A 56,497-nucleotide genomic window follows, 5' to 3' on the forward strand; every position below is an offset into this window, starting at 1 on the left:
AAATGAAAAGTCGACCAAGGTCGGCATCGCTACCAAACGCTTAAAAGCTGGCTGGAGTGCCGACTATCTCGCCAAGGTCTTGGGCTTGCCGACTTGATGCTTCATGCAATCGCCCTGGCCTTTTTGCCCCGCTATTGAGTACATCCTTGCGCGCGTCGGCATCGCGTGCGCGCCGTGCCGCTAGCATGAAGGTGGTACAGCACTGAGCGAGGTTGTCATGCATGCAATTGCCGCGACGGCAGACACTGCCACGGAACTGGCGGGCTGGCTGCGCCTGCAGTATCTGCCCGGCGTGGGGCCGGTGGTGGCGCGTGCCTTGCTGGGCCGCTTCGGCTTGCCGCAGCACATCTTCGCCACCCCATTCGAGGCCTTGCGCGAGGTGGTGCCAGCCAGCGTGGCGCGCGCCATCGCCGAGCCGCCCAAGCCGCTGGTCAACAGCCAGCTGGAGCTGACCTTGCAGTGGCTGCAGCGCCCCGGCAATGCCGTGCTGACCCTGGCGGACCCCGCGTATCCGCCGCTGCTGCTGGAAATTGCCGATCCGCCACTGCTGCTGTACGTACGCGGCCGCATCGAACTGCTGTCGCGGCCCAGCGTGGCCATCGTCGGCAGCCGCAATGCCAGTGCGCAAGGCATGCAGAACGCGGCCGCGTTTGCGCAAGCCTTGAGCGTGGCCGGCCTGAGCATCATTTCCGGCCTGGCGCTGGGCATCGACACGCACGCGCACGAGGGCGGCTTGCGCGGCGAGGGCGCCACCGTGGCCGTGATCGGCACTGGCGCCGATTTGGTCTATCCGCGGCGCAACCTTGATCTGGCGCAAAGAATTGCCGTGCAAGGCTGCATCGTCAGCGAGTACGCGCTGGGCTTGCCCGCCATGCCGAGTAACTTTCCGCGCCGCAACCGCCTGATCAGCGGCTTGGCGCGCGGTGTGCTGGTGATCGAGGCGGCGGCGCATTCGGGCTCATTGATCACGGCGCGCCTTGCCGCTGAGCAGGGGCGCGATGTGTATGCCTTGCCCGGCTCGATACACTCGACCCTGGCCAAGGGCTGCCATGCGCTGATCAAGCAGGGCGCCAAGCTGGTCGAGTCGGTCGATGACGTGCTGCAAGAGTTGCAGTGGCTGGGCGGCACCTCCAGCGTGCCGGCAGCGGCTGATGCAGCGCAGGCCGACGCGCCGTTGCTGGCCGCGCTGGGCCACGATCCCGTCGATGCCGACACCCTGGCCGCGCGCAGTGGCCTGGCCATGGGCGCGCTGATGGGCGAATTGCTGGCGCTGGAGCTGGCGGGCTTGGTGGAGCGCTTGCCGGGAGGACTGTTTCAACGCTGTAAATGACAGCTTGTCACTTGTGTGGCGGCCACGCCGCATGGCCGTGCTTTGTCACGGCGCACCCTTGTGCCCCAGCGAACTTAGCTGCTAGAGTAGAGCCATGTTCGATATCCTGGTGTACCTCTACGAGACTTACTATCGCCCCGATGCCTGCCCCGAGCCGGCAGCCCTGGCGCGCAAACTGTCGGCCGTCGGTTTCGACGACGTGGAGATTTCCGAGGCACTGGTCTGGCTGACGGACTTGAACGCCATGGCCGGCGTCGAGCAAACCCTGACGGCCAGCTCGACGGGTACGCGCTTTTATGTGAAACAGGAAAGCGACGTGTTGGGCACGGCCGCCATCGGCTTCATCCAGTTCCTCGAAAGCGCCAAGGTGGTCTCGCCGCTGCAGCGCGAAATCGTCATCGAGCGGGCGCTGGCGCTCGACGAGGCCCCCGTTTCGCTGGGCAAGCTGAAAGTCATCGTGCTGATGCTGCTGTGGAGCCAGGGCAAGGAGCCGGATGCCTTGATGTTCGACGATCTGTTCATCGACGACGAAGACCTCCCGCCGCGCCTGTTACACTAATAAAAACGTCCATGGCGGCGTTGCAGCGTCTTGCCGTACTGGCTACTGTCTGCAACGCTGCGCCTTGCCCTGAACATTTTTATGGCACCTTGCAGCACCCCCTGCGCAATTGCTGCCTGACTCTGGCGCCGCTGCCGCGCCATCCCCTTTAATATGCAATGCGTATATGATGCTCCAGCGCGCACGCCAGGTAACGGTGTTTACGCCTGCGCATTCTTGCTTGCAGATAACTTGCCGAATTCTTCAATAGGCGCTTATCATTGGCCGCTTGACAAGACCATAAGTCACAGGGCCTTGCGCAGACAAAAGCGTCGACGCCTGGCATTGCACTGTATGATGCGCATGCTGAAACTATCCTAGAGCATTTTTCGAGACTAAAAAATATGACAAAAACCCTCATCATCGCCGAGAAGCCTTCTGTCGCGAACGATATCGCGAAGACGCTTGGCGGCTTTACCAAGCACGATGAGTACTTTGAATCGGATGAATACGTTCTGTCGTCGGCGGTGGGCCACTTGCTGGAGATCGCCGTACCGGAAGAATTCGACGTGAAGCGCGGCAAATGGAGTTTCGCGCACTTGCCGATGATTCCACCGTATTTCGCGCTGAACCCGATCGCCAAGACGGAAGCGCGCCTCAAAGTATTAAACAAGCTGATCAAACGCAAAGACGTTACCACCCTCATCAACGCATGCGATGCGGGGCGGGAAGGCGAGCTGATTTTCCGCCTGATCGCGCAAAACGCCAAGGCCAAGCAACCGGTCAAGCGCCTGTGGCTGCAGTCGATGACGCCGGGCGCCATCCGCGACGGTTTCTCGCACCTGCGCAGCGACGAAGAAATGCTGCCGCTGGCCGACGCGGCGCGTTGCCGTTCGGAAGCCGATTGGTTGATCGGCATCAATGGCACGCGTGCCATGACGGCGTTTAATTCGAAAGAAGGCGGTTTTTACCTGACCACCGTGGGCCGCGTGCAGACGCCGACCCTGTCGATCGTGGTCGAACGCGAAGACAAGATCAAGAAATTCGTATCGCGCGACTTCTGGGAAGTGCGCGCCGAATTCGTCTGCGCGGCTGGCATCTATGAAGGCCGCTGGCTCGACACGAAGTTCAAGAAGGACGAGAACGACCCCGAGAAGCGCGCCGAGCGCCTGTGGAGCAAGACGGCTGCCGACTCGATCGCCACTGCCTGCCGCGGCCGCCAGGGTATCGTCACGGAAGAATCGAAACCGACCACCTCGATGGCGCCGGGCCTGTTCGACCTGACCAGCCTGCAGCGCGAAGCGAACTCGCGTTTCGGTTTCTCTGCCAAGAACACCCTGGGCCTGGCCCAGGCGCTGTATGAAAAGCACAAGGTCTTGACGTATCCGCGTACCGATTCGCGCCACTTGCCGGAAGACTACATTCCGACCGTCATGCAGGCGCTCGAAACGGTCAAGGAAAACAGCAACTACCACCAGTTCGCCAAGCAGATCATCGACAAGGGCTGGGTCAAGCCGAACAAGCGCATCTTCGACAACACCAAGATCTCGGATCACTTCGCGATCATCCCGACGACGATCGCGCCGAAAAACCTGTCCGAACCGGAACAAAAGCTGTACGACCTGGTCACGCGCCGCTTCATGGCCGTGTTCTTCCCGCCTGCGGAATTCCAGGTCACCACGCGCTATACGGAAGTGTCAGGCCATCAGTTCAAGACTGAAGGCAAGGTCATGACCAATCCGGGCTGGCTGGCCATCTATGGCAAGGAAGCCTCGACGGACGCCGACAAGGAAAGCAATGGCAACGGCAACCTGGTGCCGGTAGCCAAGGGCGAGAAAGTGCAGACGGAAAGCGTCAATGCCAACGGCCTGGTGACGAAACCGCCCGCGCGCTATACCGAGGCGACGTTGCTGTCGGCCATGGAAGGCGCCGGCAAGCTGATCGACGATGACGAGCTGCGCGATGCGATGGCCGGCAAAGGCCTGGGCACGCCGGCGACGCGCGCGGCCACCATCGAGGGCTTGCTGACAGAACGTTACCTGATCCGCGAAGGCCGCGAACTGATCCCGACGGCCAAGGCATCGCAGCTGATGACCTTGTTGAAAGGCCTGGGCGTCAATGAATTGACGGCGCCAGAGCTGACTGGCGAGTGGGAATACAAGCTGTCGCAGATGGAAAAAGGCAAAATTTCGCGCGAAGAATTCATGCGTGAAATCGCGCAGATGACGCAAATCATCGTCAAGCGCGCGAAGGAATACGATAACGACACGATTCCCGGCGACTACGCCACATTGGTAACGCCGTGCCCGAATTGCAGCGGCGTGGTGAAGGAAAACTATCGCCGTTTCGCCTGCACCAAGTGCGAATTTTCGATGAGCAAGACACCGGGTTCGCGCCAGTTCGAAATCGCCGAAGTGGAACAATTGCTGAAGGACCGTACCATCGGCCCGCTGCAAGGCTTCCGTTCGAAGATGGGCCGTCCGTTCGCCGCCATCCTGCGCATCGTGCGCGATGAAGAGATCAAGAATTTCAAGCTGGAATTCGATTTCGGCCAGAACGACGAGAGCGAAGATGGCGAAGGCGTCGATTTCACTGGCCAGACGCCCGTGGGACCTTGTCCCAAGTGCAATGCCGGCGTGTATGAAATGGGCCTGGCCTATGTGTGCGAACACAGCATGGCCAAGCCAAAAACGTGCGATTTCCGCAGTGGCCGCATCATCTTGCAGCAGGAAATCTTGCCGGAACAAATGGCAAAACTGCTCAACGATGGCAAGACTGACTTGCTGCCGGGCTTTGTATCCCAGCGTACGCGCCGTCCGTTCAAGGCTTTCCTCGTGCGCGGCAAGGATGGCAAGGTGAGCTTCGAGTTTGAAGAACGCAAGGCCAAGCCGGGCGCCAAGGCAAAGGCGGCAGCTGCCGAGGTCGACGGTGAAGAAGGCGCCGCGCCAGCGAAGAAAACGGCCGCCAAGAAAGCCACGGCGGTGAAAAAGGCGCCGGCGAAGAAGGCGACGAGCGTGAAAAAGCCGGCCGCCAAGAAGGCACCGGCGAAGAAGGCAGCAGCGGCGGCGGAGTAATCCGGCGCCAGTCAGCCAGACGAAAGCCAGGGATCGCTCCCTGGCTTTTTTTACGGTGCGATGTTACTTGCCGATGCTCAGGCGGGCGGCGCCGCCGCTTCCACCAGGCCCATTTCTTTGAGCACTTCATGTGCCGAGCGGAAGGCGTCGATGGCCAGCGGCATGCCGCAATACACGGCTGCGTGCAGCAGCACTTCCTGGATTTCTTTCATGGAGGCACCATTGTTGACTGCGCCGCGCACATGGCCGCGCAGCTCTTGGGCGCGGCCCAGGGCTGTCAGCATGGCAATGGTGGCCAGGCTGCGCGTTTTCAAGTCGAGGCCGTCGCGGCACCATGTCGTGCCCCAGGCGTTGCGCGTGACGAAGTCCTGCAAGGGGGCCGTGAAGGCGTCGACGCGGGCAAAGGCTTGCTCGACAAAGGCGTCGCCCATCACTTGTTTGCGCATGCGCAAACCATTCTCGAATTGTTCATCCATGCCGCGCTCCCGTTGCTGTACCTTTCAGATACTAGCGAGCGGGCATGCGCTGGTCAAGCACGAGTCATGCGCGAATCAAGCGTAGCGCTGTGTGGCGTGCTTAATCGAGATAGTCGGAGTATTCGCGCTGCGCGTAGTGTTGCAGATTTGCCCACGGCTGCGCCTTGCTGACGGTCGGCTGCAGCTTGACGTCGACGCGGCGATAGAAAGTATTGGCGCGGTCGCCGCTTTCGATGATCAGGGGAATCTGTTTTTGCTCATCCCACAAGATGCGCTGGAACACGCCATTTTTTTCCACTTCGCGCCAGCGCGCGCCCGGCACGTTCGATGCCTGTCTGGCCAGCGGCATGGCGGCCACCAGTTTCGGGTCCAGCAGGTAAAAACTGTTTTCCCAGGAACCGTCGAAATTCACGTTCTCGTATTCCGCCTTCGGGATCGCCACCACGATCTTGTCGTGGGCATCGATGTATTCCACGCGTACGGTGTTCTTTTCCAGCATCACGTGGCGGGGGATCAGCACGGGATTGAAGTGCTTGTGTTCATGCTGCGTGGCCGTCGTCGCGGTTTTCAGCGCCACTTTCTTGTTTTCGCCATGCGCGTGTCCCGCATGCGCGTCGGTCGCTGGCGCCAGCACGCGCTCGACCCATACGTGGCCGGGGCGGCGCAGCATCTTTTCTTCGTAGCGGCTTTCGCGCGTCACGCCTTCGGGCGTCAGTACGCGGCTGTAGTAGGTGATGCCCAGGTCCAGGTCGGCAGGGGCGGCGGGCGCCGCTTGCGCTGAGGCAGCGAAGCCGGCGGCGAGGAGGACGGCGATCAGGGTCGGTTTCATGGTGTGGCCTTTATTGTGCAAAGGGGGCGGAGGCTCGCTGCCATCCGCCCCGGTGGGACTACGCTTGTTGCGCTACATCAAAAACCGAATGCCGCCTTCAGCAAGTCAAATACCTTGGTATTGTCCAGGGTGCCTTTGAAGGTCTTGGCGCCGGCGCCCGTGGCCAGCAGCTTGACGTCGCCGCCGCCGTGGGTTTCGCTGGCCAGGCGCACGCCTGTTTCTTGCAGGTAATTGTCTTTCAGTGCCGTGGCGCTGTCGACATTCGTGCGCAGGTCAGGACGGTTCGGACCGTTACCGAACACTAGCGTGGTGTAGGTATTGCCGTCGGCATCCTTGCTTGGCAGGTTATCCTTGTAGCCGCGGTTGATGTCGAGGATAGGATTGCCGCGCTTGCCGTAGCCGTTGAACGCCAGAGTGTGGTCATGGTCGGCCGTGACGACGATCAGGGTATTGGCCAGGGTCGGATCGGTCAGCTTGATCTTGTCGATGGCGGCCTTGATGGCGTCGTCGAAGGCGATGGTATCGGTCAGCGCGCGCTTGGCATTGATGCCGTGCAAGGCGTGGTCGATGCGGCCCCCTTCGACCATCAGGAAATAGCCATTGCTGTTTTGCGACAGCAAGTCGATGGCTTTGACCGTCATTTCCGACAGGCTAGGCTGCGTCGCGCCTTCGCCCAGCGGCGGCGTAGCGGTGCGGTCCAGTTCGTATTCCAGGTGGCTGCGGGTGCTGTACAGGCCGATGAATTTCTTGTTGTTCGGCGCTGCCGCCATGTCCGCTTTCGTCGCGGCCACGGTGTAGCCCTTGGCGGCAAATTCCGTCAGCAGGTTGCGGCCATCGGCGCGGCCGAACTTGTTGGCGGCCGACCATGGCGTGTAATGGTTGCGTCCGCCACCCATCAGCACATCGATGCCGTCCAGCAGGGCGGCGTTGTAGCCCGCGCCGCCCGGCACGCTTTGCGCGGCAATCGCATATTGCGCATTGCGGTTGCAGATGTGCGAGAACGTGGTGGCCGGCGTGGCGTGCGTCAGTTCGGTGGTGGTGATGGCGCCCACGGCCTTGCCCTTGGCTTTCGCCAGTTCCAGGATGGTTGGCACGCTCTTGCCGCCGGCCGGGCAGTTGTCCACGCCCAGGTTGCCGTTGGCGTCGCGGCCAGGCTCCTTGGCGATGGTGTCCTGCGCCATCGAGATGACTTCATTGTTCATCTTGACGCCGGTCATGTAGGCGGCCATCGAAGGCGCGCTGTCCGTCGTTTGCGCATCGTTCGAGAACGTCTTGATGCGCGCCGTGCGCTCCAGCTTGTCCATGTTCAGGCTGCCGTCTTCGCCGTATTTGTAGATGCGCGACGCCGTCACGGTCGATGGACCCATGCCATCGCCGAGGAAGAATATGACGTTCTTGGCGTCGGCGGCGTAGGCGCTGGCAACGCTGGCGGCCACGAGCGTGGCCAGCAAAGAGAGTTTCAGGGCGGGTTTCAATGCGAGTTTCATATGCTTGTCCAATTCTTGTCTCTTGGTGATTACAGACCGCCGGCGGTCTTGACCAGGCCGAATACTTTGGTGTTGTCGATGGTGCCCAGGAAGGTTTCCGAACCCTTGCCGATGGCGCCCAGGAAGACGTCGGTGCCGCCGTGGGTTTCATTGCCGGCCGTGGTGCGGATGACCGCTTCCTGGTGGTACATATTGGCGCTGGTGACGGTGTCGTCGAGGCTGGCCATGGCGGCGCGGCTCGACTGCGTGCGGTTTTCGCCATTGCCGAAGCCGATGATCGAATACGGTGCGCCGTCCAGGTCTTTTTCGACGGCGCCGGTGACGTAGTTCTTCACCAGGCCCAGCACGCCAGGGTTGCCGGCAGCCGTCTTGCCCGTGCGCTTGGCGTAGCCGTTCAGCACCAGCGTATGGTCATGGTCGGCCGTGACGACGATCAGGGTATTGGCCAGGGTCGGGTCGCTGAGCTTGGCTTTTTCGATGGCTGCCTTGATGGCGTTATCGAATGCAACCGTGTCTTGTAGCGCTTTCTTGGCCGTCGTTTCGTGCAGCGCATGGTCGATGCGTCCACCCTCGACCATCAGGAAATAGCCTTTCTTGTTCTTGGCCAACACATCCATGGCCTTGGTGGTCATTTCCGCCAGGCTAGGTTCCTTCGCCGCATCGCGGTCCAAGTCGTAGCTCATGTGGCTGGCGGTGAATACGCCGAACAGACGCTCTGTCTTGGCAGCATCGACAGCCTTGAAGTCGGTGGCGTTGTTGGCGATGGTGTAGCTTTTGGCTTTCAGTTCGGCCACCAGGTCGCGGCCATCGGCGCGCTTGCCGCCATCCTTGAATGGCGTGAAAAATTGCGCGCCGCCGCCCAATACCACTTCCAGGCCGGTGCTGCCCAGGGCGCTGTTGTAGCCGGTGCCGCCCGGCACGAGGGCTGCGGCGATATCGTTTTCCAGGTCGCGGTGGCAGATGTGCGAATACGTGGCTGCCGGCGTGGCGTGCGTGACGCGCGCCGTGCTGACGACGCCAGCGGCGAAGCCCTTGGCCTTGGCCAGTTCCAGCAGGGTGGTGGCGGGCGTGCCGTTGCCGGTGCCGCATTTGTTGACCAGCTTGTTGCCGTTGGCATCCAGGCCCGGATCGATGGCCAGCGTGTTGGCCGACATCGAGATGACTTCATTGTTCATCTTGACGCCCGTCATGTAGGCGGCCATCGATGGCGCGCTGTCGGTCACTTGCGCATCGTTCGAGAAGGTCTTGACGAAAGCCGTTTCCGGCAAGGTATCCATGGTCAGCGAACCGTCTTCGCCCACCGAATAGATGCGCGCGGCCGTCATGGTGGTCAGGCCCATGCCGTCGCCAAGGAAAAAGATGACGTTTTTCGGCGGCGCTTCGACCACCACCTCTTCTTTTTTTGCGTCGCTGCCGCAGGCGGCCAGCATCAGGGTAATGGCGACGCTGCAGCCAGCGACGGAAATTTTTCTGCGTGTCATGTGGTTCATCCGGCTAGGTTTGAAAGAGCTAGCAAGATAACAATCCAATGTGACACCATTATGACGATGTGACGGGTTTCGCCACGGCGCTACGCTGTTGCCTGCAGTGTTGCTTTATCGCACGTCATCGGTGGAAAAAAACACCGTGTGTACAACGTGGTTTTCTGGCCAGCAGTGGCAGCGCAGCCGCCAATTACATCGAATTGAGCAATAAACTATTGCGCTTTATCGGGTTTTTCTACCGGATTGAGCAACGTAAGATGTTCGCATCCCCATCATCTTGTGAAGGCGCATCATGTTCTCGAAAACCATTAGCAGCGTTCTTGTTTCCACCGTGTTCGCCGCCGGCGCCGCCTCGGCTGCGGCTGCCGCCTCCGCGCCGCTGACGCTGGAAGTGTTCAATCCGGGCGAAGCGGCCATCTTTCCCGTCGCTTCCGTGCTGGTGGCGGGCAAGCATGACGCCGTGCTGATCGATGCGCAATTCTCGCGTGCCGAAGCGCAAAAACTGGTGGAAAAGATCCGTGCCAGCGGCAAGAAACTGACGACCGTCTACATCAGCCACAGCGACCCGGATTTTTATTTCGGCCTCGACGTGATCAAGGCGGCTTTCCCACAGGCAAAAATCGTCGCCACGCCAGCCACCGTGGCGGAAATTCGCCGCAAGGCTGACGCCAAAGTGTCCTACTGGGGGCCTATCCTGAAAGACAATGCGCCGCGCAGCATCGTCATTCCGCAAGCTTTGACGGGCCAGCGCATCATTTTGGAGGGCCAGGCGCTGCATGTGGCCGGCCCCACGCCATCGCGCACCTATGTGTGGATACCATCGATCAAGGCAGTGGTGGGCGGCGTGGTGCTGTTTGCTCACTTGCACGTGTGGACGGCCGATACGCAAAGCGCGCAATCGCGCCAGGACTGGCTCAAGACCCTCGATGGTATTGCCGCCTTGCATCCCGTCACCGTTGTGCCGGGCCACTTCAAGCCCGGTTCGGCCGGGGTTGCTCAATTTTCTCCTGACAGCATCGGCTTTACGCGCGACTACCTGGTGACGTTCGAAGCTGAAACGGCAAAGGCGGCCAACTCAGCCGCCCTGATCGTGGCCATGAAGCAGCACTACCCGAACCTGGGCCTCGACGGCGCATTGGAGACCAGCGCCAAGGTGGCGAAGGGGGAAATGCCATGGTAAGCAGCAACATGCCTACACTGCATTACATTTTCGATCCCCTGTGCGGCTGGTGCTATGGCGCCGCGCCGCTGGTCGAGGCGGCGCGCGCCGTAGCGGGCCTGGCGGTGGCGTTCCACGGCGGCGGCATGATGACGGGCAGCAATCGCCGCCAGATCACGCCCGCCTGGCGCGGCTATGTCCTGCCGCATGACCGGCGCATCGAGCAATTGTCCGGCCAGCCGTTTGGCGACGCCTATCTGCATGGCTTGCTGAACGACACCACGGCAATGATGGATTCCGAGCCGCCCATCACGGCCATCCTGGCGGCCGAGGCGCTGGCCGGCAAGGGCCTGGACATGCTGCAGCGCGTGCAGCGCGCCCACTATGTGGAAGGCTTGCGCATCGCCGAGCTGCCCGTGCTGGTGGCGCTGGCGCAGCAGCTGGGCATGGACGGCGCTGCCTTCGAAGCGGCGTATGCGCAGCAAGCGGGCGCGGCCACGCAGCAGCATATCGCTGCCAGCCGCGCCCTGCTGGCGCAAGTGGCCGGCCAAGGCTTTCCCACGTTCGTGTTCGACGATGGCAGCGGCAAGCTGGCCGTGATCGATATCGGCGCCTTCCTGGGCCAGCCGGACAAGTTGCAGGCGCAATTGGCTGGCGCTTGTGGCGCGCAAGGATGCGTCTTGTAAAGCAATATTGTAAATATCTATCGAACCGATAAAATCAATTAGCTTTTCCTTTGTTGTTGCACTCGTTACACTGTTTGCATCAGTCAACAACGAAGGAAAAGCAGTCATGAGCCAACAGCCGCCATTCAGCACCGCGTCGGGCATTCCCGTCGCCGATAACCAGAATTCCATCAGCGCCGGCCCTCGCGGCCCTTTGCTGCTGCAAGACTTCCACCTGATCGAAAAGCTCCAGCATTTCAACCGCGAGCGCATCCCCGAGCGCGTGGTGCATGCGAACGGTTCGGGCGCCTACGGCACCTTCACCGTCACGCACGATATTTCACGCTACACCAAGGCCAGGCTGTTTGCCGAGGTGGGCAAGCAGACGGCGACTTTCGCCCGCTTTTCCACCGTTGGCGGCGAACGCGGCAGTGCCGACACGGAACGCGACCCGCGCGGCTTTGCGCTGCGTTTCTATACGGAAGAAGGCAACTGGGATTTGGTCGGCAACAACACGCCCATGTTTTTCATCAAAGACCCCATCAAGTTTCCCGACTTTGTGCGTACGCAAAAGCGCGATCCGCACAGCAACCTGAAATCGGCGGAAATGATGTTCGACTTCTGGAGCCATGCGCCGGAAAGCCTGCACCAGGTCACCATGCTGTTCTCGGACCGGGGCACGCCGGACGGCTACCGTCACATGGATGGCTTCGGCAGCCATACGTATAGCCTGATCAATGCCGACGGCCAGCGCGTGTATGTGAAATGGCATTTCAAGACGCGCCAGGGCATCAAGAATCTGTCCGCAGCTGAAGCGGGCCGTTTGGCCGGTGCCGACCCCGACTACGCCCAGCGCGACTTGTTCGGCGCCATCGAACGGGGCGATTTCCCGCAGTGGGAAGTCAAGCTGCAGGTGGCAACCGAAGAGCAGTTGGAAGCATGGGAGCAGCGCACGGGCTGGAATCCGTTCGACTTGACGAAAGTGTGGCCGCATGCGCACTTCCCGCTGCTGCCGGTGGGCATTTTCGAACTGAACCGCAACCCGGACAATTACCACGCGGAAGTCGAGCAGGCAGCCTTTTCGCCCGCCAACGCCGTGCCGGGCATGGGCTACTCGCCGGACAAGATGCTGCAAGGCCGGCTGTTCGCCTACCACGACGCCCAGCTGTACCGCGTCGGCACGAACCACCAGCATTTGCCCGTGAATGCGGCCCGTTGTCCCTTCCACAACCAGCAGCGCGACGGCGGCATGGCGATCAACAATGGCGGCGCGGCGCGCAATTATGCGAACGTGGCTGCGGCAGGCACGCAGCCGCAAGGACTGGGCCATGGCGAGCCGTCGCTGGCGCTGGCAGGTGGCGCGGCGCGCTATGATGGGCGCGGCGTGGAAGACGATTTCACGCAGGCCGGCAATCTGTTCCGCCTGATGCCGGCACAGGCAAAGCAAAACCTGTTCGACAACCTGGCCGGGGCCTTGAGCCAGGTGCTGCCAGAAACGTTGCAGCGTCAGCTGGCGCAATTCGACCAGGCCGACGCTGCCTACGGCGCCGGCGTGCGCGCTGCCTTGCAGGCGCGGCGCGTGGCGCTGTAAAAGCGGTGGCAGGCGCAACAAGCTGCTTGCGCCTGTTGTTGCGTCTGTTGTTGATACAGCACAAATTATGTGTTGATATTAAATATTGCCGTATGGACATATTTGCCTTGCATGCGTAGACTTGTCGCTCTGATGATCGCGCCGCCTTCCTGGCGGCGTCCTGACTAGAAAGTCTTGCAATATGAACATGGCGAAATTGTCGGTGCATGGGGACGATCCCACGCTCAAATCCATCCTCGAAGCCTTGCCCACCGATCCGGAACGCGAATGGCGCAAGGGCGAGGCAAAGGGGCAGGGGCGCGTGTATCTCGATTCCGGCTTCGACGTGGTCATCGTGCAAGCGTCCAAGCCGCAAGTGTTGCCAGCGCGCATACGCAGCTACCTGGCAGAATGCCGTTCGCGCGGCGTCACGTTTACCATGCCGCGCATCGTGGCCGAGCTGCAACTCGAATTGAACGGCGACGATACCTCCGGCGCGCCGCTCGACCTGACCCTGGCCGACATGCAGCACCTGACGGAGATGGGCATCAGCCTGAGCATCGTTACGCTTCCTGTCGCGGCTTGATGCCTGTTTGAGATGGAAAAAAATGGCCGCCTGTGCAGGGCGGCCATTTTTTTACGGTTCGGCTATATCGACTGTCAGCATATTGTCGTCCGGCTTGCGGTCGATCAACTTGTTGTCGGGATCGATGCCAGCCTTGCCCGGTCGTGCATTGACGATGAGCGTATAACTTGCCTCGCGCGCCGTCATGCGCTGGCGTTCGCGCAGCAGCGGATGGTCATTGGCGTCGTCGACGCCGATCTCGATCAAGTCATTCAAGGGCGCGTCATGTTCTTCGCCCTGTGCGCCAGCGACCAGCTTGCTTGCCTGCACCTTCACGCTGACGACGTACTTGCCATCGCTGCGTTTTGTGGCCGTGGCCGACAGCGCGCGGTTGTCAAACAGCACGATTTTCTCGAACAGATCGTCGATCAGCGTAGCCTGCTCTGGCGGCGTGACCTTGCGCAAGCCGTCGATCAGGGCCGTCACGCTGGCGTACGGCGGACCTTTCTGGCCATAGGTCTTGATCAAGTCGCGCAGCACGCCGTTGACCTTGTCTTCGCCTATGATGTCCTGCAGCAAATACATGGCCAGGCTGCCCTTGTGGTAATGGATGTAAGCCTGGTTTTCATTGTCGGCCAGCGGCAATTCCTGCTGGCGTTCTTCGCTGCGCCCCATCAGGTATTGATTCAGGTCATAGCGCAGGAAGCGGCGCATCTTGGCCGGCCCCACGGTTTTCTTCATCACCATCAGGGCCGAGTATTCGGCCAGGGTTTCGCTGAGCACGGTAGCGCCCCGCGTATTGCCGCCCACCAATTGATGCCCCCACCACTGGTGCGCCACTTCATGCGCCGTGATGTAGAACGGGTAATCGAGATCCTTCGGATTCTTGTCGTCCACCTTGGCGATGAAGCCCAGTCCTTCCGAGTACGGGATGGTGTTCGGGAACGATTGCGCATAGGTGGCGTAGCGGGGGAACTCGACGATGCGCAAGATCTTGTGCTGGTAGGGGCCAAAATGCTTGGTGTAGTACTCGAGCGCTTCCTTGCTGCCGCGCACGAAGCGGTCGAGGTTGAATTCGTGGCCAGGATGGTAATACACGTCGATGGAGACATCTTGCCAGCGTTCATGCTTGACGGCGTAGCGGGCCGACTGGAATGAGTAGAAATTGAGGATAGGCTGGTCCAGCGTGTAATGGAAATAATGGCGGCCATTGGCGATCCAGTCCTTGTCCAGCATGCCAGGCGCGATGGCCGTCTGGCCGTCGATGGTGCTGACGGTGGCGTCAAAACGGATGCGGTCGGCATCGTTGCTGACGTCATTGTCGGCCAGGCCCCTGGCGTCGTCGCGCGGCAAGGCCCGCGCGCGCGGCGGCAAGCCGTGTTTCTTGCGGTCGCGCGTGTCCGTCAGTTCCAGCTGTGCCTGGTAGCCGATGTGCGGCAGCACGGCATGCGTGAAGAAAGTGCCGTTGGCTACCACGGGCGTGTCCTGGCCCAGGCCGAAGATGCCGCGCGGGGCGTAGGAAATATCGAAATCGAGGCCCAGGGTGGCGCCAGGCGCCAGCGGCGTGGCCAGGCGGTAGCTGTAAAAGCCCAGTTTGCTGTCATCGAGGCCAGGATGCACGCGCGTATCGAAACGCAAACGCATGGTCGAGGTCGGGTCTTGCTGCACCAGGATCTGGCTGATGGGCAAGCTGGTCTTGTTTTGCAGCTCGTAGCGGCCCTTCACGGCCAGCGTGCGCTGCGCCGGGTAGATCGATACGTCGAGTTTCACGTCCGTCACGCGCGGCTGCGGCGTGGCGGCAAACTTGCGGTACTGGCGCTCGACACTGGCGCGGTCTGCATCGCGCGCGAACTCGGACTTGTAATCGTTGGCGATATGAAAAGTATACAACAGCACGGCGCCGGCGCTGACGAAGAGCAACAGGCCGCCGGCAAAGCTGGCCAGCACGCCTTGCGTCAGGCCATGGCGCGCCAGGCGCAAGCGGATGCGCCAGCTGTCTTGCGCGCCGCGGGGCCAGAACAGCAGGGAGAGCACCGTCAGCATGACGGCCGCACCGCTCCAGTACAGCAAGTACCAGCGTTCGCGCAACACATAGTGGCCGGCGCCGTTCATGGCCGAATACACGAAGTCCGGCGTGCTGCCGTACAGCAAGAGCGGGTCACCCAGGCCCAGCGAGGCAAAGCTGATGGTGGCGATGTAGTACAAAATCATGGCGAAATACGCCAGGTACTTGTGATTGATCAATACCTGCAGGAAGATGGCCAGCACGGCGATCAGCGCGTAGTACGGCAGGTGCGACAGGAACAGCGATTCAATATACAGGCCAGGGTCGAGGCGGTAATAGCCCTTGAAGACTTGAATCGACATGCCGCACAGCATGATGATCACACTGAGCAACGCTTGCAGGCCGATCAGCGCAAACAGTTTCGACAGCAGCGGCAGCCAGTTCGGCACGGGCAGGGCGTCGAGCATCAAATGGATGCTGGCCTCGCGTTCGCGCCACACCAGTTCGCCCGCATAGAAGGTGGTGATCACCAGCATGAACAGGGCGAACGAGGCGCTCACCAGTTCCAGCACCTTTTCCGTCACCGGATAGGTATTCGTGCCATACATGGAGCCCATGTCGAGCGCGCCCGCATACATGGTCAGCACGCCAGCGAGCACGATGACGACAAAATAAATGTTCTTGATGGTTTCGCGCAGGTTCAGCCAGCTCATCTTGACGAGCAGGCCGGCCAGCTTGCGCTGCGCAAAGTCCTGCGTTTCCTGCGTGGCCAGCGAAGCGTTCGACAGGCGCAGCGGCGCGTCGCCCTCGCCGCGGCGCTTGGCGGCGCCCGCGTCGGGCGCGGCGTTGAAATGGAAGCGCCAGTAGCCCAGCAGCAATGCCACCAGGGCAAAGCCGGACCAGATGGCGCGGTTTAGCAGGTACACGCCTTCCAGCGTCACCAGGCGCGTGTTGCGCTCGGCATTCGGCCAGTATTCCGTCAAACGTATCAGCGCCGTGGTGCCGAACGGGTCGATCAGGGCGGCCAGGGTCTTGTAGTCGAGGTCGCGCGCCAGCGACGGCGCCACCAGGTAGCCGATCAGCATCACGACCGAGCTGATATACACGGGCAGCATGCGCCGCGTCAGGGCGGCGATGACGAAGAAGATGGCGCCGAAGATGAACAAATTCGGCAGCAAGGTAAATACATACGGCATCAGATAGGCCAGCGCCCGCTGCGGGCCCAGGCGTTCGGGATCGATGCCGGGCAGCCAGGCACCCAGCCAGGCGCCCAGCACGATGCTGGAAAACACCACCGCCAGCACCAGGTAGGCGCCGAGAAAGCGGCCAAAGACATACTGGTATTTCTTGATCGGCGCGCTGAAGAAGAAATGCTGCATGCCGTATTCGAAATCCTGCTGCACCGAGCGGCCCATCATGGCGGCCACCACCACGGCGCCGAAGCAGCCCAGCAGGCTGCAGGTAAATGCCAGCGAACGGGGTGCGTTGATCAGGAACTTGCCGCCGAAACTGATGCTCGCTTCCTTGAAGACGCCGCCGGCGGCAGCCATCCACAGCATGGCCAGCGCCAGGAACATGGCGAAATACACCCAGGTGGACAGCAGCTTGAGCCGCTGCCGGGCTTCAAAACGGGCGATGGCAAACATGGCCGCCCCCTCAGTCGCACTGCGGGGCGACGCGGTGGCGCCCGGCAATGGTGGCGAAATACAAGTCTTCCAGGTCGCCGATGGCTTCCTCGAAGCCGTCGCCCGGGTCCTCGTCGCTGTAGACGTGGATCAGCGTGCGGCCCGACAGCAAGCGCGTGGAAATGACGGCGTGGCGCTGCTGGAAGCTGGCCAGCTCTTTCTTTTCGACGAAGCGCGCCCAGATCTTGCAGCTGACTTCGTCGATGAGTTCCTGGGTCTTGCCGCACAGCAACAAATGGCCCTTGTTGATGATGGCCATGTTGGCGCACAGGTCGGCCACGTCGGAGACGATGTGCGTCGACAGGATCACCGTCTTGTCTTCGCCGATGTCCGACAGCAGGTTATGGAAGCGCACGCGCTCCTGCGGATCGAGGCCGGCCGTCGGCTCGTCGACGATGATCAGTTTCGGGTCGCCCAGCAGTGCCTGGGCGATGCCGAAGCGCTGGCGCATGCCGCCGGAAAAGCCGCCCAGGCGCTGGTGGCGCACGTCGAACAAATTGGTTTGCTGCAACAGGCCTTCGACCACTTCGCGCCGGCGCGCCCGCTGCGACAAGCCTTTCAAGGTGGCAAAGTGGTCCAGCAGCTCGTAGGCTGTCACTTTCGGGTACAGGCCGAAGTCTTGCGGCAGATAGCCCAGCATGCGGCGTATCTCGTCCTTGTCGTCGAGCACGTCGTAGTCGCCAAAGAAGACCGAGCCAGAATCGCATTCCTGCAAGGTGGCCAGGGTACGCATCAAGGTCGACTTGCCGGCGCCATTGGGCCCCAGCAAGCCAAACATGCCTGGCGGTATCGTCAGCGAAACGTTGTCCAGTGCCACCACGCCATTCGCGTAGGTTTTCGACAATTTGCGGATCTGCAATTCCATACAACTCCTTGCTCATGCTGTTGCAGCCCCATGCGGCAGGGCTTATCTATGCTGGCATTGTATTGAATTTAAGAGGTACTGGGCAGTTGCATGCGATGTACGGTGTATTCGCATGCCCAGAGTGCAGCTGGACGGGGTGGGCGGCACCCCGTCGGCAGCGTATTTGCGGGCTAATTGCGGAACAGTACCGATTCGCGGTTGAACCACCAGCGGCACAGTGCCAGCAGGGCGCCCGCGATCACCGTGGTCGAGGCCAGGATCACGCCAAACATGCGGTAGTCCATGGTGCCCTTGACCAGTTCCTTCATGGCCAGCGAGACATTGGTCAGCGGCACCATGGCCCAGATCCAGTTCAGCTCGACGCCGGGCAGCATCGCCGCCACCGTGGGCAGGATGACAAACAGCATCAGCGGCGTGATCATGCCGGCCGCTTCCTTGTAGCTTTTCGCGTAGATCGAGATCGACAGCAGCAGCGAGGCGAAGATGGCGGCCGTCGGCACCAGCATCAGCGTCACCATGGCCAGGTCGGGCAAGCCGATGCTGCGCACCATGACGGCCATGTGGCCTTCCAGCGAACTGCCGAAAATGGCCAGCAGCGCGCCCATGCTGCCCACCATCAGCACGGCCGATGTCATGCCCACGGTAAACAGCACGAGGAACTTGGCCAGCACGATGGCGCTGCGCGGCACGGGCGCCAGCAGCAGCGTTTCCAGCGTGCCCCGCTCCTTTTCGCCCGCGCCCAGGTCGATGGCCGGATACATGGCTGCCGTCAGGCACACCATCAACAGCAGATACGGCAGCATGCCGCCGATGATGGCGCCCATTTGCTCGCGCTCGTTGGCCGTCGATTGCTTGTCGAGCACGATGGGATTGAGGGCGAACGCCAGCTGGGCAGGGCTCAAGTTCAGGGCCGACAGCGCCCCTTCGCGCAGCCCTGCGTTGTAGCTCTCGACGATCTCGCGCACCCTTTGATGGGTGACGTCGACCGTGCTGGCGCTGTTGTAATGCAGGGTGACCCTGGCTTGTTGATGTTGCTGCAGTGCATCTTCAAAATGCGGCGGGATGACCACGGCAAACTTGATGCTGTCGTCGCCGATGGCGCGGCGGATCTCCGCCTCGCTGGCCAGCGGCACTTCGCGCAAGTTGTGCTGCTGCGCAAAACGCGCGCTCAGGCCCGGCGAATGGTCCTTGCCGAACAGGGCATAGCGCATTTCCGCCGTCTTGGCGTTCTTGAACATATTGCTTGAGACATAAGCAAAGCCGCCAAAGATCAGCGGCATGGCAAAGATGGGAATGAGTATGGTGAAGATCAGCGTCTTGCGGTCGCGCGTCAGTTCCAGCAGCTCTTTCAGGTAAATGGTCCACATGGCTCAGGCTCCCTGGTTGATGACGCTGACAAAGGCGTCGTACAGATCGGCACTGCCGCCCAGATGGCGCAGTTCGTCGACCGTGCCGTTGAAGGCGGTGGTGCCGCGGTTGATGATGCAGACCCGGTCGCACAGCTTTTCCACCTCGTGCAGGTGGTGCGTGGAGAAAATCAGCGGCACGCGCAGCGCCTTGTAGCTGGCGATGAAGTCGAGCAGGATCTTGGCCGACATCACGTCGAGGCCCGTGGTCGGCTCGTCGAGGATCACCACTTGCGGCTCATGCACGACGGTGCGGGCGATCGCGCACTTCTGTTTCATGCCGGTTGACAATTGATCTGCCCGCTTGCCGCCATATTCTTCCATCTGCAGCAGGGCGAACAGCTCGTCGCAGCGACGTTTCAGCCTGTCGGCGGGCATGCCGTGCAGGCGGCCAAAATATTCCACGTTCTCGCGCGCCGTCAGGCGGCCATATAGTCCCGTCGAGCCGGACAGGAAGCCGATGCTCTGGCGCGCCACCAGCGGTTGCTGCAAGACATCGACGCCATTTACCAGGGCGCTGCCCGCGTCAGCCTGCAAGGCCGTCGACAGCAGGCGCAAGGTGGTCGTCTTGCCGGCGCCATTCGGACCCAGCAGGCCCAGCACTTCGCCGGGAGCGCAGCTGAAACTGACGTCGCGCACGGCGTGAAACCAGCCGTCATGCTCGCGGGGATCGCTGACGTGCACGCCCTTGCCCTTGTGGGACGGCATGCGGAAACGTTTTGCCAGGTGCTTGACTTCAATCATGTGCGTCATCCATTCGTCAGGGAGAACTAGGGTAGCATGTAAAAAATGTAACTTGCAAGGTGGAAATGTTGCGTGTTCTATTGAAAAAAACAGCGTCTTGATGCAAGCTGCCCGGAATGGTCCCGCTGCGGGCCGCAAGCAGGCCCATAAATGGGGGACAAGAGGAATCCATGCAGAAATCGATCGATCAGGCGACGCAGGACAAGGTACTGGCCGTGGCGCGCGCCGGCATGACCAGTGCCGAAGCCATCGGCTATTTCCGCGTCAGCCTGGGCCTGTACTACCTGGCCGGCCTGATGACGAATGAAGAGCTCGACTTCCAGCAGATCGATGCGCGCTACAACCGCTTTATCTACCATTCGCTCGGTGGCGGGCACAGCATTGCCAGCGTGCTGCAATTCATGAGTGGCGAGAAAGTCTTGCGCGTGCTGCAATCGGAGCGCTTCCTCGCCGCGTTTGCCCTGCATTGCCCGGAGATTCCCGTCGACAGTATTTTCTTCCTGATTTCACTCAACCTGGGCGTGGCGAAAAGCCTGTCCGGCCTCGATGCCATCGGTCCCGTGGTGGACTGGATCGAGCAGGAAAAAGCGCGCACAAGTCAATAAAGCCCCGTTCGCCCCGCGCGCGGCGTGAGTACGCCTGGCCGCTATCGTCCTATAATTCATGTTTTCCTATTCAAGAGCATAGCCACGATGAGCGCGAACCGTTACCTTGACCCCCTGGATCGTTTGATTGTTGGCGCCGACAAGGCCCTGCGCGTCATGGCGGGCGTGGCGTCCGCTTCGCGCCCTTCGCCGGCCGCGCATGCGCCCGATGCGCAGCTGAGCCCGGCCGAACAGCGCCACAGCGCCGGTTTGATGCGCGTCAACCATGTTGGTGAAGTGTGCGCCCAAGCCCTGTACAACTCGCAGGCGCGCCATGCGCACAGCCCGGCCATCCGCGCCCAGTTCGATGAGGCGGGACGCGACGAGGAAGACCACCTGGCCTGGACGGCGCAGCGCCTGACGGAGCTGGGTTCGCATCTGAGCCTGCTCAACCCCCTGTGGTATGCCGGTTCGTTCGCGTTGGGCACCATCGCCGCGCGCATGGGCGACGGCCGCAGCCTGGGTTTCGTGGTGGAAACGGAGCGCCAGGTGGAAGCGCACCTGGCCAGCCACCTGGAAGAATTGCCGCCGCAAGACGCCAAGTCGCGCGCCATCGTGAAACAAATGGCCATCGACGAGGTCGAGCATGGCGCCGCCGCGCAGCGGCTGGGCGCCATCGAGACCCCGGCGCCCGTCAAGGCGCTGATGGGCCTGATGGGCAAGGTCATGACCAAGACGGCCTACTACATATAAAAACGCCTTACTCTTCGATGATTTCGAAGGAATGCGTAATCTCTGCCGTTTTCGCCAGCATGATCGATGCCGAGCAATATTTGTCGTGCGACAGGGCCACGGCGCGTTCCACGGCCGTCGGTTTCAAGGCCTTGCCGCGCACCGTGAAGTGGAAGTGGATCTTGGTAAACACTTTCGGATCGGTCTCGGCGCGGTCGGCCTTAAGGGTCACTTCGCAGCCTTTGATGTCTTCGCGTCCGCGTTTCAGGATCAGCACCACGTCATAGGCGGTGCAGCCGCCCGTGCCCAGCAAGACCATTTCCATGGGGCGCGGCGCCAGGTTGTGGCCGCCGCCGTCGGGCGCGCCATCCATGGCCACCAGGTGGCCGGAACCGGTTTCTGCCCGAAAACTCATGCCCGACGGGCCATTCCAGCTAACTTTGCATTCCATCGTACTCTCCGAAAATTGTAAGCGTTTTGTATTGTAATAGAGGAATGCCCGTCCATGTGCCGCCCGCCGGGCCACAGCTCGCCCGGATTGCGGCTTGACGCAGCATGGCAAAGCCGCTTATACTTGTCGGCTTTCCGTTCGCTCAGGAAAAGTAAATAAGGCAGAGTCCGCATGGCAATATCGGCGGAACCACCATTTGAGCGTGTAATCTATTAGGAAGTCAACATGAAAACATTTTCCGCTAAAGGACATGAAGTCCAGCGCGATTGGTTCGTGGTTGACGCGACGGACAAAGTCCTCGGACGTGTTGCCAGCGAAGTGGCACTCCGACTGCGCGGCAAACACAAACCAGAATTTACTCCTCACGTCGATACCGGCGACTTTATCGTCGTCATCAACGCAGGCAAACTGCGTGTGACCGGTACCAAAGCTACTGAGAAAATTTACTACCGTCACTCTGGCTATCCAGGCGGCATCTACGAAACCAACTTCCAGAAAATGCAACAGCGTTTTCCAGGTCGCGCGCTTGAGAAAGCGGTCAAGGGCATGTTGCCTAAAGGCCCACTCGGCTACGCAATGATCAAGAAGCTGAAAGTGTACGCGGAAGGTTCCCATCCGCACGCTGCTCAGCAACCTAAAGCACTTGTTCTCTAAGGAACTGACATGATCGGTAATTACAATTATGGAACCGGCCGTCGCAAAAGTGCAGTGGCTCGGGTTTTTATCAAAGTTGGCACAGGCTTGATCGTTGTTAACGGCAAACCAGCGAACGAATACTTTTCGCGCGAAACAGGTCTGATGGTCATTCGTCAACCACTGGAACTGACCGGCAATGTCGAGCGTTTCGACATCAAAGTCAACGTCCATGGCGGCGGTGAGTCGGGCCAGGCTGGTGCAGTTCGTCACGGCATCACCCGCGCTCTGATCGACTACGATGCAGCGTTGAAACCGGAACTGGCGAAAGCCGGCTTCGTGACCCGCGATGCACGTGAAGTCGAGCGTAAAAAAGTTGGTCTGCGCAAAGCACGTCGCGCAAAGCAATTCTCGAAGCGTTAATTTTTACGCTGCAGCATCTTTATGGTGCTGTGCGAAAAGCCGCTGGACTTCGGTCTGGCGGCTTTTTTGCATTTCAGCGTGACTCTGCGTTGCGCTGTAAAATACGCGGAAAACCCCGAGGGGGAGTTTCGCAAGTTCCCTGCAATTCCCCATTCATCTGTTATTAATATATACACAAGGAAAGAACATGATCAAAGTTGGCATCGTCGGCGGCACTGGATACACGGGCGTGGAATTGCTGCGCCTGTTGGCAACCCATCCGGATGTCGAGTTGACGGCGATTACTTCGCGCAAGGAAGATGGCTTGCCCGTTGCTGACATGTATCCTTCCCTGCGTGGCCACGTGAAACTGGCGTTTTCCTCGCCGGACAAGGCCAATCTGGCGCAGTGCGATGTGGTATTTTTTGCTACGCCGCATGGTGTTGCAATGGCGCAAGCCCCGGCCCTGCTGGCCGCCGGCGTGAAAGTGATCGACCTGGCCGCCGACTTCCGCCTGAAAGACCAGGCCAAGTTCGAGCAGTGGTACAAAATTCCCCACACGGCGCCCGAGTTGATCGCCCAAGCCGTCTATGGCTTGCCGGAACTGAACCGTGAAGACATCAAGCAGGCCAGCCTGATCGCCAACCCAGGCTGCTATCCGACCACCATGCAGCTGGGCTTTTACCCGCTGCTGAAAGCGGGCCTGGTCAACGCGGGCGGCTTGATCGCCGACTGCAAGTCGGGCGTGTCCGGCGCCGGCCGCAAGGCGGAAATCGGCATTTTGTTCTCGGAAAGCAGCGACAGCTTCAAGGCCTATGGCGTGGCTGGCCACCGCCACCTGCCGGAAACGACGGCGCAGCTGCAACGATTCACGGAGGATAAAGTCGCGCTGACCTTCACGCCGCACTTGGTGCCGATGATACGCGGCATGCATTCGACCCTGTACGCGCAGCTGAACAAGGAGGTGAGCAATGAAGCATTGCAAGCCTTGTTCGAAGAGCAATACAAGGACGAGCCTTTCGTCGACGTGATGCCATTCGGCTCGCACCCGGAAACGCGTTCCACGCGCGGCTCGAACATGCTGCGCCTGGCCGTGCACCGTCCCGAAGGCGGCAACACCGTCATCGTTCTGGTGGTGCAGGATAACCTGGTCAAGGGCGCGTCCGGCCAGGCCGTGCAGTGCATGAACTTGATGTTTGGCTTGAAAGAAACGGCCGGTTTGCAACATATCGCCCTGCTGCCGTAAATATACGCAGGTCCGGCGCCTTTCTGCCGGACCTGTGATAAATTGGACTGCCACGTACACCGAAAGGATGGCGTTCATGTTCGAGCGCAATGCGAAAAGCCCCATCGATACCCTGATCGGCGCCTCGACGCGCATCGAGGGCGACTTGCTGTTTTGCGGCGGCTTGCGCATCGATGGCCATGTGCGCGGCAACGTCACGGGCGAGCCGGGCGAGCCCACGTATGTGGTGCTGGGCGAGGCAGGGCGCATCGATGGCGAGGTGCGCTGCTCGTGCCTGGTCGTCAGCGGCGAGATCAACGGCCCCGTGTATGTGTCCGAAATGCTTGAAATCCAGCCCAAGGCCCGTATTGTGGGCGAGGTGTACTACAAGGTGCTGGAAATGCACAGCGGCGCGCTGGTGCAGGGCAAGCTCAGCCGCCATGACAGCGCCGACCCCGTGCTGCACCTGGCTGTATCGGAAATGTGATCCAGAACAACAGTGGTGAGCGGCAGCAAGGCTGGCCAGAGCGCGACTTGCGCCAACAGTCTATAATGAGTTAATGTTTTCTAGTAGGAGTGTCTGATATGAATGCCGTCGCTGAAATGCAAGATGTGATCCCTTCACCCATTATCTTTACCGATAGCGCCGCCGAAAAAGTCGCGCAGTTGATCGAAGAAGAAGGCAATCCCGACCTGAAATTGCGCGTTTTCGTGCAAGGTGGCGGCTGCTCGGGTTTCCAGTATGGCTTCACCTTCGACGAAATCGTCAATGAAGATGACACCACCATGGTCAAGAACGGCGTCCAGCTGTTGATCGACTCCATGAGCTACCAGTACCTGGTCGGCGCGGAAATCGACTACAAGGATGACCTGGAAGGCGCGCAATTCGTGATCAAGAATCCAACAGCGACTTCTACCTGCGGTTGCGGTTCCTCCTTCTCCGTCTAATAACAGGCTGAGCAGGTAAGAAAATAGCGGATCATCGATCCGCTATTTGTGTTTCTGGAACAGTTGTTCCTTTTCAGCGCGGGTATAGCGCGCCCAGTACTCTTAAACCCGCAGCGCCCGTCACGGCTGGCAAGTTGCCCGGTTTGCGCTGCATGAAGCGCCAGGCCAGCCAGGCGAATGCCAGCGCCTCGACCTGGCTGGGCGCCACGCCCAACGCTTGCGTTGACGCTACCGTCATGCCCGGCAATTCACGGGCCAGCGCCGCCATCAGGCTGGCGTTCTGCGCGCCGCCGCCACACACATACACTGTTTCCGCTTGCGCCCCGTCGCGCACGATGGCGTGCGCCAGGCTGGCGGCCGTCAGCTGCGTCAGGGTCGCCTGCACGTCGGCAGGCTGGGCGCCAGGGTGGCTGACCAGCTTGCCGGCCAGCCAGTCGGCATGGAACAGATCGCGCCCCGTGCTTTTCGGCGCCGCTAATCCAAAGTAGGGTTCATTCAGCATTTCTGCCAGCAGGGCAGGGATGACCTTGCCAGTGGCGGCCCAGGCGCCATCGGCGTCATACGGCTGGCCCTGGTGCTGCAAGACCCAGCCATCCATCAGCGCATTGCCAGGGCCAGTGTCGTAACCGGTGACGCTGCCGTCCGCGTGCAGCACGCTGATATTGCTGATGCCACCGATATTGGCCAGTACGCGCGTGTGGCCCGGCAGATTGAAAATGGCTTGATGAAAGGCCGGCACCAGCGGCGCGCCTTGCCCGCCGGCGGCGACGTCGCGGCTGCGCAAGTCGGCGATGACGTCGATGCCCGTCAGTTCGGCCAGCAGGGCCGGATTGTTCAGCTGGCGCGTAAAACCCAGCTCGGGGCGGTGGCGGATGGTCTGGCCGTGCGCACCGATGGCAGTAATGGCGTCGGCGCCGATGCCGGCGTTGTCCAGCAGCAAGTCGACGCAGTCGGCGTAATGGCGCACCAGTTGATTGGCGGCCAGCGCCTCGCGTTCGATTTCATTGTGTCCCGCGCCTTGCAATGCCATCAGGTCGGCGCGCAGGCTGGCGGGAAAGGCAATATACGCGTCGCCCAGGCTGCGCGTGCCACTGTGCGTGCCGTCGTCGGCAAAGTCGATCAGCGCGCCGTCGACGCCATCCAGGCTGGTGCCCGACATTAAACCGATATACAGCATGGGATTCCTTGAGAGCGGAAGAAGTAAGGCGCTTATTGTGCCGCATTTCCTCGCCTGCGACTCAGCGCGTTTGATCAAAAACAAAGGCACCGGCCATTTGCATGGGCGGTGCCTTTGTTTGTTGCCCGAAGGCAGTGTTGCTTAGCGCGAAGCCAGTGCCGTGTCGTTCGGACGCAGCAGGGTGAAGCGGTGCATCATGTCGCTTGAGACCAGGCGGAAGCGGCTCAGTTCAGCGGACGTCAGCGGCGCTTGCGCCATCACGTTCAGGGTGCGCGGATCTTTCGCCACGCCGCCGACGCGGAATTCATAGTGCAAGTGGGCGCCCGTGGACCAGCCGGTGGTGCCGACATAGCCAATCACATCGCCCTGGCTGACTTTTTGACCTTTTTTCAGGCCCGAAGCGAAGCGGCTCATGTGGGCGTAGGCGGTGGTGTAGTTGGCCCAGTGTTTCAGGACAATAACATTGCCGTAACCGTTTTGCGATCCCACCGTATCGACCACGCCGTCGCCGGAAGCGCGGATGGGCGTGCCAGTGGCTGCCGCAAAGTCGATGCCCTTGTGCGCCTTCCAGTTGCCTGAAATCGGGTGCACGCGCATGGAGAAGCCGGACGAGATGCGGGAGAATTCGAGCGGGGATTTCAGGAAGGCTTTTTTGAGGGACTTGCCGTCGAAGCTGTAGTAACCGCCGCCTTGCTTGCTGGCTGGGTCTTCGAACCAAACGGACTGGTAAGTCGTGCCGCGGTTGGTGAATTCACCGGCCAGGATGCGGCCCGCGCGGACAAATTCGCCATCTTGCCAAAATGTTTCGTAGACCACGTTGAAGGCGTCGCCGCGTTTCACGTCGGAACGGAAGTCGATATTGGTCGAGAACATTTCCACGATTTGCGCGGAAATCGAGTCTGGCAGGCGGGTGCCGTCCAGGCTGGAGTCGGTGGCGGCGAACAGGGTGGAAGTAATCTTGCGTGCGTGCATTTCGACGCGGCGTTCCAGCTGGGCTGCCACTTCCGTGGCGACGAACTTGTCGCCCTTGCGGGTGATCAAAATATTCTTCACCGATTTATCGCTGCCGTCGACGAGGGTGGCGCGCATCCAGTTGAGTTCGCCGTTTTCGGTCGTTTGCGCTTGCACGCGTTTGCCCGATTTGAGCAACATCACGCCGCGCGCAACCTTGTCGGTTTTAATGAAATTGGCGGCCGCCGCATCATCCACGCCGAGACGGGTCAGCAGGGTGGCGAGGGTATCGCCAGCGCGGACTTTTTCTTCGTGGGTGAAATTCTGGTCTACTTGTTCCATCGCGGAAATTTGCGAGGCGATATCAGGCATTTCCAGGTTCTGGGCGATCGACGTGACCGGCAGGTCGGACGCGTCGGGCGCCAGAGGGGCCACACCGGCCGCGCCGAAGGCGACTACGGCGAGCAGCACTGCGGACACGCCAATAATGCGTGCCTTGCGTGTCGTCGCCAGCTGTGTGTACAGGCGCGAGCCTGTGATTTTATGTATAGGGTTCATGCAATCAGTTAAAATTTGCCCTTGAACGATTCGTGAGCCAGTGCTCTTTGTTATTGTTATTTTGGTTCGTTTTCATACGGCAAGATTGATGGGATCGAGCATTATAACAAACTCCGCAAACCAACTACCATTTTGAGATCTACTGTCAAATTTTATGGAAATCAACACCACCGCATCGCCTGGCAAGGCTAACGCAGCTCACACCGCGCTCGCGCTGTCGGACAGAGTACAAGAAGCCCTCGCGATTACCAAGCGTGGCGTCGACGAACTCTTGATCGAAAGCGAATTTGCGCAAAAATTAGCCCGCTCCGAGAAAACCGGCGTTCCGCTGCGCATCAAGCTGGGCCTGGACCCGACTGCACCCGACTTGCACCTGGGCCATACTGTCGTGCTCAACAAGATGCGCCAGCTGCAAAACCTGGGCCATCAAGTCATTTTCCTGATCGGCGACTTCACCTCGATGATCGGCGACCCTTCGGGCCGCAACGTCACGCGCCCGCCGCTGACTAAAGAACAGATCGAGATTAACGCGATGACGTATTTCGCGCAAGCATCTTTGGTGCTCGACGCCAGCAAGACGGAAATTCGCTATAACTCCGAGTGGTGCGATCCGCTGGGCGCGCGCGGCATCATCAAGTTGGCTTCCCACTACACGGTGGCGCGCATGATCGAGCGCGACGACTTCACCAAGCGCTTCCAGGGCGGCATTCCTATTTCCGTGCATGAGTTCCTGTACCCGCTGATGCAGGGCTACGACTCGGTGGCCCTGAAGTCGGACCTGGAACTGGGCGGCACGGACCAGAAGTTCAACCTGCTGGTGGGCCGCGAACTGCAAAAGCAGTACGGACAGGAGCAGCAGTGTATTTTGACCATGCCGCTGCTGGAAGGTTTGGACGGCGTGGAAAAAATGTCCAAGTCGAAGAATAACTACATCGGCATCACGGAACCGGGCAACACCATGTTTGCCAAGCTGATGAGCATTTCCGACGTCATGATGTGGCGCTACTATGAGCTGCTGTCGTGGCGTTCGCTCGCCGAACTGGCCCAATTGAAGAGCGAAATCGAGGGCGGACGCAATCCGCGCGATGCCAAGGTTGCGCTGGCGCAAGAGATCGTCGCCCGTTTCCACTCGCAGCAGGCGGCCGAAGATGCACTGGCTGACTTCGTCAACCGCTCGAAAGGCGGCATTCCCGACGATATTGCGGAAGTAACGCTCTCCGGCGCGCCGCTGGGCATCCCGCAATTGCTCAAGCAGGCCGGTTTGTGCCCGTCCACTTCGGAAGCCATGCGCATGATCGAGCAGGGCGGCGTGCGCATCGATGGCACCGTCATCAGCGACAAGGGCTTGCAAGTGGCGGCGGGTGTCTGCGTGCTGCAAGTTGGCAAGCGCAAGTTTGCGCGCGTCACCTTGACGGCATGATCGCGCTGCTGCAGCGCGTCACGCAGGCCAGGGTCGATGTGGCAGGCGCCACCATCGGCGCCATCGACGCGGGACTGATGGTGCTGGTGTGCGCCGAGCGGGGCGATACGGAGAAGGAAGCGGACGCACTGCTGGCCAAGCTGCTCGGCTACCGCGTCTTTGCCGATGCAGCGGGCAAGATGAACCTCAGTGTGACGGACGTGGCGGGCGCCTTGCTGCTGGTGCCCCAGTTCACCCTGGCGGCCGATACCAAGTCTGGCACGCGCCCGTCGTTTACGCCGGCGGCCGCGCCGCAGGACGGCTTGCGCCTGTTCACGCATTTCGTGGCGCAGGCGCGCAGCCGCCACGCCACCGTGCAAACGGGACAGTTCGGCGCCGACATGCAAGTGTCGCTGACGAATGACGGCCCTGTGACTTTTTGGTTGCAGGTAAACGCCAAACAATAAAGGAGCAAGCGATGAAATTGTGGAGCGAGACGTTTCGTGATGGCGGCCTGATACCGGCCGAGTGTGCCTTTGCCGAGATCGACCCGGCCAGCCGCGTGCGCCTCGCGGGCAACCGCAATCCCCATCTGGCCTGGGACGAGGTGCCGAACGGCACCGAGTCGCTGGCCCTGTTCTGCATCGACCCCGACGCGCCGCAAGACGCCAGCCTGGTCAACCGCGACGACCAGGTATTGCCGCTGGCGGCGCCGCGCGGCGACTTTTATCACTGGAGCTTGCTCGACGTGCCACCGGCCATGCGTGCCATCGATGCGGGGCAGTTTTCCAGCGGCGTCACGCCACGCGGTAAATCCGCTGCGACCATTCCCTGGCTCGACGGCAGCGGTCCGTTTATATTGCGCCAGGGCATCAATGACTATGCACTCTGGTTTGCCGGCGACGTGGACATGGCCGGCGATTACTACGGCTACGATGGCCCGTGTCCGCCGTGGAATGACGCGCGCATCCACCATTATATTTTCCGCCTGTATGCGCTCGACGTGCCGTGCCTGGCGCTGCCCGCACGTTTTACGGGGGCGCAAGCCCATGCCGCCCTCTATGGCCACATCCTTGACGAAGCGCAACTCGTCGTCGCCTACTCGCTCAACCCCGAGCTGGCACTTACCCTGAAGAAATAAAGCATGAGCACCACGATTTTACTGATACGCCATGGTGAAACGGCCTGGAATGCGGGCCGCCGCCTGCAGGGTCATGTCGACATCGCCCTGAACGAGGCGGGCCTGGCGCAAGCGGCCGCGCTGGGCCAGGCGCTGGCGGACGAACCGCTGGGCGCCATCATCGCCAGTGACTTGCAGCGCGCTTGCCAGACGGCGCAAGCCATTGCCGACGTGAAAAATTTGCCCGTACAGATGGACCCTTTGCTGCGCGAACGCTGCTATGGCGTCTTCGAAGGCTTGCTGTATGCCGACATCGCCGCGCGCTATCCGCATGAGTATGCGCAATGGCAATCGCGCCAGATCGATGCCGTGATGCCGTCCGGCGAGCGCCAGGCCGAGAGTTTTCGCCAGTTTTATGCGCGCGCGAATGGCGCCATCGCCCGCTGGGCCCAGCAGTATGATGGCCAGACGATCGCCATCGTGGCCCACGGCGGCGTGCTCGAATGCGCCTACCGCGAGGCCGTGGGCATGACACTCGACAGTCCGCGCGACTTCCTGGTGAAAAATGCCAGCGTCAACCGTTTCTCGTACGCCGACGGCAAGCTGCACCTGGTGCACTGGGGAAATATTGAACACCTGAGCGCGCCCGCGATGGATGAGCTGGGTTAGCCCTTATCCACGCGCTGGCGCAGGAGCTTAAAAAATAGTGCTTATTAAATAGGCAGGGAATCGGTTAAAATAACAGGTTCCTCCGCCCATTCCAGGTTCCTCAGTGCAAATCGGCCCTCACATTCTGCGCAACAACGTTTTCGTCGCTCCCATGGCGGGCGTGACGGATCGGCCTTTCCGCCAGTTGTGCAAGCAGTTGGGTGCCGGCTATGCCGTGTCGGAGATGGCGGCGTCGAATCCGCGCCTGTGGGCAACGGAAAAAAGTTCGCGCCGCACCGACCATGCAGGCGAAATGGAGCCGAAAGCCGTGCAGATCGCCGGTGCCGATCCGCAAGACCTGGCCGATTGCGCCAAGTTCAATGTGGACCGGGGCGCGCAGATCATCGACATCAACATGGGTTGCCCCGTGAAGAAGGTATGCAATAGCTGGTGCGGTTCGGCCTTGCTGCAAAACGAAAGCCTGGTCGAGAAGATCTTGCATGCCGTCGTCAATGCCGTCGACGTGCCCGTCACCCTGAAATTTCGTACGGGCTGGGACCGCGAAAACAAGAACGCGTTGACAATCGCCCACATCGCCGAGCAAGCGGGCATCCAGATGCTGACCTTGCACGGCCGCACGCGCGCCGATGGCTACAAGGGTGATGCCGAATATGAAACAATTGCCGCCGTGAAAGCGGCGGTGGGCATTCCCGTGGTGGCCAATGGCGACATCACCAGTCCGGAAAAAGCCCGCTTTGTGCTCGATCAGACGGGCGCCGATGCCGTCATGATCGGCCGCGCGGCGCAGGGCCGGCCGTGGATTTGCCGCGAAATCGACCATTTCCTGCGCACCGGCACCTTGCTGCCGGCGCCGTATGTGGATGAAGTGCGCACCCTGATGGATGAGCATCTGCGCGCCCATTACGCGTTTTATGGCGAATTTTTGGGCGTGCGCACGGCGCGCAAGCACATCGGCTGGTATGTGAAAGACCTGGCCGGCGGCGAAGCGTTCCGCCAGCAAATGAACTTGCTGGAGTCGACGGACGCGCAGTTGCTGGCCGTCGATCAATTTTTTGAGTCGCAATGGAAATTTGGCGAACGGTTACAATACCGCCTCGCTGAATCGGATGAAAGTGGCCTGCTGGAAGTGGCCACGGCAGCATGAGCAGATAAGCAAAGCAGTTACGTAAATAGGTTAAAAGCAATACAAGGGCGAGCGCCTATACAGAGCGTCATGCAATATTAATTACAACACTGAGACAAGACGGCAGCAAGCGGCCCGCATGAGCGCCGCGGCAGTCGATTGTCAGGTGTTCAGCCGGTTGAAGCATACAAATGAGCAAAGAAAGCATTCAGGAAGTCGTACAGAAAAGTCTAGAAGATTACTTCAATGACCTGGGCGAACAGCAAGCATCGAATATCTATGACATGGTCGTGCTGACCGTGGAAAAGCCCATCCTGGAAGTCGTGATGACACGCGCCGATGGCAACCAGTCGCATGCCGCGCAGATGCTGGGCATCAACCGCAACACCTTGCGCAAGAAATTGCAGGAGCACGGTTTGCTGTAATGCCGGCATGCAAGTGACGCCAAGATTTGAATCCGCCGCAGCCTCAGCTTCAACCTGATGACTGAACTGCGCCATTCGCCAAGAACACTTAACCACCTAGCCACAGCCATGATCAAACAAGCTCTCCTCTCCGTTTCCGACAAGACCGGCGTTCTCGATTTCGCCCGCGCCCTGTCTGCTCTCGGCGTCAACCTCCTGTCCACCGGCGGCACCGCCAAATTGCTGGCAGACAACGGTGTTCCCGTGACGGAAGTCGCCGACTACACGGGTTTCCCGGAGATGCTCGATGGCCGTGTGAAAACACTGCACCCGAAAGTGCACGGCGGTATCCTGGCGCGCCGCGATTTCCCTGAGCACATGTTGAAGCTGGTCGAGCACGATATGCCGACCATCGACATGGTGGTGGTCAACCTGTACCCATTCCAGGGCACGGTGGCCAAGGCCGATTGCACCCTGGAAGACGCGATCGAAAATATCGATATCGGCGGCCCGACCATGCTGCGCTCGGCAGCCAAGAACCACAAGGACGTCGTCGTCATCTGCGACCCTAGCGACTACGACGCAGTCCTGGCGGAAATGCGCTCGGCTGACGGCACGGCTGGCACGGTCAGCTACGACACCAAATTCATGCTGGCGAAAAAAGTCTTCGCGCACACGGCGCAATACGATGGCGCCATCACCAACTACCTGACCAGCCTGGGCCCGACGAAGGTGCACGCCGAGCGCGGCGCCTATCCGCAAGTCTTGAATGTTGCATTTGAGAAAGTGCAAGACATGCGCTACGGTGAGAATCCACACCAGAGCGCCGCCTTCTACCGCGACTTGGTCAGCATCGATGGCGCGCTGGCCAACTATCGCCAGCTGCAAGGCAAGGAATTGTCGTACAACAACATCGCCGACGCCGATGCGGCCTGGGAATGCGTGAAGAGCCTGGGCGGCTTCGAGCAAAGCGCCGCCTGCGTCATCGTCAAGCATGCGAACCCATGCGGCGTAGCGCTGGGCAAGAATGCGGCCGAAGCGTACGCGCGCGCCCTGCAGACGGATCCGACCTCCGCGTTTGGCGGCATCATCGCCTTCAACACGGAACTCGACGGCGCCACCGCTGGCGAGATCGCCAAGCTGTTCGTGGAAGTGCTGATCGCCCCATCGTTTTCAAACGAAGCGAAACAGATTCTGTCGAGCAAGCAAAACGTGCGCATGCTGGAAATCCCGCTGGGCGCCGGCGTCAACACCATGGACTTCAAGCGCGTGGGCGGCGGCTTGCTGGTGCAATCGCCGGACGCGAAAAACGTCGGCATCGCCGACTTGCGCGTGGTGAGCAAGCTGCAGCCAACGCCGCAGCAGTTGACCGACCTGATGTTCGCCTGGAAAGTGGCGAAATTCGTCAAGTCGAACGCCATCGTCTTCTGCGGCAATAACATGACCCTGGGCGTGGGCGCAGGCCAGATGAGCCGTATCGACTCGGCCCGCATCGCCTCGATCAAGGCGCAGAACGCTGGCCTGAGCTTGGCCGGTTCCGTGGTGGCGTCGGACGCCTTCTTCCCGTTCCGCGACGGCCTCGACGTCGTCGTCGATGCGGGTGCCACCTGCGTCATCCACCCGGGTGGCTCCATGCGCGACCAGGAAGTGATCGATGCGGCGGACGAGCGTGGCGTTGTCATGTTGTATACGGGCACGCGTCACTTCCGTCATTAATATAGGCGGCTGGGAATAAATCCCCAGCAGGCAGTAACAGAGCGGCAGGCTCCGGTTATTCACCGGTGCCTGCCGTATTCATTATAGAATCTGGCGATGATTATTCTTGGCATCGATCCTGGCCTGCGCACGACCGGCTTTGGGGTCATTGAAAAACTGGGCAACAAGCTGCGCTATATCGCTTCGGGGACCGTCAAGACGAGTTCCGAGGGTGCATTGCCGCCGCGCCTGAAGATCATCTTGCAGGGCGTGAGCGAAATCGTCGGCACCTACCAGCCCGATTGCGCCGCCATCGAAAAAGTGTTTGTCAACGTCAATCCCCAATCGACCCTGCTGCTGGGCCAGGCGCGCGGTGCGGCCATCTGCGCGCTGGTTCATGCCGACCTGTCGGTGGCTGAATATACGGCGCTGCAGGTGAAGCAGGCCGTCACGGGCCACGGCAAGGCGGCCAAGGAACAGGTGCAGGAAATGGTGTCCCGGCTGCTGTCCTTGCCCGGCTTGCCAGGCACGGATGCTGCCGATGCGCTGGGCGTGGCCATTTGCCACGCCAACAGCGTCGATGCGCTGGCCATGCTGGGCGCGCTGGCGCCCCAGTTGCAGGGCTTGCGCATGAAGCGCGGCCGCCTGGTGGGCTAGGCATGACTTTAAAATTTAACATTAGGAACACGCGATGATAGGCCGTCTCTCCGGTATTTTGCTTGAAAAGAATCCGCCTCAATTGCTGGTCGATTGCCAGGGCGTCGGCTATGAAGTCGACGTGCCGATGAGCACGTTTTACAACTTGCCACACGTGGGTGAAAAAGTAGTGCTGTTTACGCACCAGGCGATCCGCGAAGATGCGCATCTGCTGTTTGGTTTCGGCAATGCGGCCGAGCGGGCCGTGTTCCGCCAGTTGATCAAGATCACGGGCGTGGGCGCGCGCATGGCGCTGTCGATACTCTCCGGCATGACGATTGCTGATCTGGCGCAAGCCATCACCTTGCAAGACTCGGGCCGCCTGGTCAAAGTGCCGGGCATCGGCAAGAAGACGGCCGAGCGCCTGCTGCTGGAATTGAAGGGCAAGCTGGGCGCCGATATCGGCGCGGGCGGCGCGCATGCGGTACCGGACGCACAATCGGATATCCTCAACGCGCTGGTGGCGCTGGGCTACTCGGACAAGGAAGCGCTGGCGGCCGTGAAGAGCGTGCCGGCCGGCAGCGGCGTGTCCGATGGTATCAAACTGGCGCTGAAAGCGCTGTCGAAAGGCTAACACCGCATGAGTATCCAGACCGACAGCTTCACGGAACAGCGCATCATCGATGCGGCGCCCATCTCGCACAACGAAGAGGCGATCGAACGCGCCTTGCGGCCCAAGCAGCTCGATGAGTATGTGGGGCAGGAAAAGATCCGCGACCAGCTGGAAATCTTCATCACGGCTGCGCGCCAGCGCAAGGAAGCGCTCGACCACACCTTGCTGTTCGGCCCGCCGGGCTTGGGCAAGACGACGCTGGCGCACATCATCGCGCGCGAAATGGGCGTCAACCTGCGCCAGACTTCCGGCCCCGTGCTGGAACGTCCGGGCGACCTGGCGGCGATTTTGACGAACCTGGAAGCGAACGACGTCCTGTTCATCGATGAAATCCACCGCCTGTCACCCGTGGTCGAAGAGATTCTGTATCCGGCGCTGGAGGATTATCAGATCGATATCATGATCGGTGAAGGCCCGGCCGCCCGTTCCGTGAAGCTCGATTTGCAGCCGTTCACGCTGGTCGGCGCCACCACGCGCGCCGGCATGCTGACCAATCCGCTGCGCGACCGCTTCGGCATCGTCGCCCGCCTGGAGTTCTACAACACGGGCGAATTGACCAAGATCGTCACGCGCAGCGCAGCCTTGCTCAATGTGCCCATCGACCCGGAAGGCGCGCACGAGATCGCCCAGCGCGCGCGCGGCACGCCCCGTATCGCCAACCGCTTGCTGCGCCGCGTGCGCGATTTCGCCGAAGTCAAAAGCAATGGCGAGATCACCAAGGTGGTGGCCGACCGCGCGCTGGTCATGCTCGACGTCGATTCCGTGGGCTTCGACGTGATGGACCGCAAGCTGCTCGAAGCGGTGCTGTTCAAGTTTGGCGGCGGCCCCGTCGGCATCGGCAACCTGGCAGCGGCCATCGGCGAAGCGGCCGATACCATCGAAGACGTGCTGGAACCGTATTTGATACAGCAGGGCTTCCTGCAGCGCACGCCCCGTGGCCGTGTCGCCACGCCGGCCGCCTATCTGCACTTTGGCGTCAGCGCGCCGCGCATGGGCCCCGGCGGCGAAGCGTGGGAACTGTGATGGCGGACGATAGCTGCGGCGGACAGCCGCCCGGCATGCCGGGTATGCAAATCTGGATCGATGCCGATGCCTGCCCCGTTGTCATCAAGGAAATCCTGTACCGCGTGGCGGACCGCCTGGAATTGCCCGTGACCCTGGTGGCCAACCAGGGCTTGCGCGTGCCGCCGTCGCGTTTCATCCGCACCGTGCAAGTGCCATCCGGCGCGGACGTGGCCGACCAGGAAATCGTGCGCCTGCTCAATCCGGGCGACCTGGTGATCACGGGTGACATCCCGCTGGCGGCCGACGTGCTGACCAAGGGTGGTTTTGCGCTCAATCCGCGTGGCGAGTTTTACACGAAAGACAATATCGCCCAGCAACTGACGATGCGCGCCTTCATGGAAGAATTGCGCAGCGGCGGCGTCGACACGGGCGGCCCGGCCGCCTTCAACCAGTCGGACCGGCAACAGTTTGCCAATAGCCTGGACCGGCATTTGAGCAAGTACCACCGCAAGGCGGCGTGAGACCTGGACGACAGGCTTAAAAAAACCGGCTTGCGCCGGTTTTTTTACGTGCCAGTTTGATTTAACGCAAACTTAGCGCACGACCTTGCGCGTGCCCACCACTTCCACCGTCACGCGGCGGTTCTTGGCGCGTCCGGCGGCGCTGTGATTATCGGCCACGGGCTGTGCTTCTCCCTTGCCTTCCGTGTAGACGCGGTTCGTCTCCACACCTTGCGCCACCAGGTAAGCCTTGACGGCTTCGGCGCGGCGCAAGGAGAGTTTCTGGTTGTAGGCGTCGGAGCCGACGGCATCCGTATGGCCCACCGTGATGATGACTTCCAGATCCATGCCTTGCAACTGGCCCAGCAACTGATCGAGCGCCGCCTTGCCTTGCGGTTTGAGGGCTGATTGATCGAAATCAAACAGCGCTTCCGAGGCAAACGACACTTTTTCCGAGACGGGGGGCGGTGCCGGTGCCGCCACGACGGCAGGGGCCGGCATGGTTTCGCTGATCGGCGGCAATGCCGCCTGTGGCGCTGGCTGGTAGGCCGGCGTGGCGCTGGCCGGGCGGCCCAGTTTATACACCAGGCTGACCGAATACAGGTCGGCATCGCCACGGTTGCCCACGGCGTCGTTCAGGCGATAGCGTTCCACTTCGCCGCGCAAGGCCAGCGCCTCGCTGAACTTGTATTCCAGGCCCAGGCCCAGCTTGGCATTGAGCTTGCGCAAGCTGGCATGCGTATTCGTCGATCCCAGCAGGCGGTTGCCGCTAAATTCCGTGTTCGTCTTGGTGTAGTGCATGCCGACCCGGCCCAGCAGGGACAAACGCTGCGACAGCGGCAGCTGGCCCAGCAAGTCCAGGTTCACGCCGCGAAAGCCCGCTTCACCGTTCAGCACGCCATTGCCGCTGGTGCTCGACTTGAAGTCGAACTTGCCCAGGTCAAAGTAGCCTGCTTCCACGGCCAGATAGCGATTCAATTGCCGGCCGACAAACAGCTTGTAGCCCGTGTCGCGCTGGTCCTTGCTGAAACCGGTGACCGTCTCACCGTTGGCGGCCAGGCTGGCGCGCAGGCGCGGCTCGTCGATCGTGGCGCGCGACTGGCCCACGCCCGCGCCGATGTACCAGGCGCTGTCGGCCCAGTCCGGGTTGATGAAGGTGTTGTCTTGCGCGTGCGCCGCTTGCGCTGCCAGCAGCGCGCCGGCCATCACGCCCAGGGCGCCCATTGTGTTTGCGATAGTCATGGTCATGTCCGTTTATTTGGTGATCTGGTTATTGCGCAGGGTAACGGCAGCGGCCGTCAGCACGCGGCCGTTGAGCAGGGTCGTGTTGTCGCCCACCGTGATAGCGGCCGACTGGCCCAGGATATTGCCCTTGAAGACGCTATTGGCGGCCAGGGTGGTCGGGCCGACGGGCAGCCAGCTGACGTTGGCGGCGGTGGCGCCGTTGTTCAGGGCGACGACCGAGTTGGCGGTCGAGTCCAGGGTCAGCGCCGTGCGGAAGATATATACGCCAGGGCCGTTTAGGGTCAAGGTGCCGGTGATGCTGATTGCGCCGGCATAGCAATACACGCCCGGACCAAAGGTCTGGCCGCCCAGGTCGATGCCGCCGGCAAAGCTGACGTCGCAGCTGCGGCTGTTGCCATCCGTGATCGCCGCTTGCAAGTCCGTCATGGCGCCGGCCAGGATGGCGCCCGACTTGTAGTTGGTAAAGCCCGCCGCCTGGGTCGGGTCGACGGTCTGCGACGGCGCACCGACGTCGCCCGTGATCAGGGTGGTGCCGCCCGAATTATTCGTCAGCGAGGTGCCGGCCAGCACGCCGAATGGCGCCGCGCGGCCCAGATTGATCGAATTGAGCACGGGCGCGATGGCGACAGCGGTGACGTTCAGGAGCGCGCTGCCCGATTGGCCGCCAGCGGTGGCGGTGATGCTGCTGGTGCCGGCGGCGATGCCGGTGGCGAAACCCGTGCCCAGCACGGTCGCGGTGGCGGTGCTGCCCGAGGTCCAGGTGGCGCTGCCGGTGATGATGGCCTTCGAGCTATCCGAGTAGGTGGCGGTGGCAACGAATTGCTGCACGCCGCCGACGGCGATGCTGGCGTTGGCTGGCGTGACGGTGATGCTGACCAGGCTGGCGGCAGGCACGCTGACGCTGGTGCTGGCGCTCTTGCCGTTGAAGCTGGCCGTGACGATGCTGTTGCCGCCGGCAACGCCGTTCACCAGGCCGCCGCTGGCGACGCTGGCGAACGCCGGTGCGGCGGAAACGAAGGTGCTGCTGGCCGTGACGTCGGCGGTGCTGCCGTCCGAATAGGTGGCAACGACGGCCAGCTGGCGCGTCGCGGCGACGGGGACGATCGGGTTTTGCGGCGTGACGGCGAGCGACAGCAGCACGGCAGGCGTCACCGTCAGCACGGTGCTGGCGCTGAGCGTTCCCGTGGTGGCGGTGATTTGCGTGCTGCCGGCAACCTTGCCGAGCGCCAGGCCGCCAGCGGCAATGCTTGCCGTGGCGGGGCTGGCCGAGGCGAAGGTCGATACGGCCGTGACGTTGCGCGTGCTGCTGTCGCTGAAGGTGCCGGTGACCATGAATTGCTGCGTGCCGCCGATGGCCACTGCTGGCGTGAGCGGCGTGAGGGCAATCGCCGTGAGCACGGCGGGCGAGACGGTCAATTGGGCCGCTGCGCTCTTGCCGCCAAACGCGGCGCCGATGCTGCTGGTGCCGGCAGCCACGCCGGCGGCAACGCCGCTGCTGGCGTTGACCGTGGCGCTGGCCGGCGTGGCGGAAGTCCAGGCCGCCTTGGCGCTGACGTCTTGCGACGAGCCATCGCTATACGTGGCGATGGCCGTGAATTGCTGGCCCGCGCCGATGGCGATCGTGGCCGTGGCAGGCGTAACGGCCAGGCTGGACAGGGTAGCGCCTGGCAAGCCGAGGATGGGCTCGCGCCCCTGGTCGCCGCCGCCGCAACCGGCCAGGGCGGCCATGGCCAGCAAACCTGCCGAGACGAGCAGCGGGGTCATATAACGCTTGAGGATGTTCATGTGTTTCCTTTGTGCATGGGCAGTGATTGCCGGGCATCTGCGGATGAGGTCATCCGCCAGAGCCATGCCGCCCTTCGCTACAGGGCGATGGCGTCACAGGCATGCACTATTTCATTTAGGAAATTACAAGTATGTTCGGTGGCGCGCATAGCTTGCAGCTAGGGTGAAATTTGGCAAAAAGGGGGCAGATTCGGCCTGGAAAACAACAGCATGGATAGACAGGCAGGCGTAAAAAAGCCGGCGCAGCGGCCGGCTTCGATAGGGCAGGGGCGCTGCCTTACTCTTCGCGCACCCACGTTTGCGAACGGCCAAACATCGGCACGCCCACGTAGCCGCGCACTTGCAGCTTGTTGCCGCCTTCGCTCAGTTCAGCCTTGCTCTTGTAGACCTTGCCGCTGGCCGGGTCCGTGATTTCACCGCCCGTCCATGCATTGCCGTCTTTTTTCAGGCCCGTCAAAATGGTCAGGCCGATCATGGGCTGATCCTTGTTGGCGCCTGTGCACTTGTCGCACTTGGGGTTTTGATCTTCTTCAGGGCCACGGAACAGCTTTTCGATCTTGCCTTGCAAGACGCCGTTGTTTTCCGTGATGACGACGAGCGATTTCGGCTTGCCGCTGGCATCGTCGATGGTTTTCCACGTGCCCACGGGGGTGCTATTGTCACCGCGCGCGCTGGCGCTGCCGGCGATGGCCAGGGCGGCCACCAGTACGCTTACTTTGAAGGTTGTTTTGAATAATGTACGCATCGCTAGTCTCCATTGGTTTTTTTGGTCGTTACACGAACAGTTTATATACCAAGGCAAGACCAGCAGCGTTGCGCGGCGTCACGGGTGACGCCGCGCACACTCTCCAAACTTGCCTTATGCGCTTGCTAGTTTAGCAAACTGTTCGCGCAATTTTTCAATTGTGGCTGAAAAACTGAGCAAGCGCTCGTTTTCTTGCGCAACAATCGCGGCAGGCGCGCGCGCGACAAAGCTTTCATTGCCCAATTTACTGTTGACCTTGGCAATTTCTGCTTCGATGCGGGCGATTTCCTTGCCCAGGCGCTCGCGTTCGGCAGCCACGTCGATTTCCACTTTCAGCATCAGCTTGGTGGTGCCGACGATGGCCACGGCGGCAGGAGAGTCCGGCAGCGTATCGACGATCTGCACTTCGGCCAGCTTGCCCAGCGACTGGATGTACGGCGCGTACGATGCCAGCGCCGCTTTCTCGCTGGCATTGCCCGCTTCGACGATCAGCGGCACGCGCACGGATGGAGAAATCTGCATTTCGCCGCGCAGGTTGCGTGTCGCGTCCGTCAAGGCTTTCAGCTGGTGCATCCAGGCTTCGGCCGATTCATCGATCTTGCTGGTGTCGGCGATCGGATACGGCTGCATCATGATCGAATCTTCGGCCTTGAGCGTCTTGCCAGCCAAAGGCGCCACCGTTTGCCACAGGGCTTCCGTGACGAACGGGATGATCGGATGGGCCAGGCGCAGCACCACTTCCAGCACGCGCAGCAGGGTGTGGCGGGTGGCGCGCTGCTGGCCTTCCGTGCCTTGCTGTACTTGCACCTTGGCTACTTCCAGGTACCAGTCGCAATACTCGTCCCAGACGAACTTGTAGATGGTGGCGGCGATATTGTCGAAACGGAAGTCTTCGAAGCCCTTGGCCACGTCCAGCTCGGCTTTTTGCAGCAAGGAAATGATCCACTTGTCGGCTTGCGACAGATCAACGTCATTTGGTGTGCAATCCTTGCCTTCCGTATTCATCATGACGAAACGGGTGGCATTCCACATCTTGTTGCAGAAGTTGCGGTAGCCTTCGCAGCGGCCCAGGTCGAAGTTGATGCTGCGGCCCAGCGAGGCGTAGCTGGCCATGGTGAAGCGCACGGCGTCCGTGCCATAGGCAGAAATGCCGTCGGGGAATTCCTTGCGCGTCGCCTTGGTGATCTTTTCCGCGTCGCGCGGGTTCATCAGGCCCGTGGTGCGCTTGACGATCAAGCCTTCCAAGTCGATGCCGTCGATCAGGTCGATCGGGTCGAGCGTGTTGCCCTTCGACTTGGACATTTTCTGCCCCGTCGAATCGCGCACCAGGCCGTGCACGTAGACGGTTTCAAACGGCACCTTGCCCGTGAAGTGCGCCGTCATCATGACCATGCGCGCGACCCAGAAGAAGATGATGTCGAAACCCGTCACCAGCACGGACGACGGCAGGAAGGCCTTCATGTCTGGTGTTTCTTCAGGCCAACCCATGGTCGAGAACGGCACCAGGGCCGACGAGAACCAGGTGTCGAGCACATCGTCGTCGCGTTTCAACGGGCCCGTGCTGCCGGCCGCCTGCGCCTTGGCTTGCGCCTCAGCTTCGGTCTTGGCAACGAAAATATTGCCGGCGTCGTCGTACCAGGCGGGAATCTGGTGGCCCCACCACAGCTGGCGCGAGATGCACCAGTCCTGGATGTTATTGAGCCACTGGTTGTAGGTGGTGCTCCAGTTTTCCGGCACGAACTTGATTTCACCGTTGGCCACTTTATCCAGCGCCGTCTCGGCGATCGACTTGCCTGGGAAGAAAGTGCCTTCCGGGGCCGGTTTGCTCATGGCGACAAACCACTGGTCCGTCAGCATCGGTTCGATGACGACGCCCGTGCGGTCGCCACGCGGCACCATCAGTTTGTGCGGCTTGACTTGTTCCAGCAAGCCTTGTGCGTCCAGGTCGGCGACGATCTGCTTGCGCGCGGCGAAGCGGTCCATGCCGCGATACGCTGCCGGCGCGTCGTCGGTGATTTTCGCGTCCAGCGTCAGGATGATGATCTGCGCCAGCTTGTGGCGCTGGCCCACGGCGTAATCGTTCATGTCATGCGCAGGGGTAATCTTGACGCAGCCCGTGCCGAATTCCTTGTCGACGTACTCGTCGGCGATGACGGGGATTTCGCGGTCCGTCAACGGCAGTTTCAGCATCTTGCCCACCAGCGCTGCGTAGCGCTCGTCCGTCGGATCGACGGCCACGGCGACGTCGCCCAGCATGGTTTCAGGGCGCGTGGTAGCCACCGTCAGGAAGCCGCTGCCATCAAGCAGCGGGTACTTGATGTACCACATCGAGCCGTCTTCTTCCTCGGACACCACTTCCAGGTCGGACACAGCCGTGCCCAGCACGGGGTCCCAGTTGACCAGGCGCTTGCCGCGGTAGATCAGGCCTTGCTCGAACAGGCGTACGAAGACGTCGGTGACGACTTTCGAGCGCGGCTCGTCCATCGTGAAGTATTCGCGTTGCCAATCGGCCGAGGCGCCCAGGCGGCGCATCTGCCCGGTGATGATGGAACCCGATTTTTCTTTCCATTCCCACACTTTTTCCACGAATTTCTCGCGGCCCAGGTCATGGCGCGAAATCTTTTGCGCATCCAACTGGCGTTGCACGACGATTTGCGTGGCGATGCCCGCGTGGTCGGTGCCGGGGATCCAGGCCGTGTTGTGGCCCAGCATGCGGTGGTAGCGCGTCAGGCCATCCATGATGGTCTGGTTGAACGCATGGCCCATGTGCAGGGTGCCGGTGACGTTCGGCGGCGGCAACTGGATGCTGAAGGAAGGTTTTCCAGCATCGAGGGTGGCGGTAAAGTAACCGCGCTGTTCCCACTCGGTGCGCCAGAATTGTTCAATGTCGGCGGGCTCGAAAGACTTGGCTAATTCCATGATTTGGCGTGTGATTGGCAAAAGGAACCATTATAGATGACGCGGCATCGCCTGCAGCGCGGCAAGCACCATTTTTCAGTGTTTTGGCGGCTTGCAGGACCATTGGCGGGCAAGCGAACGAGGGTAAAACAGGTGACGATGTTATAATGTCGGCCTCGGCGTCGCCTCCCATTCCACTTTGCAACACGAGCGGACGGCGCCAGCGGGCCGAAGTCAACTATCACTTTGCCTGCATCATCCAGGCTGGGCGCAGCAGCGCTGCCAGCCACTTTCAGTGCGTCCCCTGCGGGCCGGGCGCCTGAGCCACGCGCACCGCCAGCGGTGCACCATTCACGGCGGACTACCGCGCGCCATCGTTTTGTCGGCCGCGCCGCCACAGCTTAGCCAGGAATGTTGTTATCTGGCCAGTCGTCTTTCGATACGGCACTCTGCGCAGAGCGCCTAAGTAATTTAGCTGCCTGTGGCCGTGCCATGGCCGCTTTCCTGGTTTTGCCTGCATAAGGAATACCAGCATGAAACAACTCTCGATCACCGTCGCCCTTGCCGCCATCGGCGCCACCGCAGCCATGCCCTCCGCCCACGCCCAGTCATCCGTTGATGTGTATGGCTTGATGGATGCGGCCCTGGTGCAGGAGCGGGGCATCAGCAAGCTCACCAGTGGCGTTTCGGCCGGTTCACGCCTGGGTCTGCGTGGCACGGAGTCCTTGGGCAATGGCTTGCAAGCCGTGTTCACGCTGGAAGCGGGTGTCTTGAGCGACACGGGCCGCTCGGACCAGGCGGGGCAGCTGTTTGGCCGGCAGGCCTTTGTCGGCGTGAATAGCCCGCTGGGCATGCTGACCGTGGGGCGCCAGTACAACTTGCAAAGCCAGGCGCTGACCGACGTGGCCGACCCGTTCGAAGGCGGCATGGCGGGCGCCTCGACCAACCTGGCCGGCTATTCGGCCACGCGCATCGACAATACGCTGCGCTATACCTCGCCTGAGCTGCGCGGCGTCACGGCCACCGTGATGGTTGGCTTTGGCGAACACACCGGTGTTGCGGCAGATCAACGTTCGCTGGGCCTGGCCCTGGGCTATGTCGATGGCCCGTTGACCTTGCGCCTGGCGCGCCAGAGCCGCGGCGGCGAATTCGGCAAGGCCGACGTCGACAACACCATTTTGGCCGGTAACTACAACTTTGGCGTGGCCACGGCGTTTGCCGGCTATGGCCGCAACACGGGCGACGGCAGCAGCATGTTCTTTGCCGAGAATCCCTACGGCGCGGCGCAGGCGCCGGCCCAGTCGAGCGACAGCCGCGATGCCATCGTCGGCGTCTCCGTGCCGCTGGGCGCGACGACCCTGCTGGCCTCGTTCATCCACAAGGATGACCGCGATAGAGCCAACCGCGACGCGCAGCAGCTGGCCATCGGCGCCACCTATGCCTTGTCCAAGCGCAGCAAGGTGTATCTGGCCTATGCACACATCCGCAACCGCAACGATGCCGCCTACATGGTAGGCAACGCCACCGAAGTGGGTAGCGGCGAGCGCGCGCTGAACATCGGCCTGCGCCACGCGTTTTAACGCTGCTGGTATAGTGAAACAGGACTGTCCGTTCGCTAGCGAACGGACAGTCCTGAGCGATTCACATTATAGTCATGCCACTATGCAAGCGCTGTGTTACGCTGCATTCCATGGCGGCTCTCGTTCCGACGCCTTTCAAACATCTCCTAGCTGACGACTGGAAACCAGGAGTCTTGCCCATGTCGAGTCCGCAATCCGTGCTGCAAGCGCTGCCGCATAACCCGAATCAAAACCATTTGCTCGCCGCCATGCTCGACGCCGATTTCGCGCGCCTGGCGCCGCACCTGGAGCAAGTGCCCATGCTGCTGGGCGACGTCATCTACGATTCCGGCGACAAGCTGCAGCATGTGCATTTTCCCACCACCGCCATCGTTTCCCTGCATTACCTGCTGGAAAACGGCGGCTCGTCCGAGATCGCCGGCGTCGGCAATGAAGGCGTGGTGGGCGTGTCGCTGTTTATGGGCGGCAACTCCACGCCCAGCCGCGCCGTGGTGCAGACGGGCGGCGTCGGCTACCGCCTGAAGGCGCATGTGCTGATGGAAGAATTCGACCGCGCCGGCCCCGTCATGCGTTTGCTGCTGCGCTACACGCAGGCGCTGATCACGCAGATGTCGCAAACGGCCGTGTGCAACCGCCACCATACTGTGGAGCAGCAACTGTGCCGCTGGCTGCTGCTGACCATGGACCGTTTGCCGGGACGCGAACTGACCATGACGCAGGAACTGATCGCCAACATGCTGGGCGTGCGCCGCGAAGGCGTCACCGAAGCAGCCGGCCGCTTGCAGGCGCGCGGCTTCATCAGCTACCGGCGCGGGCATATCACGGTGCAGGACCGGGCCGGCCTCGAAGGCCACGTCTGCGAATGCTATGGCGTGGTCAAGAAGGAATTTGCGCGCCTGCTGTCGGACGTGCGCCTGCGCCAAGGCAATTGAGCGCCACCTTCCTCTCCCTCATCGTCGTCACAGCCAGGTTATGCCATGCAAACAGTAGATAAAATTCCCTCCCGCGCCACATCGCGCTGGCCCATGGCGTTGGCGTTTGCCTTCAGTGCCATCGTACTGCTGGCCGTCGGCGTGCTGGCTTGGCGCGCACCGTTCGAGACGGCCGTGCTGATCGACGCGCTGGTGTTCCTGCTGCTGTTGCTGCTCGTGGCGCTGTACCGGCGCACGGTGGCGGCCAGCCTGCCGCGCCAGCTGCTCAAGGCGGGCGCCTTGCAGGATGCGATTTTCAATAGCGCCAATTTCTCTTGCATCGCCACCGATGCGCAGGGCGTTATCCAGATTTTCAATGTGGGCGCCGAACGCATGCTCGGCTACGAGGCCAGCGAAGTAGTCGACAAGCTGACGCCCGCTGGTATTTCCGATGCGCAAGAAATCATCGCCCGCGCCGCAGCGCTCAGTGCCGAACTCGACACCGTTATCACGCCTGGCGTGGAAGCGCTGGTGTTCAAGGCCACGCGCGGCATCGAAGACATCTACGAGCTGACGTATATCCGCAAGGATGGCAGCCGTTTCCCCGCCATCGTTTCCGTGACGGCCTTGCGCGACGTGCAGAGCAAGGTCATCGGTTACTTGCTGATCGGCACCGACAACACGGCCCGCAAGCAAGTTGAAGCGGAACAGGCGCTGCTGGATCAGCGCCTGCGCGACCAGCAGTTTTATACGCGCTCGCTGATCGAATCGAATATGGACGCCCTGATGACGACCGACCCGCGCGGCATCATCAGCGACGTCAACCAGCAGATGGAATCGCTGACGGGCTGCACGCGTGACGAATTGATCGGTGCACCGTGCAAGAATTACTTTACGGAACCGGAACGGGCCGAGGAAGCGATCGCCCGCGCCTTGCGCGAAGGAAAAGTAACCAATTACGAGTTGACGGCCCTGTCGCGCGACGGCAAGCAAACCTTTGTTTCATACAACGCCTCCACTTTCCACGACCGCGACCGCAAGCTGCAGGGCGTGTTTGCCGCCGCGCGCGATGTGACCGAGCGCAAGCAGTTCGAGCAAGCCTTGCAAGACACGAATATCGAGATGGAAAAGGCCCGCCAGGCGGCGGAAAAAGCGAACCTGGCGAAGTCCGAGTTTCTGTCGAGCATGAGCCATGAATTGCGCACGCCACTCAATGCCGTGCTGGGCTTTGCCCAGCTGATGGCGTCCGAGACGCCGGCGCCCAGCTTGCCGCAGCAGCGCTCGATCGACCAGATCCTCAAGGGCGGCTGGTATCTCTTGCGTTTGATCAATGAAATCCTCGACCTGGCCATGATCGAATCGGGCAAGGTCACCATGTCGGAAGAGGCCATGTCGCTGCTCGACGTGCTGCAGGATTGCCAGGCGATGATCGCGCCGCAGGCGGAAAAACGCGGCATCGGCATGCATTTCCCCCGCTGCGGCAAGGCCTTCTATGTGCATGCGGACCGCACTCGCGTGAAACAGGTGATGATCAACCTGCTGTCGAACGCCATCAAGTACAACCAGAGCGGCGGCAGCGTGAAGGTCGAATGCAGCCGCCATGGCGACCGCGTGCGCGCCAGCGTCACCGACACCGGCGCCGGCCTCGACGCCGGACAAATGGCGCAGCTGTTCCAGCCGTTCAACCGCCTGGGCCAGGAAAGCAGCACGGAAGAGGGCACGGGCATCGGCCTGGTCGTCACCAAGCAGCTCGTCGAGCTGATGGGCGGCGCCATCGGCGTCGACAGCACGGTGGGCGTAGGCACCACCTTCTGGGTGGAATTCAAGGCGTCGCGCGCGCCCGAGCTGCACCTGGAACAGGGCGCAGCCTTGCCCGTGGTGCAGGAAGACCAGGATGACCAGCGCACCTTGCTGTACGTGGAAGACAATCCCGCCAACCTGGCGCTGGTGGAGCAATTGATTGCCCGCCGCAGCGACTTAAAGTTGCTGACGGCCGTCGATGCGCACCTGGGCATCGACCTGGCACGCACGTATCAACCGGACGTGATCTTGATGGATATCAACCTGCCCGGCATCAGCGGCTACGGCGCGCTGCATATTCTGCACGACGATCCGCTCACCAGCCACATTCCCGTGATGGCGCTGTCGGCCAATGCCGTGCCGCGCGACATTGAAAAAGGCCTGGAAGCGGGCTTCTTCCGCTACCTGACCAAGCCGATCAAGGTCGTCGAATTCATGGACGCGCTCGACGTTGCCCTGCACCATGCGGCAGCGCACGGCCTGGCCGACGAGACTCACGAAGTACGCTAATTCAGCATTTATTTTTAGGAAGACCGCCATGCTTCAAGCCACCGAGATTCTGAACGCCAGCATCCTCATCGTCGATGACCAGGAGGCCAATGTCATGCTGCTCGAACAGGTGCTGCGCAGTGCCGGCTATACGCGCATCACCTCCACCATGGACCCGCAAGCCGTGCACGCGCTGCACCAGCAGCACCGCTACGACCTGATTTTGCTCGACTTGCAGATGCCGGAAATGGATGGTTTTGAAGTCATGGAAGGCTTGCGCGACATCGAGGTTGGCAGCTACCTGCCGGTGCTGGTGATCACGGCCCAGCCTGGTCACAAGCTGCGCGCGCTGCAGGCCGGCGCGAAGGACTTCGTCAGCAAGCCCTTCGACCTGGTGGAAGTGAAGACGCGCATCCACAATATGCTCGAAGTGCGCTTGCTGCACCAGAAGCTGGCCGAATACAACAAGTCGCTGGAACAGAAGGTGGAAGAGCGCACGGCGCAATTGCGCGAAAGCGAAGCGCGTTTCCAGCGCTTCACGGAACTGTCGTCCGACTGGTACTGGGAACAGGATGCGCAGGGCAACCTGACGCGCTTTTCCGGCCCAGTCGCCGAAATGCTGGGTATCGGCAGCGAAGACGAACCGCAGCGCTGGAACGCGGCCGAGCGCGCATTGCTCGACGCCAAGATTGCCGCGCGCGCACCGTTCCTCGACTTCATCTACAGCCGCGCGAATGTGGACGGCAGCACGCAGTACCTGCAGGTCAGCGGCGAACCGATGTTTGACAAGGGCAGCCGCTTCATCGGCTACCGGGGCATCGGCCTCGATGTGACGGAGCGGGAGCGCTCGCGCAAGGTTTGATTTGTGGCAGGCTGATTTATACTTGGCGGTATCGACATCGACAAGGAACCATCATGGCCCAAAAATTGCCACCCGTAGCACCTGCTCAATACTGGTTCCCGGCCAAGACCTACGGCTGGGGCTGGGGCTTGCCCATCACCTGGCAGGGCTGGCTGGTCTTCCTGGCCGCGCTGGTGTTGTTCGCAGGCGGCGCGTTCCTGTTTCCGCCGCAAGAGATGCTGGTAGGCTACGTCGCCTATGAGGCGGTCATCGTTGCCGCGCTGATAGTCGTGTGCCATCTGAAGGGCGAACCGACCCGCTGGCGTTGGGGCAAGAAATAAGCGCCGATGCGCAAAGACCACACGCACATGAAATTATCTGGCCACGCGGCATGAAACACGTATAATTGGCTCGCTGCCGCAAGGCGGCAAACGCTAGGGGTCCTGCCTTTCGCTGTGGAAACACGGTGCAAGCGCGGGTGAGAAATACCCTCCGAACCTGATCTGGATAATGCCAGCGAAGGGAAGCTTTAGGATAAGCGCACCTGCCATTTCCGCGTGCGCGCATCCGAACCTCCTTAGCTGGCTCCAGGCTGAATAGAAAAGCTAAGCCAAGGAGCCAAAATGAACGCCAATCCGAAATTCCTCTCTGCCACTGCCACGGTGGACGAAGCCGCCATCGCGCCGCTACCCAATTCGCGCAAGATCTATGTCGAAGGCAGCCGCCCCGACATCCGCGTGCCCATGCGCGCTATCAGCCAGTCCGATACGGAAGCGTCGTTCGGCGGCGAGAAAAACCCGCCCATCTACGTGTACGACACGTCCGGCCCGTACACGGACCCGGACGTGCAGATCGACATCCGTTCCGGCCTGGCTACGCCGCGCCTGCCTTGGATAGTCGAGCGGGCCGACACGCAAGAGTTGCCCGGTCCCACTTCCGACTACGGCATCGCGCGTCTTGCCGACCCGACACTGGCCGAGCTGCGTTTCAACCTGCACCGCAAGCCGCGCCGCGCCATTGCCGGCAAGAATGTCACGCAGATGCATTACGCGCGGCAAGGCATCATCACGCCGGAAATGGAATATGTCGCCATCCGCGAAAACATGCGGCGCCAGGAGTATTTGCGCGAACTCAAGGCTTCCGGCCCCATGGGCGATCGCATGGCCGAGATGATGGGCCGCCAACATCCGGGCCAGTCGTTTGGCGCCAGCATCCCGGCCCAGATCACGCCGGAATTCGTGCGCGAGGAAATCGCCCGCGGCCGCGCCATCATTCCCGCCAACATCAACCACCCGGAAGTCGAGCCGATGATCATCGGGCGCAATTTTCTGGTGAAAATCAATGCGAACATCGGCAACTCCGCCGTCACCTCGTCGATTGGCGAGGAAGTGGAAAAGATGACCTGGGCCATCCGCTGGGGCGGCGACAATGTGATGGACTTGTCCACCGGCAAGCATATCCACGAGACGCGCGAATGGATCGTGCGCAACAGCCCCGTGCCGATCGGCACCGTGCCCATCTACCAGGCGCTGGAAAAGGTCAATGGCAAGGCGGAAGACCTGACTTGGGAAATTTTCCGCGACACCCTGATTGAGCAGGCCGAGCAGGGCGTCGACTACTTCACCATCCATGCGGGTGTGCTGCTGCGCTATGTGCCGATGACGGCCAAGCGCTTGACGGGCATCGTCTCGCGCGGCGGCTCCATCATGGCCAAGTGGTGCCTGGCGCACCACCAGGAATCGTTCCTCTACACGCATTTCGAAGAAATTTGCGAGATCATGAAGGCGTACGATGTGTCGTTCTCGCTGGGCGACGGCTTGCGCCCCGGTTCGATCTACGACGCCAATGACGAGGCGCAGCTGGGCGAATTGAAAACCCTGGGCGAGCTGACGCAAGTTGCCTGGAAACACGATGTACAAGTGATGATCGAAGGCCCGGGCCACGTACCGATGCAATTGATCAAGGAAAACATGGACTTGCAGCTGGAGCAGTGCGGCGAAGCGCCGTTCTATACGCTGGGGCCTTTGACCACCGACATCGCGCCCGGCTACGACCACATCACCTCGGGCATCGGCGCGGCCATGATCGGCTGGTACGGCACGGCCATGCTGTGCTACGTGACGCCAAAGGAACACCTGGGCCTGCCCAACAAGGCCGATGTCAAGGACGGCATCATCACCTACAAGATCGCGGCGCACGCGGCCGACTTGGCCAAGGGCCATCCGGGCGCGCAGATCCGCGACAACGCCCTGTCGAAAGCGCGCTTTGAATTTCGCTGGGACGACCAGTTCAACATCGGCCTGGACCCGGACAAGGCGCGCGAATTCCACGATGAAACCTTGCCCAAGGATTCGGCCAAGGTGGCGCATTTCTGCTCCATGTGCGGCCCCCACTTCTGTTCGATGAAGATCACGCAGGAAGTGCGCGAATACGCGGCCGGCATGGGCATCGCGGAAGATAAGGCGCTCAAACAGGGCATGGAAGTGAAAGCCATCGAATTCATCAAGAACGGCGCCGAGCTGTACCGCAAGGTCTGAAGGGGAGCGTGATGACTGCAGCATTGATACACATCACGCTCAACGGCGCGCCGCACCAGGTGCCGCCCGGGCAAACCCTCGAACAACTGATCGCCGCGCTGTCGCTGGAAAACCAGGCGCTGGCGCTGGCCGTCAACCGCAGCGTCGTGCCGCGCAAGGCGTGGCCGGGGCACATCCTGCAGACGCAGGATCAAGTGGAAATCGTCCGCGCCATCGGCGGCGGCTAAGTTGAGAATAGACAAGGAAAAGCAATGACAAGTAACAACAATGACGACCTGCTGACCATTGCAGGCAAGCAATACCAATCGCGATTGCTGGTGGGCAGCGGCAAGTACAAGGATTTGCCGCAGACGCGCGAGGCGACGGACGCGGCCGAGGCGCAAATCATCACGGTGGCGATCCGCCGCGTGAATATCGGCCAGGACCCGAACGCCCCCAGCCTGCTCGACTTCGTGCCGCCCGGGCAGTACACGATCTTGCCGAACACGGCCGGCTGCTACAACGCCAGGGACGCCGTCTACACCTTGCAACTGGCGCGCGAGCTGCTGGGCGGGCGCAATCTGGTCAAACTGGAGGTGCTGGGCGATGAAAAGACCCTGTTTCCGCACATGCCGGAAACCCTGATCGCGGCGGAGCAGCTGGTCAAGGATGGCTTCGATGTGATGGTCTACTGCAGTGATGACCCGATTCAGGCGAAGATTCTGGAAGACATCGGCTGCGTCGCCGTCATGCCGCTCGCTTCCCTGATTGGCTCGGGCATGGGCATCTTGAACCCATGGAACCTGTCGCTGATCATCGACCAGGCGAAAGTGCCCGTGCTGGTGGACGCGGGCGTGGGCACCGCATCGGACGCGGCCATTGCCATGGAACTGGGCTGCGATGGCGTGCTGATGAACACGGCCATTGCCGGCGCGCGCGACCCCGTGCGCATGGCGCGTGCCATGAAGCTGGCCGTGCGCGCCGGGCGCGAAGCATTCCTGGCCGGACGCATGCCAAGGAAATTTTCCGCCTCGCCGTCGTCGCCGATGGCGGGCCGCCTGGCGTGACGCTGCACGTCACAGCGCCAAGGCGTCCTACCGTGCTGGTGTTTGCCGGCGTCGACCCTTCGGGCGGCGCCGGCATCGCTGCCGATATCGTGGCCATTGCCGCGCAGGGCGCGCATGCGCTGCCCGTCATCACGGCGCTGACGGTGCAGGACAACGACCGCGTCTTTGGCGTCGAAGCGGTGGCGCCGGAGCTACTGCGCCGCCAGGCGCAGGCGCTGATCGATAAAGTCACCATCCACGCCGTGAAGATCGGCATCCCTGGCAGCGCGGCGAATGCGGCCGTCATCGCGCAACTGATCGCGCAATTGCGTCTGGCGCAGCCGACCTTGCCCGTGGTGCTCGACCCCGTGCTGGCCAGCGGCCATGGCGACGTGCTGAACCGGGACGATGCCGTGCTGGCGCTAGCGCCCTTGCTGCCACTCATTACCGTCATCATACCGAACGGGCCGGAGGCGGTAGCCCTGGGAGGCGAGGCGCACCTGCGCGCGCAGGGCTGTGAGCACGTGCTGGTGACGGGCGGCCATGGCGCAGGCGATGAGATTATCAACCGCTGGAGCGGCGCCGATGGAGGCGAGCGCGAGTGGCGCTGGCCGCGCCTGCCTGGCCAATTTCACGGCAGCGGCTGTACTTTGGCTTCCGCCATCGCGGCGCGCCTGGCACTGGGCCAGCCGCTGGCGCAGGCCCTTGATCTGGCGCAAGCCTATTGCCATACGGCATTGAGCAAGGCCTATGCCATTGCGCCAGGTCAACTGATACCGCAACGATAGACTGACTAAGGAAACCATCATGCGTGGACTGTATCTCGTCACTCCCAACTGGGATGACACCGACCGCCTGCTGGGCGTGAGCGAGCAAGCCTTGCAAACGGGCGTGGCCCTGCTGCAATACCGCCACAAGAGCGCCGAAGCAGCACAACGGCGCGAGCAGGCGGGCGCCTTGCTGGCGCTGGCGCGCAAATATGGCGTGCCTTTCATCATCAACGATTTCATTGAGCTGTGCGAGGAGCTCGATGCGGACGGCGTGCACGTGGGCGGCTTGGACGCCTCCGTGGCGCAGATGCGTGCGCGCCTTGGGCCGGACAAGATCGTCGGCGCCTCGTGCTATGGCGACATGGCGCTGGCCCGCACGGCCGAGGCCGGTGGCGCCAGCTACGTGGCCTTCGGCGGCTTTTATCCTTCGCTGGTGAAAAAATACCCGGTCACCACGCCATTCGATATCGTGCTGCAGGCGAAACGCGAGATCGCCTTGCCCTGCGTGGTGATCGGCGGCATGACGCCGGAAAACGCCGCTCCCCTCGTGGCGCGCGGCGCCGACATGGTGGCGGCGATCAGCAGCGTATTTAGCAACGTATACCAGGCGGACGAGGTGGATATTGCAGTGCAGCAATTTAATCAATTGTTTGCCGCCTGAGCGCGGCAAGGGATGGTGGAACTGGGGAATAATCGGCATATAATAAGAACATCATTCATTACCGAGGTCACTTTACCCATGAGTCAGCCAGCCGCCGCGAAACGCCTTATCCTGATCGTTGACGATGACCAGCTCCTGTTGGAATTCCTTGGCGAAATCCTGCGCCATGCCGGCTACGAGACGGCCCTGGCCAATTCGGCCGAAGTGGCGTTGCAGCTGATCGCCCAGCGCGAGCCGGACCTGGCCTTGCTCGACATCCACATGCCTGGCATGTCCGGCCTGGAACTGGCCAAGCGCCTGCATGGCGAGACGGCCGTGCCGTTCATGTTCCTGTCCGGCAGCGGCGACAGCGAATCGGGCAAGCAGGCGGCCGCCTATGGCGCCGTTGGCTATGTCGTGAAACCCGTCGATGAAGCCCGCTTGATGCCCGCCTTCGTCGCCGGCCTGGCGCGCGCCGATGAAATCGGCCAGCTGCGCCGCACCGAGCTGAACCTGAACGCGGCGCTGGCCGCCGGCCGCGAAACCAGCCTGGCCGTCGGCTTGCTGATGGGCAAGTTCCAGACGGACCGGAATACGGCTTTCGAGGTATTGCGCGACCATGCCCGTTCGAGCCGCCGCAAGATCAATGAAATCGCCAGCCAGCTGCTGCTGGCCGAGGAAACCCTGAATGGCCTGCATGGCGCCTTCCTCAACAGGGCAAGAGCCAAGTAATCGTTGCGATGCGCCGGCATGGCACGCCGGTGCCTGCCTTGCGCCTGCTTTGCTATGATGTGACGATACGGCGCGCTGGCGCGCCTGGTTTAACTACTGACAGGACACACATGAAAACCAAAGCAGCGATTGCATGGAAGGCGGGCGCCCCGCTCACGATTGAAGAAGTCGACCTGGCCGGCCCGCGCGAGGGCGAGGTATTGGTCGAGATCAAGGCCACCGGCATTTGCCACACCGATTACTACACCCTCTCGGGCGCCGACCCGGAAGGCATCTTCCCGTCCATCCTGGGCCATGAAGGCGCCGGCATCGTCGTCGACGTGGGCCCGGGCGTGAAAAGCCTGAAAAAAGACGACCACGTCATTCCCCTGTACACGCCGGAATGCCGCCAGTGCAAGTTCTGCCTGTCGCAAAAGACCAATCTGTGTCAGGCTATCCGCTCGACGCAAGGCCGTGGCCTGATGCCGGACGCGACCTCGCGCTTTTCCATCGACGGCAAACCCATCTTCCACTACATGGGCACGTCCACGTTTTCCAACTATATCGTCGTGCCGGAAATCGCCCTGGCGAAAATCCGCGAAGACGCGCCATTCGATAAAGTTTGCTACATCGGTTGCGGCGTGACCACGGGCGTGGGCGCCGTGCTGTTTACGGCCAAGGTGGAAGCGGGCGCCAACGTGGTCGTGTTCGGCCTGGGCGGCATCGGCTTGAACGTGATCCAGGCAGCGAAGATGGTGGGCGCCGATAAAATCATCGGCGTCGATATCAATCCGGCGCGCCAAGCCATCGCGCGCAAGTTTGGCATGACGCATTTCGTCAACGCCAACGAAGTGGAAGACGTCGTCGACACCATCGTGCAGCTGACCGATGGCGGCGCCGATTACAGTTTTGAGTGCATCGGCAACACCACCACCATGCGCCAGTCGCTCGAGTGCTGCCACAAGGGCTGGGGCCAGTCCATCATCATCGGCGTGGCCGCTGCCGGCCAGGAAATTTCCACCCGTCCGTTCCAGCTGGTGACGGGACGCGTGTGGAAAGGCTCCGCCTTCGGCGGCGCGCGCGGCCGTACGGACGTGCCGAAGATCGTCGACTGGTATATGGAAGGCAAGCTCAATATCGACGATTTGATCACGCACCGCCTGAAGCTCGATGATATCAATCAAGGTTTCGACTTGATGAAGAGCGGCGAGTCGATCCGTTCCGTCGTGCTGTACTGACGCGCTGTATTTATTCGAATACGCCGTATCTCGGCGTTTTTGCGGAGGCTGCGGCCTCCGTTTTTTTGTCGCGGGGTTTCCCATCCAGCGCGCCTATCGGTCGTTCATTCCGCCAGCGATGCTATTCGTCGCATGGCGCTGGAGGCGCGGGCGGTCCGGCGGTACAGTCAAATTTCGCCGTACCACGGCGATTTTTGCGGGGGGACTCCGACCCCCGCTTTTTTTTTTGCCTGTCGTTTCCGTCCATCGTGCCAGCCTGCCGTCCAGGCGGGCATTTTTGCAGCCTGTCGCACGGTGCTGGAAGCGTGCGCTGCGCATCGCTACAGTGGACGCTCCTATCATTGATGACGAGGCAGCCATGTCCACTTCCCACCGTTTGATTTTCAGCCTGGCCGGCATGCTGCTCGGCGCCAGCGCGCTGGCCGTGCAACCGCCCGAGCCTCCCGTGCCACTGGCCCCGCCCGCCCCACCAAGCAAGCAGGTCAGCATTTCCATGGGCAGCGGCGACGGCTATG

Annotated in this window: 53 protein-coding genes and 1 riboswitch (1 of these 54 cut by a window edge); of the genes, 38 read left to right on the plus strand and 15 right to left on the minus strand. The window is 61.5% G+C overall.

All coding sequences use genetic code 11. From position 1 onward, the window contains the following. Positions 1–217 precede the first annotated feature (217 nt). From dprA to ACQ4W6_RS20165, 3 genes are all read left to right on the plus strand, one after another. A complete protein-coding gene (gene dprA / locus ACQ4W6_RS20155; RefSeq protein WP_436568954.1) occupies positions 218–1,330 on the plus strand; it encodes a DNA-processing protein DprA in 1,113 nt (370 codons plus the stop codon). A gap of 94 nt (positions 1,331–1,424) precedes the next feature. Next, positions 1,425–1,889 carry a Smg family protein gene (locus ACQ4W6_RS20160; protein ID WP_436568955.1) on the plus strand — a complete coding sequence of 155 codons (465 nt, stop codon included), beginning with the start codon at positions 1,425–1,427 and terminating at the stop codon, positions 1,887–1,889. Positions 1,890–2,272: 383 nt separating this feature from the next. Continuing rightward, positions 2,273–4,942 carry a DNA topoisomerase III gene (locus ACQ4W6_RS20165; RefSeq protein ID WP_436568956.1) on the plus strand — a complete coding sequence of 890 codons (2,670 nt, stop codon included), beginning with the start codon at positions 2,273–2,275 and terminating at the stop codon, positions 4,940–4,942. A gap of 77 nt (positions 4,943–5,019) precedes the next feature. On the opposite strand, the gene ACQ4W6_RS20170 is transcribed toward ACQ4W6_RS20165, so the two are convergent. The 4 genes from ACQ4W6_RS20170 to ACQ4W6_RS20185 form a co-directional block, all read right to left on the minus strand. After that, the gene (locus ACQ4W6_RS20170) at positions 5,020–5,418 is read right to left on the minus strand and encodes a carboxymuconolactone decarboxylase family protein (RefSeq protein WP_436568957.1); all 399 of its coding nucleotides are present in this window, start codon (positions 5,416–5,418) and stop codon (positions 5,020–5,022) included. Between the two features lie 100 nt (positions 5,419–5,518). Continuing rightward, on the minus strand, positions 5,519–6,247 hold the full coding sequence (locus ACQ4W6_RS20175; protein ID WP_436568958.1) for a hypothetical protein: 729 nt from the start codon (positions 6,245–6,247) through the stop codon (positions 5,519–5,521). 77 nt (positions 6,248–6,324) lie between these two features. Beyond that, positions 6,325–7,734, minus strand: a complete 1,410-nt coding sequence (locus tag ACQ4W6_RS20180) for an alkaline phosphatase (RefSeq protein WP_436568959.1) — start codon at positions 7,732–7,734, stop codon at positions 6,325–6,327. Positions 7,735–7,763: 29 nt separating this feature from the next. Beyond that, a complete protein-coding gene (locus ACQ4W6_RS20185) occupies positions 7,764–9,215 on the minus strand; it encodes an alkaline phosphatase (RefSeq protein ID WP_436568960.1) in 1,452 nt (483 codons plus the stop codon). 295 nt (positions 9,216–9,510) lie between these two features. On the opposite strand from ACQ4W6_RS20185, the gene ACQ4W6_RS20190 reads away from it, so the two are divergent. The 4 genes from ACQ4W6_RS20190 (at position 9,511) to ACQ4W6_RS20205 (ending at position 13,198) form a co-directional block, all read left to right on the plus strand. After that, a complete protein-coding gene (locus ACQ4W6_RS20190; RefSeq protein ID WP_436568961.1) occupies positions 9,511–10,398 on the plus strand; it encodes an MBL fold metallo-hydrolase in 888 nt (295 codons plus the stop codon). 8 nt (positions 10,399–10,406) lie between these two features. Beyond that, complete coding sequence (locus tag ACQ4W6_RS20195) at positions 10,407–11,063, plus strand: DsbA family protein (RefSeq protein ID WP_436568962.1); 657 nt, start codon at positions 10,407–10,409, stop codon at positions 11,061–11,063. A gap of 106 nt (positions 11,064–11,169) precedes the next feature. Next, positions 11,170–12,633 (plus strand): catalase, encoded by a 1,464-nt coding sequence (locus tag ACQ4W6_RS20200; RefSeq protein ID WP_436568963.1) that lies wholly within the window; start codon positions 11,170–11,172, stop codon positions 12,631–12,633. 187 nt (positions 12,634–12,820) lie between these two features. Then, positions 12,821–13,198 (plus strand): hypothetical protein, encoded by a 378-nt coding sequence (locus tag ACQ4W6_RS20205; RefSeq protein WP_436568964.1) that lies wholly within the window; start codon positions 12,821–12,823, stop codon positions 13,196–13,198. 51 nt (positions 13,199–13,249) lie between these two features. On the opposite strand, the gene ACQ4W6_RS20210 is transcribed toward ACQ4W6_RS20205, so the two are convergent. From ACQ4W6_RS20210 to ACQ4W6_RS20225, 4 genes are all read right to left on the minus strand, one after another. Further along, complete coding sequence (locus ACQ4W6_RS20210) at positions 13,250–16,828, minus strand: ABC transporter permease/M1 family aminopeptidase (RefSeq protein ID WP_436568965.1); 3,579 nt, start codon at positions 16,826–16,828, stop codon at positions 13,250–13,252. 10 nt (positions 16,829–16,838) lie between these two features. Continuing rightward, complete coding sequence (locus tag ACQ4W6_RS20215; RefSeq protein WP_436568966.1) at positions 16,839–17,732, minus strand: ABC transporter ATP-binding protein; 894 nt, start codon at positions 17,730–17,732, stop codon at positions 16,839–16,841. Between the two features lie 170 nt (positions 17,733–17,902). Further along, on the minus strand, positions 17,903–19,099 hold the full coding sequence (locus ACQ4W6_RS20220) for an ABC transporter permease (protein ID WP_436568967.1): 1,197 nt from the start codon (positions 19,097–19,099) through the stop codon (positions 17,903–17,905). Between the two features lie 3 nt (positions 19,100–19,102). Next, entirely contained in the window at positions 19,103–19,882 is a 780-nt protein-coding gene (locus tag ACQ4W6_RS20225) for an ABC transporter ATP-binding protein (RefSeq protein WP_436568968.1), read from the minus strand. A 170-nt stretch (positions 19,883–20,052) separates the two neighbouring features. Here ACQ4W6_RS20225 and ACQ4W6_RS20230 point away from each other — a divergent pair, with 170 nt between their 5' ends. Continuing rightward, a complete protein-coding gene (locus ACQ4W6_RS20230; RefSeq protein WP_436568969.1) occupies positions 20,053–20,487 on the plus strand; it encodes a hypothetical protein in 435 nt (144 codons plus the stop codon). An 87-nt stretch (positions 20,488–20,574) separates the two neighbouring features. Next, positions 20,575–21,219, plus strand: a complete 645-nt coding sequence (gene coq7, locus ACQ4W6_RS20235; protein ID WP_436568970.1) for a 2-polyprenyl-3-methyl-6-methoxy-1,4-benzoquinone monooxygenase — start codon at positions 20,575–20,577, stop codon at positions 21,217–21,219. A gap of 7 nt (positions 21,220–21,226) precedes the next feature. Here coq7 and ACQ4W6_RS20240 read toward each other — a convergent pair whose 3' ends face one another. Further along, the gene (locus ACQ4W6_RS20240) at positions 21,227–21,649 is read right to left on the minus strand and encodes an OsmC family protein (RefSeq protein WP_436568971.1); all 423 of its coding nucleotides are present in this window, start codon (positions 21,647–21,649) and stop codon (positions 21,227–21,229) included. Positions 21,650–21,874: 225 nt separating this feature from the next. Here ACQ4W6_RS20240 and rplM point away from each other — a divergent pair, with 225 nt between their 5' ends. The 5 genes from rplM to erpA all read left to right on the plus strand — a co-directional run bounded on the left by rplM (position 21,875) and on the right by erpA (position 24,857). Next, positions 21,875–22,303: a 50S ribosomal protein L13 gene (gene rplM, locus ACQ4W6_RS20245; protein WP_010393282.1), complete on the plus strand. Its 429-nt coding sequence runs from the start codon at positions 21,875–21,877 to the stop codon at positions 22,301–22,303. 9 nt (positions 22,304–22,312) lie between these two features. Further along, positions 22,313–22,705 carry a 30S ribosomal protein S9 gene (gene rpsI / locus ACQ4W6_RS20250; RefSeq protein WP_010393285.1) on the plus strand — a complete coding sequence of 131 codons (393 nt, stop codon included), beginning with the start codon at positions 22,313–22,315 and terminating at the stop codon, positions 22,703–22,705. Between the two features lie 187 nt (positions 22,706–22,892). Further along, positions 22,893–23,930, plus strand: a complete 1,038-nt coding sequence (gene argC, locus ACQ4W6_RS20255; RefSeq protein ID WP_436568972.1) for an N-acetyl-gamma-glutamyl-phosphate reductase — start codon at positions 22,893–22,895, stop codon at positions 23,928–23,930. Positions 23,931–24,006: 76 nt separating this feature from the next. After that, positions 24,007–24,396, plus strand: a complete 390-nt coding sequence (locus ACQ4W6_RS20260) for a bactofilin family protein (RefSeq protein ID WP_436568973.1) — start codon at positions 24,007–24,009, stop codon at positions 24,394–24,396. 98 nt (positions 24,397–24,494) lie between these two features. Beyond that, positions 24,495–24,857, plus strand: a complete 363-nt coding sequence (gene erpA, locus ACQ4W6_RS20265; RefSeq protein ID WP_029496047.1) for an iron-sulfur cluster insertion protein ErpA — start codon at positions 24,495–24,497, stop codon at positions 24,855–24,857. A gap of 73 nt (positions 24,858–24,930) precedes the next feature. On the opposite strand, the gene ACQ4W6_RS20270 is transcribed toward erpA, so the two are convergent. Continuing rightward, a complete protein-coding gene (locus ACQ4W6_RS20270) occupies positions 24,931–26,034 on the minus strand; it encodes an anhydro-N-acetylmuramic acid kinase (protein WP_436568974.1) in 1,104 nt (367 codons plus the stop codon). Positions 26,035–26,175: 141 nt separating this feature from the next. After that, on the minus strand, positions 26,176–27,543 hold the full coding sequence (locus tag ACQ4W6_RS20275) for a M23 family metallopeptidase (RefSeq protein ID WP_436568975.1): 1,368 nt from the start codon (positions 27,541–27,543) through the stop codon (positions 26,176–26,178). Positions 27,544–27,697: 154 nt separating this feature from the next. On the opposite strand from ACQ4W6_RS20275, the gene tyrS reads away from it, so the two are divergent. The 11 genes from tyrS to ACQ4W6_RS20330 all read left to right on the plus strand — a co-directional run bounded on the left by tyrS (position 27,698) and on the right by ACQ4W6_RS20330 (position 36,788). Further along, complete coding sequence (gene tyrS / locus ACQ4W6_RS20280; RefSeq protein WP_436568976.1) at positions 27,698–28,963, plus strand: tyrosine--tRNA ligase; 1,266 nt, start codon at positions 27,698–27,700, stop codon at positions 28,961–28,963. Next, positions 28,960–29,409, plus strand: a complete 450-nt coding sequence (gene dtd / locus ACQ4W6_RS20285) for a D-aminoacyl-tRNA deacylase (protein ID WP_436568977.1) — start codon at positions 28,960–28,962, stop codon at positions 29,407–29,409. The genes tyrS and dtd overlap by 4 nt, the downstream gene beginning before the upstream one ends. Positions 29,410–29,420: 11 nt before the next feature. Next, positions 29,421–30,083, plus strand: a complete 663-nt coding sequence (locus ACQ4W6_RS20290; protein ID WP_436568978.1) for a YbhB/YbcL family Raf kinase inhibitor-like protein — start codon at positions 29,421–29,423, stop codon at positions 30,081–30,083. Positions 30,084–30,086: 3 nt separating this feature from the next. After that, entirely contained in the window at positions 30,087–30,731 is a 645-nt protein-coding gene (locus tag ACQ4W6_RS20295; protein WP_436568979.1) for a histidine phosphatase family protein, read from the plus strand. Positions 30,732–30,834: 103 nt separating this feature from the next. Next, entirely contained in the window at positions 30,835–31,875 is a 1,041-nt protein-coding gene (dusB, locus tag ACQ4W6_RS20300) for a tRNA dihydrouridine synthase DusB (protein WP_436568980.1), read from the plus strand. Between the two features lie 170 nt (positions 31,876–32,045). Then, positions 32,046–32,279, plus strand: a complete 234-nt coding sequence (locus tag ACQ4W6_RS20305) for a helix-turn-helix domain-containing protein (protein WP_008445162.1) — start codon at positions 32,046–32,048, stop codon at positions 32,277–32,279. 108 nt (positions 32,280–32,387) lie between these two features. Further along, positions 32,388–33,974 carry a bifunctional phosphoribosylaminoimidazolecarboxamide formyltransferase/IMP cyclohydrolase gene (gene purH, locus ACQ4W6_RS20310; protein WP_436568981.1) on the plus strand — a complete coding sequence of 529 codons (1,587 nt, stop codon included), beginning with the start codon at positions 32,388–32,390 and terminating at the stop codon, positions 33,972–33,974. A gap of 96 nt (positions 33,975–34,070) precedes the next feature. Further along, complete coding sequence (gene ruvC, locus ACQ4W6_RS20315) at positions 34,071–34,610, plus strand: crossover junction endodeoxyribonuclease RuvC (RefSeq protein ID WP_436568982.1); 540 nt, start codon at positions 34,071–34,073, stop codon at positions 34,608–34,610. Positions 34,611–34,644: 34 nt separating this feature from the next. Continuing rightward, a complete protein-coding gene (ruvA, locus tag ACQ4W6_RS20320) occupies positions 34,645–35,223 on the plus strand; it encodes a Holliday junction branch migration protein RuvA (protein WP_436568983.1) in 579 nt (192 codons plus the stop codon). A gap of 6 nt (positions 35,224–35,229) precedes the next feature. Then, positions 35,230–36,285: a Holliday junction branch migration DNA helicase RuvB gene (gene ruvB, locus ACQ4W6_RS20325; RefSeq protein ID WP_436568984.1), complete on the plus strand. Its 1,056-nt coding sequence runs from the start codon at positions 35,230–35,232 to the stop codon at positions 36,283–36,285. 44 nt (positions 36,286–36,329) lie between these two features. Beyond that, positions 36,330–36,788: a YaiI/YqxD family protein gene (locus ACQ4W6_RS20330; RefSeq protein WP_436569079.1), complete on the plus strand. Its 459-nt coding sequence runs from the start codon at positions 36,330–36,332 to the stop codon at positions 36,786–36,788. Between the two features lie 72 nt (positions 36,789–36,860). Here the strand turns inward: ACQ4W6_RS20330 and ACQ4W6_RS20335 are convergent, their stop codons facing one another. The 4 genes from ACQ4W6_RS20335 to ACQ4W6_RS20350 form a co-directional block, all read right to left on the minus strand. After that, positions 36,861–38,009: an OmpA family protein gene (locus ACQ4W6_RS20335; protein WP_436568985.1), complete on the minus strand. Its 1,149-nt coding sequence runs from the start codon at positions 38,007–38,009 to the stop codon at positions 36,861–36,863. A 12-nt stretch (positions 38,010–38,021) separates the two neighbouring features. After that, entirely contained in the window at positions 38,022–39,797 is a 1,776-nt protein-coding gene (locus ACQ4W6_RS20340) for an Ig-like domain-containing protein (protein WP_436568986.1), read from the minus strand. A 277-nt stretch (positions 39,798–40,074) separates the two neighbouring features. Then, entirely contained in the window at positions 40,075–40,542 is a 468-nt protein-coding gene (locus ACQ4W6_RS20345; RefSeq protein WP_436568987.1) for a DUF2147 domain-containing protein, read from the minus strand. 114 nt (positions 40,543–40,656) lie between these two features. Next, positions 40,657–43,461: a valine--tRNA ligase gene (locus ACQ4W6_RS20350; RefSeq protein ID WP_436568988.1), complete on the minus strand. Its 2,805-nt coding sequence runs from the start codon at positions 43,459–43,461 to the stop codon at positions 40,657–40,659. A gap of 512 nt (positions 43,462–43,973) precedes the next feature. On the opposite strand from ACQ4W6_RS20350, the gene ACQ4W6_RS20355 reads away from it, so the two are divergent. From ACQ4W6_RS20355 to ACQ4W6_RS20415, 13 genes are all read left to right on the plus strand, one after another. Next, positions 43,974–45,020, plus strand: a complete 1,047-nt coding sequence (locus tag ACQ4W6_RS20355; protein ID WP_436568989.1) for a porin — start codon at positions 43,974–43,976, stop codon at positions 45,018–45,020. A gap of 179 nt (positions 45,021–45,199) precedes the next feature. Next, on the plus strand, positions 45,200–45,952 hold the full coding sequence (locus ACQ4W6_RS20360) for a Crp/Fnr family transcriptional regulator (RefSeq protein ID WP_436568990.1): 753 nt from the start codon (positions 45,200–45,202) through the stop codon (positions 45,950–45,952). 45 nt (positions 45,953–45,997) lie between these two features. Continuing rightward, positions 45,998–48,241, plus strand: a complete 2,244-nt coding sequence (locus ACQ4W6_RS20365) for a PAS domain S-box protein (RefSeq protein WP_436568991.1) — start codon at positions 45,998–46,000, stop codon at positions 48,239–48,241. Between the two features lie 28 nt (positions 48,242–48,269). Continuing rightward, positions 48,270–49,082: a response regulator gene (locus ACQ4W6_RS20370; RefSeq protein ID WP_436568992.1), complete on the plus strand. Its 813-nt coding sequence runs from the start codon at positions 48,270–48,272 to the stop codon at positions 49,080–49,082. 53 nt (positions 49,083–49,135) lie between these two features. After that, positions 49,136–49,402, plus strand: a complete 267-nt coding sequence (locus ACQ4W6_RS20375) for a hypothetical protein (RefSeq protein WP_436568993.1) — start codon at positions 49,136–49,138, stop codon at positions 49,400–49,402. Positions 49,403–49,487: 85 nt separating this feature from the next. Then, positions 49,488–49,603, plus strand: a riboswitch (TPP riboswitch). An 81-nt stretch (positions 49,604–49,684) separates the two neighbouring features. Next, entirely contained in the window at positions 49,685–51,598 is a 1,914-nt protein-coding gene (gene thiC, locus ACQ4W6_RS20380) for a phosphomethylpyrimidine synthase ThiC (protein WP_436568994.1), read from the plus strand. A gap of 11 nt (positions 51,599–51,609) precedes the next feature. Further along, complete coding sequence (gene thiS, locus ACQ4W6_RS20385; RefSeq protein ID WP_436568995.1) at positions 51,610–51,825, plus strand: sulfur carrier protein ThiS; 216 nt, start codon at positions 51,610–51,612, stop codon at positions 51,823–51,825. A gap of 24 nt (positions 51,826–51,849) precedes the next feature. Continuing rightward, entirely contained in the window at positions 51,850–52,644 is a 795-nt protein-coding gene (locus tag ACQ4W6_RS20390) for a thiazole synthase (protein ID WP_436568996.1), read from the plus strand. 32 nt (positions 52,645–52,676) lie between these two features. Further along, complete coding sequence (gene thiD, locus ACQ4W6_RS20395) at positions 52,677–53,411, plus strand: bifunctional hydroxymethylpyrimidine kinase/phosphomethylpyrimidine kinase (RefSeq protein WP_436568997.1); 735 nt, start codon at positions 52,677–52,679, stop codon at positions 53,409–53,411. Between the two features lie 19 nt (positions 53,412–53,430). Next, positions 53,431–54,054 carry a thiamine phosphate synthase gene (thiE, locus tag ACQ4W6_RS20400; protein WP_436568998.1) on the plus strand — a complete coding sequence of 208 codons (624 nt, stop codon included), beginning with the start codon at positions 53,431–53,433 and terminating at the stop codon, positions 54,052–54,054. 78 nt (positions 54,055–54,132) lie between these two features. After that, positions 54,133–54,765, plus strand: a complete 633-nt coding sequence (locus ACQ4W6_RS20405) for an ANTAR domain-containing response regulator (RefSeq protein ID WP_436568999.1) — start codon at positions 54,133–54,135, stop codon at positions 54,763–54,765. A gap of 110 nt (positions 54,766–54,875) precedes the next feature. After that, positions 54,876–55,982, plus strand: coding sequence for an S-(hydroxymethyl)glutathione dehydrogenase/class III alcohol dehydrogenase (locus tag ACQ4W6_RS20410; protein ID WP_436569000.1), 1,107 nt, complete (start codon positions 54,876–54,878; stop codon positions 55,980–55,982). Between the two features lie 358 nt (positions 55,983–56,340). Further along, positions 56,341–56,497 carry the beginning of a hypothetical protein gene (locus ACQ4W6_RS20415; RefSeq protein WP_436569001.1) on the plus strand. Its footprint extends 698 nt past the window's final position, so only the first 157 of its 855 coding nucleotides appear in the window; its start codon is at positions 56,341–56,343; its stop codon lies beyond the right edge, outside the window.

The sequence above is a fragment of the Janthinobacterium woesei genome (assembly GCF_051380875.1).
GTDB lineage: Bacteria > Pseudomonadota > Gammaproteobacteria > Burkholderiales > Burkholderiaceae_D > Janthinobacterium.

Coding starts and splice junctions, on each gene's coding strand:
- ACQ4W6_RS20205 (WP_436568964.1), top strand. CDS start 12,821: ATGGCGAAATTGTCGGTGCATGGGGACGATCCCACGCTCAAATCCATC.
- rpsI (WP_010393285.1), top strand. CDS start 22,313: ATGATCGGTAATTACAATTATGGAACCGGCCGTCGCAAAAGTGCAGTG.
- ACQ4W6_RS20215 (WP_436568966.1), bottom strand. CDS start 17,732: ATGGAATTGCAGATCCGCAAATTGTCGAAAACCTACGCGAATGGCGTG.
- ACQ4W6_RS20290 (WP_436568978.1), top strand. CDS start 29,421: ATGAAATTGTGGAGCGAGACGTTTCGTGATGGCGGCCTGATACCGGCC.
- thiS (WP_436568995.1), top strand. CDS start 51,610: ATGACTGCAGCATTGATACACATCACGCTCAACGGCGCGCCGCACCAG.
- ACQ4W6_RS20170 (WP_436568957.1), bottom strand. CDS start 5,418: ATGGATGAACAATTCGAGAATGGTTTGCGCATGCGCAAACAAGTGATG.
- ACQ4W6_RS20305 (WP_008445162.1), top strand. CDS start 32,046: ATGAGCAAAGAAAGCATTCAGGAAGTCGTACAGAAAAGTCTAGAAGAT.
- ACQ4W6_RS20360 (WP_436568990.1), top strand. CDS start 45,200: ATGTCGAGTCCGCAATCCGTGCTGCAAGCGCTGCCGCATAACCCGAAT.
- ACQ4W6_RS20260 (WP_436568973.1), top strand. CDS start 24,007: ATGTTCGAGCGCAATGCGAAAAGCCCCATCGATACCCTGATCGGCGCC.
- tyrS (WP_436568976.1), top strand. CDS start 27,698: ATGGAAATCAACACCACCGCATCGCCTGGCAAGGCTAACGCAGCTCAC.
- purH (WP_436568981.1), top strand. CDS start 32,388: ATGATCAAACAAGCTCTCCTCTCCGTTTCCGACAAGACCGGCGTTCTC.
- ACQ4W6_RS20350 (WP_436568988.1), bottom strand. CDS start 43,461: ATGGAATTAGCCAAGTCTTTCGAGCCCGCCGACATTGAACAATTCTGG.
- ACQ4W6_RS20390 (WP_436568996.1), top strand. CDS start 51,850: ATGACAAGTAACAACAATGACGACCTGCTGACCATTGCAGGCAAGCAA.
- ACQ4W6_RS20165 (WP_436568956.1), top strand. CDS start 2,273: ATGACAAAAACCCTCATCATCGCCGAGAAGCCTTCTGTCGCGAACGAT.
- dprA (WP_436568954.1), top strand. CDS start 218: ATGCATGCAATTGCCGCGACGGCAGACACTGCCACGGAACTGGCGGGC.
- coq7 (WP_436568970.1), top strand. CDS start 20,575: ATGAGCGCGAACCGTTACCTTGACCCCCTGGATCGTTTGATTGTTGGC.
- ruvB (WP_436568984.1), top strand. CDS start 35,230: ATGAGTATCCAGACCGACAGCTTCACGGAACAGCGCATCATCGATGCG.
- dtd (WP_436568977.1), top strand. CDS start 28,960: ATGATCGCGCTGCTGCAGCGCGTCACGCAGGCCAGGGTCGATGTGGCA.
- ACQ4W6_RS20175 (WP_436568958.1), bottom strand. CDS start 6,247: ATGAAACCGACCCTGATCGCCGTCCTCCTCGCCGCCGGCTTCGCTGCC.
- ACQ4W6_RS20230 (WP_436568969.1), top strand. CDS start 20,053: ATGCAGAAATCGATCGATCAGGCGACGCAGGACAAGGTACTGGCCGTG.
- thiE (WP_436568998.1), top strand. CDS start 53,431: ATGCGTGGACTGTATCTCGTCACTCCCAACTGGGATGACACCGACCGC.
- ACQ4W6_RS20185 (WP_436568960.1), bottom strand. CDS start 9,215: ATGACACGCAGAAAAATTTCCGTCGCTGGCTGCAGCGTCGCCATTACC.
- ruvC (WP_436568982.1), top strand. CDS start 34,071: ATGATTATTCTTGGCATCGATCCTGGCCTGCGCACGACCGGCTTTGGG.
- ACQ4W6_RS20295 (WP_436568979.1), top strand. CDS start 30,087: ATGAGCACCACGATTTTACTGATACGCCATGGTGAAACGGCCTGGAAT.
- ACQ4W6_RS20225 (WP_436568968.1), bottom strand. CDS start 19,882: ATGATTGAAGTCAAGCACCTGGCAAAACGTTTCCGCATGCCGTCCCAC.
- ruvA (WP_436568983.1), top strand. CDS start 34,645: ATGATAGGCCGTCTCTCCGGTATTTTGCTTGAAAAGAATCCGCCTCAA.
- argC (WP_436568972.1), top strand. CDS start 22,893: ATGATCAAAGTTGGCATCGTCGGCGGCACTGGATACACGGGCGTGGAA.
- ACQ4W6_RS20375 (WP_436568993.1), top strand. CDS start 49,136: ATGGCCCAAAAATTGCCACCCGTAGCACCTGCTCAATACTGGTTCCCG.
- ACQ4W6_RS20340 (WP_436568986.1), bottom strand. CDS start 39,797: ATGAACATCCTCAAGCGTTATATGACCCCGCTGCTCGTCTCGGCAGGT.
- erpA (WP_029496047.1), top strand. CDS start 24,495: ATGAATGCCGTCGCTGAAATGCAAGATGTGATCCCTTCACCCATTATC.
- ACQ4W6_RS20335 (WP_436568985.1), bottom strand. CDS start 38,009: ATGACTATCGCAAACACAATGGGCGCCCTGGGCGTGATGGCCGGCGCG.
- ACQ4W6_RS20190 (WP_436568961.1), top strand. CDS start 9,511: ATGTTCTCGAAAACCATTAGCAGCGTTCTTGTTTCCACCGTGTTCGCC.
- ACQ4W6_RS20410 (WP_436569000.1), top strand. CDS start 54,876: ATGAAAACCAAAGCAGCGATTGCATGGAAGGCGGGCGCCCCGCTCACG.
- ACQ4W6_RS20240 (WP_436568971.1), bottom strand. CDS start 21,649: ATGGAATGCAAAGTTAGCTGGAATGGCCCGTCGGGCATGAGTTTTCGG.
- ACQ4W6_RS20355 (WP_436568989.1), top strand. CDS start 43,974: ATGAAACAACTCTCGATCACCGTCGCCCTTGCCGCCATCGGCGCCACC.
- thiC (WP_436568994.1), top strand. CDS start 49,685: ATGAACGCCAATCCGAAATTCCTCTCTGCCACTGCCACGGTGGACGAA.
- ACQ4W6_RS20330 (WP_436569079.1), top strand. CDS start 36,330: ATGCAAATCTGGATCGATGCCGATGCCTGCCCCGTTGTCATCAAGGAA.
- rplM (WP_010393282.1), top strand. CDS start 21,875: ATGAAAACATTTTCCGCTAAAGGACATGAAGTCCAGCGCGATTGGTTC.
- ACQ4W6_RS20405 (WP_436568999.1), top strand. CDS start 54,133: ATGAGTCAGCCAGCCGCCGCGAAACGCCTTATCCTGATCGTTGACGAT.
- ACQ4W6_RS20210 (WP_436568965.1), bottom strand. CDS start 16,828: ATGTTTGCCATCGCCCGTTTTGAAGCCCGGCAGCGGCTCAAGCTGCTG.
- ACQ4W6_RS20275 (WP_436568975.1), bottom strand. CDS start 27,543: ATGAACCCTATACATAAAATCACAGGCTCGCGCCTGTACACACAGCTG.
- ACQ4W6_RS20270 (WP_436568974.1), bottom strand. CDS start 26,034: ATGCTGTATATCGGTTTAATGTCGGGCACCAGCCTGGATGGCGTCGAC.
- ACQ4W6_RS20180 (WP_436568959.1), bottom strand. CDS start 7,734: ATGAAACTCGCATTGAAACCCGCCCTGAAACTCTCTTTGCTGGCCACG.
- ACQ4W6_RS20200 (WP_436568963.1), top strand. CDS start 11,170: ATGAGCCAACAGCCGCCATTCAGCACCGCGTCGGGCATTCCCGTCGCC.
- ACQ4W6_RS20160 (WP_436568955.1), top strand. CDS start 1,425: ATGTTCGATATCCTGGTGTACCTCTACGAGACTTACTATCGCCCCGAT.
- ACQ4W6_RS20365 (WP_436568991.1), top strand. CDS start 45,998: ATGCAAACAGTAGATAAAATTCCCTCCCGCGCCACATCGCGCTGGCCC.
- ACQ4W6_RS20370 (WP_436568992.1), top strand. CDS start 48,270: ATGCTTCAAGCCACCGAGATTCTGAACGCCAGCATCCTCATCGTCGAT.
- ACQ4W6_RS20345 (WP_436568987.1), bottom strand. CDS start 40,542: ATGCGTACATTATTCAAAACAACCTTCAAAGTAAGCGTACTGGTGGCC.
- ACQ4W6_RS20220 (WP_436568967.1), bottom strand. CDS start 19,099: ATGTGGACCATTTACCTGAAAGAGCTGCTGGAACTGACGCGCGACCGC.
- ACQ4W6_RS20195 (WP_436568962.1), top strand. CDS start 10,407: ATGCCTACACTGCATTACATTTTCGATCCCCTGTGCGGCTGGTGCTAT.